The organism is Pantoea dispersa, assembly GCF_014155765.1.
Lineage (GTDB): Bacteria > Pseudomonadota > Gammaproteobacteria > Enterobacterales > Enterobacteriaceae > Pantoea > Pantoea dispersa.
This window is the reverse complement of the sequence record NZ_SCKT01000003.1, coordinates 317,304-374,577: the sequence shown is the minus strand read 5'-3', so window position 1 is coordinate 374,577 and position 57,274 is coordinate 317,304. Positions and strand designations below refer to the sequence as shown.

Here is a 57,274-nt window from a genome sequence, read left to right as displayed (position 1 = left end):
TCTGCCAGTCCGCGACTTTCTGAGCGGCGGCCATTTCGCGTGCTTTGCCTTTAACGGCCTGACGCACCGACAGCGCCACGCGGGCACCGACCTGAGTCAGGTCTTCACCCAGCACCAGCACGGCGTCATAGCTTTCAATTTCACGCAGCGATGGCGTGTAGATGCCGCCCTGCTGCAGCACTTTCAGCATCAGCTCAACCCGCGCCTGCTCAGCTGCCGGCATACCGGTTGAGAAGTTTTCTGCGCCCACCAGTTCGCGCAGCGCGAAGTTGCTTTCGATACTGGCGCGTGGCGAACCGATACCGATCACCTTCTTCGCCTGACGCAGGATATCCGCGGCGGCATTAACCGCCTGCTCTGCGTTCAGCGTGATGCGGTCGCTACCGCGCAGCTGTTCCGGATGACGCGGACGATCTTTACGGTTTACGTAGCCATAGCCGAAACGGCCACGGTCGCACAGGAAGTAGTGGTTCACCGATCCGTTGTAGCGGTTTTCGATACGACGCAGCTCGCCATAGCGCTCGCCCGGGCTGGTGTTACAACCCACGCTGCACTGCTGGCAGATGCTGGGCGCAAACTGCATATCCCACTTACGGTTATAGCGTTCAGAGTGGGTTTTATCGGTGAACACGCCGGTCGGGCAGATTTCTACCAGGTTACCGGAGAATTCGCTCTCCAGCGTGCCATCTTCCGGACGGCCAAAGTAGACGTTGTCATGCGCGCCGTACACGCCAAGATCTTTGCCATCGGCGTAATCTTTGTAGTAGCGCACGCAGCGGTAACAGGCGATACAGCGGTTCATCTCATGCGAGATAAACGGCCCGAGATCCTGATTCTGATGGGTACGCTTGGTAAAACGGTAGCGACGGAAGCTGTGTCCCGTCATTACCGTCATATCCTGCAGGTGACAGTTACCGCCCTCTTCGCACACCGGACAGTCATGCGGGTGGTTGGTCATCAGCCACTCCACCACGCTTTCACGAAACTCTTTCGCTTCGCCATCGTCGATGGAGATAAAGGTGCCGTCAGACGCAGGCGTCATGCAGGACATGACGAGGCGCCCACGGGTATCTTCGGCATTCTGGAATTGCTTTACCGCGCACTGGCGGCAGGCTCCCACGCTTCCCAGCGCCGGATGCCAGCAAAAATAAGGAATATCAAGGCCCAGAGACAGACACGCCTGCAGCAGGTTGTCCGCTCCGTTCACATCATATTCTTTACCGTCTACATGGATTGTAGCCATAGTGAACATGCTTCCGTAAGGCTCGTCCGCAGACGAGCGTTAAACATCTAATTCCTGCCCCGCAGCCTCAGGCCCGGGCGATTCCGTGTACGACGGCGGCTTACCAGCGCGCTTTCAGCAGGTTAGGCTGAATCCCGCCAATGGCGCGGGTATTGCCAAACACCTGCGGCGCAATGCCGGCTTCAAACTCGTCACGGAAATATTTAATCGCGCTCTGCAGTGGCTCAACGGCACCCGGTGCGTGGGCGCAGAACGTCTTGCCCGGACCGAGCTGGCGGCACAGCTGCAGCAGGGTTTCGATATCCCCCGGCTGGCCTTTTTTCTGCTCCAGTGCACGCAGGATCTTCACGCTCCACGGCAGACCGTCACGGCACGGCGTACACCAGCCGCACGACTCGCGCGCAAAGAACTCTTCGAGGTTGCGTACCAGCGACACCATATTGATTTCGTGGTCGACCGCCATCGCCAGCGCGGTACCCAGACGGCTGCCAGCTTTGCCGATGCTGGCAAATTCCATCGGCAGGTCGAGGTGCTGCTCGGTCAGGAAGTCGGTACCGGCTCCGCCCGGCTGCCAGGCTTTGAACTTCAGGCCATCGCGCATTCCGCCGGCATAATCCTCGAGGATTTCACGCGCAGTGGTACCAAACGGCAGCTCCCACACGCCCGGATTTTTCACCCGGCCGGAGAAGCCCATCATCTTGGTGCCAGTGTCTTCGCTGCTGGAGATGTTTTTGTACCACTCCACGCCATTCAGGAAGATTGCCGGCACGTTCGACAGCGTCTCAACGTTGTTGACGCAGGTCGGTTTGCCCCAGACGCCGGCACTGGCCGGGAACGGCGGCTTGGAACGCGGGTTAGCCCGGCGCCCTTCCAGCGAATTGATCAGCGCGGTCTCTTCGCCGCAGATATAGCGGCCGGCACCGGTGTGAACAAACAGTTCGAAATCGAAGCCGGTACCAAGAATGTTTTTACCGAGATAGCCCGCGGCAGTGGCTTCGGCGATGGCTCGACGCAGGTTTTCCGCGGCTTCGATGTATTCACCGCGCAGGAAGATATAGCCACGGTAGGCTTTCAGCGCAAACGCACTGATCAGCATGCCTTCCACCAGCTGGTGCGGCAACTGCTCCATCAGCAGGCGGTCTTTATAAGTGCCTGGTTCCATCTCATCGGCGTTACACAGCAGGTAACGGATGTTCATGGATTCATCTTTGGGCATCAGGCTCCACTTCAGACCGGTGCTGAAGCCCGCACCGCCGCGCCCTTTCAGGCCGGAATCCTTCACCGCGGCGACGATCTCGTCCTGGCTCATGCCCTTCAGCGCTTTATCGGCGCCAACGTAGCCGTTTCTACTGCGGTATTCATCGAACCATACTGGCTGTTTGTCGTCACGCAGACGCCAGGTCAGCGGATGGGTCTCCGCAGTACGAATGATCTGTTTAATGGTCATTGATACTGCTCCAGCAGGTTGGCGATGCCTTCCGGCGTCAGGTGAACGTGGGTATCTTCATCCACCATCATGGTCGGGCCTTTGTCACAGTTGCCGAGGCAGCAGGTTGGCAGCAGCGTAAAGCGGCCATCCGGCGTGGTTTGTCCCGGCTTAATGTTCAGGTTTTGCTCCAGCGCCGCCTGAATGCCCTGGTAACCGGTGATGTGGCACACCACGCTGTCGCAGTAGCGAATCACGTGGCGGCCAACCGGCGTACGGTAGATCTGGCTGTAAAACGTCGCCACACCTTCAACGTCGCTGGCCGGAATGCCCAGTACCTCAGCAATCGCGTTGATGGCACCGTCCGGCACCCAGCCGCGCTGCTTCTGCACGATCTTCAGCGCTTCAATCGACGCCGCGCGCGCATCTTCATAGTGATGTTTTTCATGCTCAATAGCGTGGTGCTCGGCCTCGCTCAGCACAAAGACCTCAGTCGGGTCGATGGTTTGAATGGCAATTTTTTGATCGTGCATAATTAGCGGTCCACGTCTGACATAACAAAATCGATACTACCGAGGTACACGATCAGGTCGGATACCAGGCTGCCGCGGATCACCGAAGGGATCTGCTGCAGATGCGGGAAGCTCGGCGTACGCACGCGGGTGCGGTAGCTCATGGTGCTGCCATCGCTGGTCAGGTAGTAGCTGTTGATCCCTTTCGTCGCTTCAATCATCTGGAACGATTCGTTGGCCGGCATTACCGGGCCCCACGAAACCTGCAGGAAGTGCGTGATCAGGGTTTCAATGTGCTGCAGCGTGCGCTCTTTCGGTGGCGGCGTGGTCAGCGGATGATCGGCCTTGAACGGACCTTCCGGCATGTTCTTCAGGCACTGCTCAAGGATACGCAGCGACTGCCACATCTCTTCCATCTTCAGCTGCACGCGGGTGTAAGCGTCGCTGATACCGGCACCGACCGGCACCTCGAAGTCGAAGTTTTCATAGCCGGAGTAGGGACGCCATTTACGCACGTCGAAGTCCAGACCGGTGGCACGCAGACCGGCACCGGTGGTGCCCCACGCCAGCGCTTCGTCCATGTTATAAGCGGCCACGCCCTGCGAACGGCCCATCAGCACGGTGTTGCGCAGCGCAGCTTTGTCGTACTCTTTCAGACGCTTCGGCATCCAGTCGAGGAACTCGCGCAGCAGACGTTCCCAGCCTTTCGGCAGATCGTGCGCCACACCGCCGATGCGGAACCACGCCGGGTGCATACGGAAACCGGTGATCGCTTCCACCACGTCATAAATTTTCTGACGGTCGGTAAAGGCAAAGAACACCGGCGTCATGGCACCGACGTCCTGAATAAAGGTGGAGATGTACAGCAGGTGGCTGTTGATACGGAACAGCTCTGACAGCATCACGCGAATTACATTCACGCGATCCGGTACGGTGATGCCTGCCAGCTTTTCCACCGCCAGCACGTAAGGCATTTCGTTTACGCAACCGCCGAGGTACTCGATACGGTCGGTATACGGAATATAGCTGTGCCACGACTGACGCTCGCCCATCTTCTCCGCGCCGCGATGGTGGTAACCCACGTCCGGCACGCAGTCGACGATCTCTTCGCCATCCAGCTGCAGAATGATGCGGAACGCACCGTGCGCTGAAGGGTGGTTCGGACCGAGGTTGAGGAACATGAAGTCCTCATTGGTGGTGCCACGCTTCATGCCCCAGTCTTCCGGCTTGAAGGTCAGTGACTCCATCTCCAGATCTTCTTTCTGCTTAGTCAGCGTGAAAGGATCGAACTCGGTGGCGCGCGCCGGGTAGTCTTTACGCAGCGGGTGCCCTTCCCAGGTCTGCGGCATCATGATGCGCGTCAGGTGCGGGTGGCCGTTGAAGGTGATACCAAACATCTCCCAGGTTTCGCGCTCATACCAGTTGGCGTTAGCGAAAATTTTGGTGATGGTGGGCACATTCAGATCGTTTTCAGACAGCGCCACCTTGAGCATGATGTCGCGGTTGCGTTCAATCGACAGCAGGTGATAGAAAACGGAAAAATCCGCGGCGGGCAGACCGGCGCGGTGGGTACGTAAACGCTCATCGAAACCGTGCAGGTCATAGAGCATGACGTACGGCTTCGGCAGCTTACGCAGGAATTCAATGATTTCCAGTAGCTGTTCACGCTTCACCCAAACGACCGGAATGCCGGTGCGGGTGGCCTGAACGGTAAAGGCATCCGGCCCAAAACGGTTACGCAGCTCGCCGATCACCGGATCATCCAGGTGATCCCGGGTTTGCCATGCAGGCTGAGCGAGATCTTGCGTGGTTAAATCTGTCATACGTTACTCACCATTCCGGCCTGTAATCAGGCACTCAAAAGAAGGCGTCAGGATGGCGGCACACACTACGTTGTCATTATCTGCTGCGGCCGTGGCTCCATCCGTGTACGGGGTGCTTAAACTTCGTCTGGGGTTCTCAGGTTGGTGACGGCAATACGCTCACCACGCTTTCTTTCACGCTCAGACTGCATATTGGCGCGATACACGCCCTGATCGCCAACCACCCACGAGAGCGGACGACGTTCTTTGCCGATGGACTCACGCAGCAGCAGCAACGCCTGCATGTAAGCTTCCGGACGTGGCGGACAACCCGGGATATACACATCAACCGGCAGGAATTTATCCACACCCTGCACCACCGAATAGATGTCATACATGCCGCCGGAATTGGCGCAGGCCCCCATCGAAATCACCCATTTTGGTTCCAGCATCTGATCATACAAACGCTGAATCACCGGCGCCATTTTGGTAAACGGCGTACCGGCGATCACCATAAAGTCAGCCTGACGTGGCGAGGCGCGCATTACTTCCGCACCGAAACGCGCCACATCATGTACTGCGGTGAATGACGTGGTCATTTCCACGTAGCAACAGGAAAGGCCGAAGTTATACGGCCAGAGAGAGTTTTTACGACCCCAGTTCACCATGTCATGCAGGGCGTGTTCGAGCTTGCCCATATAGACGCTGCGATGAACGTGCTGCTCCAGAGGATCGGTAACAATCTCCTGTTTCTGCAGGGGATAACGGTCGTTATCGCCCCCGTTCGGGTCTACGCGTGTCAGCGTGTAGTCCATCTTATTGCCTCGCTTTTACTGCTTATGAGGGTTGGTGTGACTGTGGCTGACCGGGCTCGATTTGACGACTACGCGACGACGCGCAGGCGCCCAATCCAGCGCACCGATGCGCACCAGATAAACCAGGCCTGCCAGGAGCACCAAAATGAAAATTGCGGCTTCGACAAAGCCGACCCAGCCGCTTTCGCGAATGGAGGTCGACCATGCGTATAGATAGAGGGCTTCGACGTCGAAAATGACGAAAAACATCGCAACCAGATAGAATTTTGCCGAGAGGCGGATATGGGTATCACCGACGGATTCGATACCGGATTCAAACGGCGTGTCTTTGTGGCGCGCGCGTGCACGTCCACCTAACAACCAGCCTCCGGTTAACATAAAGGCACACAGGCCAAACGCGATAACAATGAAAACAATAAACGCCCAGTGATGAGCGATGACTTCTGTGGTTGTTGACATACTCTTTGCTTACTCATCAAAAGTGGCGATGGCATCCTGCACTGTCGCAGCAAACACACCACATCGATTCAAGGGAAGGATAAAAAACCTTATAAACTTTGCTGTCTTTATCAATTAAGCAGCAATTTTATGGGGTTTTTTACTCCTTTCTATAACCTTTTGTCAACTTTGACAAAAGTATCCAAACATTAATTTACACCCGCATCATATTATTAACATATGCACCCCTGAGCGCCAGCTAAATCGCTTCAGTTTGTACGGTTAATTTCAGTGTAGCGGGTATTCACATGCATGGATCGTGCGTTTAACAATCATAGTTTGACAGGTCTTGCGCGGATTTCCCCCCCCTTATCGGGGGTATTTTTTTGATCCAGAACACATATTGACGTTTTTTGCTGGAAAAACCGGCAGGCGGTCTGACGAAAGACGGAGATAAAGTTGGCACGAAATGATAAATAAATTCCGCGCAGGATGAAAATGAAACACATTTCACTTTTCAGGAAGTTAGTGAAATTATCAGGTGCTAATCGTGCTAAAAAAGCGGAAATAACCGCCATAAAAAAAGCCTTAGCTGATTTTCGTCAGGCTAAGGCTCTTTTCTCTAACTTTTAACAATTATCTGGCATGCCGGTTGTGCCGGATTACCAGTAACGGTCAACCTTACTCTTCATCATCCAGCAGCAGCGTACCGTCCGGATTCGCGCTCAGATTGTAAGGATCGTTAGTGGACTGCATCGCGTTGAAGATGGCCAGTGCCAGCTCATTATCGCTGTCCGGATTACGGCACAGCAGATATTGCGTATCCGGCAGCACCGGCAGGCCTTCTGCCGCCCCCATCACGCGCAGCTCCGGGCTCATCATTTCAACCGGACGCGCGGTGACACCCAGCCCCGCTTTTACCGCCGCACGTACCGCCGCCAGCGTGGAAGCCACGTAGGAGATACGCCACGGGATACCCGCTTCGTTGAGATGATCGATCGCCATGTCACGGTACGGACTTGGCTCATCCAGCAGCACCAGCGGAATGGCTTCACCGCGCTGGAAAATATAGTCTGCCGCGCAGTACCACAGCGTTGGCGAGGTGCGCAGCACCTGGTAGGTGAAGTTACCCGGACTGGAGGTGGTCACCACCAGATCCACTTCGCCCTGGTTCAGCATCTCCATCATAAACGGATTACGCTTCACGCGGACGTCGATTGCCAGTTTCGGATACACTGACGTTACGCGATTAAGCAGAAACGGCAGAATGGTATCAGAGGTATCGTCAGACGCGCCAATCGTCAGCACGCCCTGGATATTGCTGTACATTAAAGAAGTGCAGGCTTCATCGTTGAAACGCAGGATCTTCCTGGCGTAGCCAAGCAGCTGAATGCCATGCTCAGTCAGCAATTTGTTACGTCCATGTCTGGCAAACAGCTCTTTACCTACCAATTGTTCCAGACGTTGCATCTGCTGGCTTACGGCTGATTGCGTTCTGCATACTGCTGCAGCGGCGGCTGCAAAGGTATTCAGGTCAGCAACGGCGACAAAAGTACGCAGCAGATCGAGGTCGAGATTCAGTATCGGACGATTTGCATTAGTCATGTTATTTCTTCACTTATAAGATTTTTTGAAACTACTACCCTGGTGTATTACCATACTTATCAAAGAGATAAGTGGTAATGGTGCTTAATGATCGCCCTGTGTGAAGGCGCTCATGAAAAAATCGAGTCAGGCGGATGCCGACGAACACATCACCGCAAAACGGGCAATGGCGTCGTAAAAGTCAGAACAACTTCCTGGGCCAGGGACGTCAGTAGAACGTTGCTGGAAGCTGTGTAGTTGCCTGGTTTCCCGCCAAACTGTCTTGCGGGGCAAAAAGGAATAACATCTTGTTATGCTGATGCGAAGCGATAAAGTGCATCAAATAATAAATTATACTTAATCATTTTTACGCTATAAATGGAAATGTTTTTGTTCAAAACATCGTAATTTTTGACCAAAAGCCATTTCCGGCACATCCTGCCACAACGCTGCTGATTTTTTAACCCGCCTGGTTCTTAAACTGAATGATAAGCGTTAAAGTGACAGCGTAAATGCTATTTAAGCCGCTGCCACGCGGTTTTATCCCCGGCTGACGGGGCCTGGTTTCAACCGCCTGGCAAAGCAAATAACCGTCGTCATCGCCTCATGCCAGATAGTGCTTAATCATTGCTGCACATTTTTTCGGCATCTAACAAGATTCCTTTAACTATTTCATCAAGTCGCTAACCATTCCTCAGACCGCAGTTAAATGAAAAATTGCTGAATGGCGCGGCGCGCGGCTGGATATCCCGGTTTACAGGCGACCCGATCAGCGCAAGCATTTAATGTTGACTCCTGCCATTTTAATAGATAATTAAACCAGTTTTAATAGTTAAAAATGCGTTTCACGCCACTGAATCCGGCAAAGCTTGGCTATCGCGCCAAAACCCAGCGCTGCCCTTCTTTTGTTACGGTGAGAGGAGTAAATTGAGCAGGTTTGATTTTAGTGGCAGGTTAAAAGGACTCTGCCCATTAAGGCGGTAACGATGAATTTTCAAATTGATAAATCCGGCAAGCTGGAAAATGTCTGTTACGACATTCGTGGCCCGGTACTGAAAGAAGCTAAACGTCTCGAAGAAGAAGGCAACAAAGTTCTCAAACTCAACATCGGCAACCCTGCCCCGTTTGGTTTTGAAGCCCCTGATGAAATCCTGGTAGACGTGATTCGTAACCTACCGAGCGCGCAAGGCTATTGCGACTCGAAAGGTCTCTATTCAGCACGTAAAGCCATCATGCAGCACTACCAGGCGCGCGACATGCGCGACGTTACGGTAGAAGATATCTATATTGGCAACGGTGTGTCTGAACTGATCGTGCAGGCGATGCAGGCGCTGCTCAATAGCGGCGATGAGATGCTGGTGCCCGCGCCAGATTATCCGCTGTGGACGGCGGCGGTTTCGCTGTCGAGCGGCAAAGCGGTGCACTATCTGTGCGACGAATCCGCGGGCTGGTTCCCGGATCTGGATGATATCCGCAGCAAAATCTCACCGCGTACCCGCGGGATCGTGATCATCAACCCCAACAACCCGACCGGTGCGGTGTACAGCAAAGAGCTGCTGCTGGAGATCGTGGAGATCGCCCGCCAGCATAACCTGATCATCTTCGCCGACGAGATCTACGACAAGATTCTGTATGACGAAGCCCAGCATCATTCGATTGCCGCGCTGGCACCGGATCTGCTGACCGTGACCTTCAACGGGCTGTCCAAAACCTACCGCGTGGCCGGTTTCCGCCAGGGCTGGATGGTACTGAACGGACCGAAGAAGCACGCCAAAGGCTATATCGAAGGTCTGGAGATGCTGGCCTCGATGCGTCTGTGCGCTAACGTGCCAGCGCAGCATGCCATTCAGACTGCGCTGGGCGGCTATCAAAGCATCAGCGAGTTTATCGCGCCGGGTGGACGGCTGTTCGAGCAGCGCCAGCGCGCCTGGGAACTGATCAACGATATTCCCGGCGTCAGCTGCGTGAAGCCGCAGGGCGCGCTCTATATGTTCCCGCGCATCGATGCGAAGAAATTCAACATCATGGACGACCAGAAAATGGTGCTGGATTTCCTGCTGCAGGAAAAAGTGCTGCTGGTGCAGGGCACCGCCTTTAACTGGCCGTGGCCGGATCACGTGCGCATCGTTACCCTGCCGCGCGTGGACGACCTCGAGATGGCCATCAACAAGTTTGGTCGCTTCCTGCAAGGCTATCGCCAGTAATCTGTGACGCGTATACTGTTTGACTTTCGGGGAGCCGCACAAGCTCCCCGCCGTGCAACAGGAACCGTCCATGACCCGTAGCCACTTTTTCGCCCACCTCTCCCGCCTGAAACTCATCAACCGCTGGCCGCTGATGCGCAATGTGCGCACGGAAAATGTCTCCGAGCACAGTCTGCAGGTCGCCATGGTGGCGCACGCGCTGGCCATCATTAAAAACAAAAAATTTAACGGCAATCTGAATGCCGATCGCATCGCCATGCTGGCGCTGTATCACGATGCCAGCGAAGTGCTGACCGGCGATCTGCCCACGCCGGTGAAGTACTACAACGCGCAGATTGCCCATGAATACAAGAAGATCGAAAAGATTGCGCAGCACAAGCTGATTGAGATGCTGCCACCTGAGTTGCAGGACGCGTATCGTCCGCTGCTGGATGAGCACCTGCATAGCGAGAGCGAGCAGGCGGTGGTAAAACAGGCTGATGCGCTGTGCGCCTACCTCAAGTGCCTTGAAGAACTGTCGGCCGGCAACAACGAGTTTCTGCTGGCCAAAGCCCGTCTGGAGAAGACGCTGGCGCAGCGGCGATCGCCGGAGATGGATTACTTCGTTGAAGTCTTCATCCCCAGCTTCAGCCTGTCGCTGGATGAAATTTCCCAGGATACGCCGCTGTAACCTGCGCCGCTCAGCGTGGGCTGTTTCAGGCGCGGAGCGTCACGCTGAAGTAACCGTCCAGCTGTTTACTGATGTGCAGCGGCTGCAGATTTTCCACCTGCAGCGCCACTTCACTCAGGCGTGGCGCATCGGCCGGCGGATTGACCGCCACCACCGCGCTGCCCGCTTCCAGCCCGGCGATAATGCCCGCCGGGGCATCTTCCACCACCACGCATTCTGGCGCAGAAAGCCCGAGCCGCTCAGCGCCCAGCAAATAAGGTTCAGGATTGGGCTTACCGAATTTAATGTCCTCGGCGGTAATAAACACCTCCGGCAGCGGTAAACCGGCCGCTTTGTGACGGGCATGCGCCACCGGGATCGATCCCGAGGTCACAATCGCCCAGGGAATGTCGAGTGCGTTCAGGGTAGCCAGCAACGCGTGTGCACCGGCAATCGCCTGCACGCCTGCCGTGTCTTCTGCTTCCAGCTGCTCCAGCCAGCGAAATTCAGCCTGGATCGCTGCTTCAGACTGGCCCGCCATAAAGTGGCGCAGCGAGTTGATCGCCGGTTTGCCGTGAATGTAGTCCAGCACCTGCTGCGCGGCCAGGCCGTGGCGCGCGCCCCAGCTTGACCAGGCGCGATTCACGGCCGGCAGTGAATCCACCAGCGTCCCGTCTAAATCAAACAGAAAACCCCTGTACTTCACACGTTGCTCCTTATTCAGGCATTGAGGATTTGCGCGATCTCATTCTCGCTGAGGTGATACTGACGCGGACAAGTGTGCCACACCGCCAGCATGCGTTGGTATTTTTCCCACATCGGGGTTTGCGCATTGAAGCCGTGGGTGCCGGAATCGAAATGGGTATAGCGCCCTTCCACGTTAACCATAAAGCGCACATAGCCGAGGTAACGCGCTTCGGTGGCCGCGTCGAAGCCGAGAAACGCCAGGCGACGCTCTTCAATGTTGCACGGCGCTTTGTGATTGGACCAGGAAACATGCAGCGCATGATGCATTTCCATAATGTCGATCAGCGTACGGCAGGTCGCCTCGCTCAGCTCGCCGAACTCTTTGTCCAGCTCGCGCAATTGCAGTCCATAGCCGCGTTCAATAATGGTCTGATAGCGGCGATAGCGCTCGGCGTTATCCGGCTCAAGCATCGCCATTATCTGGTATTGATTAGAAAGAATCAGTCGCTGTGCATGGGTCATTTCCATGGTTTACTCCCGGGCCGCAGGGCCGCTTAAGATTTAAACAATGCAGAAATGATTACACAACGAAAGCGATGCGTGTATGTCCGCATCACTATTCTTTGATTTGAACCGGGATTGGGCGCAAATTCTCTGGCAGAGAAAAGCGCCATTTGATCAAAGATCGTCGAGGAAAGTACGGTCGAGCTGCTTAAAAGCACGCTTGAGCACATCCGCCAGCGCCTGGTAAGTCGGCTTGCCGTCGACGGGGGCGATGGCCTGTCCGGCCTCTTCCAGTTTGGCGCGCACTTCATGGAACCAGTGCAGCAGCGTTGGCGGCAGCGGCGTGACGGAACGTTTACCCAGCCACCATAATCCCTGCATTGGCAGGCTACAGGCAAACAGCGCTGTGGCAATGGCCGGGCCGAGCTGCCCGCCAAGCGCGATTTGCCACGTCAGCGTAAAAATGGCCAGCGGTGGCATAAAGCGAATCGCAAAGCGGGTTGCCGTCACCACACGGTTCTCAGGAAACACCGGCGCCAGACGTTTGTCGGCGGGCCAGGTTTTCATGTAGTGCTGGCCGCGCTGAAATAAGCCGAACCAGCCTGGATTGCCTGCGTCATTCGCCATGGTAGACCTCAACTATTACTGCAATATTTAAAAAAATTTTATAACTACACAACTTTACGTGACATCCTTCAAAAGTTTTTGTCTTTGCGGGTCACAGTGGGTATTCTGACGCCGTTTTTGCAACATTACCGGAAGCCGCAGCGCAATAAAAGAGCGCGCTGGAGCCATGTTTCGCTTCGTGGATTTCAAAAATCTGCGTAAAATTACCGAAATTTTTTGCGTGTCGTTTCTTTTTTGACTAGCGCATGATGTTAATCATTAATCTACCAGCTTTCATAGGCTACGCTGTTAGTCTGATTGCGTTATTTTTAGCCACTATTTGACAAAATAGGTACTTCCATGTCGACGAAGTTAGTACTGGTCCTCAACTGCGGCAGCTCCTCTCTTAAGTTTGCCATTCTCAATCCAGCCAGCGGTGACGAATACCTTTCCGGTCTGGCGGAGTGTTTCCACCTGCCGGAAGCGCGCATCAAGTGGAAACTGGACGGCAGCAAACAGGAAGCCCCGCTCGGCGCGGGCGCAGCGCACAGCGAAGCGCTGAACTTCATCGTTAAAACTATTCTGGCACAAAAACCAGAGCTTTCGGCACAAATCGCTGCAATCGGCCATCGTATCGTTCACGGCGGCGAGCAGTTGACGCAATCGGTGGTGATTGACGAGTCCGTCATTCAGGGCATCAAAGACGCGTCATCCTTCGCGCCACTGCACAATCCGGCGCACCTGATCGGTATCGACGAAGCGATGAAAAACTTCCCGCACCTGTCGGATAAAAATGTCGCCGTTTTCGACACCGCCTTCCATCAGACTATGCCGGAAGAGTCCTATCTCTATGCCCTGCCGTACAACCTGTATAAAGAGCACGGCGTGCGCCGCTACGGCGCGCACGGCACCAGTCACTACTATGTGACGCAGGAAGCCGCCAAAATGCTGAACAAGCCGGTCAGCGAGCTGAACATCATCACCTGCCATCTCGGCAACGGCGGTTCTGTGGCGGCCATCCGTAACGGCCAGTGCGTGGATACCTCAATGGGTCTGACGCCGCTGGAAGGTCTGGTGATGGGCACCCGCAGCGGTGACATCGATCCGGCTATCGTCTTCTTCCTGCACGATACGCTGGGCATGAGCGTGGATGCGATCAACAAACTGCTGACCAAAGAGTCCGGCCTGCTCGGCCTGACCGAAGTCACCAGCGACTGCCGTTACGTGGAAGATAACTACGCCACCAAAGACGATGCCAAACGCGCGATGGATGTGTTCTGTCACCGCCTGGCGAAGTACATCGGCAGCTACACCGCGCTGATGGAAGGCCGTCTGGATGCGGTGGTGTTTACCGGCGGTATCGGTGAAAACGCGGCGATGGTGCGTGAGCTGGCGCTGGACAAACTGGGTCTGCTTGGCTTCGAGGTTGACCACGAGCGCAACCTGGCTGCACGCTTCGGCAAATCCGGCTTCATCAATAAAGAGGGTACCCGCCCGGCGGTGGTGATTCCAACCAATGAAGAGTGGGTCATCGCCCAGGACGCCGCGCGCCTCACCGCGTAATGTTTCTCTCCGTCAGCTTCGGCTGACGGTGTTGTTTTTGACACCCTGTAACACCGCGAGGTTTCTATAGTGTCACGTACAATTATGCTTATTCCTACCGGCACCAGCGTCGGCCTGACCAGCGTCAGCCTTGGCGTGATTCGTGCCATGGAGCGCAAAGGCGTGCGCCTGAGCGTGTTCAAACCGATCGCCCAGCCGCGCGCTGGCGGCGATGCGCCAGACCAGACCACCACCATCATTCGCAAAAACTCCGCGATTCCGGCCGCGGTTCCGCTGCCGATGTCCCGCGTTGAGTCGCTGCTGGGTTCTAACCAGCAGGATGTGCTGATGGAAGAGATCATCGCCAACTACCACGCCAACGCCAAAGATGCGGAAGTGGTGCTGGTGGAAGGCCTGGTTCCGACGCGCAAACATCAGTTTGCCTCGGCGCTGAACTATGAAATTGCCAAAACGCTGAACGCGGAGATCGTCTTCGTCATGTCGCTGGGTAACGACTCACCGGCACAGCTGAAAGAGCGCATCGAACTGACGCAGAGCAGCTTCGGCGGCAGCAAAAACAAAAACATCACCGGCGTCATCATCAACAAACTCAACGCGCCAGTGGATGAGCAGGGCCGTACCCGTCCGGATCTGTCAGAAATTTTCGACGACTCCTCGAAAGCCAGCATCGCCAACATCGATCCTAAGCAACTGTTCGCCAACAGCCCGCTGCCGGTGCTGGGCTGCGTGCCGTGGAGCTTTGATCTGATCGCGACGCGCGCCATTGATATGTGCCGCCATCTCAACGCGGAGATCATCAACGAAGGTGAAATCCACACGCGTCGCGTCAAATCCGTCACCTTCTGCGCGCGCAGCATCCCGCATATGCTGGAGCACTTCCGTCCGGGCTCGCTGCTGGTGACCTCAGCCGACCGTCCTGACGTGCTGGTGGCGGCCTGTCTGGCGGCGATGAACGGCATCGAAATTGGTGCGGTGCTGCTGACCGGCGGCTATCAGATTGAAGCGCCGATTGCCCGTCTGTGCGAACGCGCCTTCCAGACCGGCCTGCCGGTGTTCATGGTAAAAACCAACACGTGGCAAACCTCGCTCAGCCTGCAGAGCTTTAACCTGGAAGTGCCGGCTGACGACACGCAGCGCATCGAAAAAGTGCAGGAGTATGTGGCCGGCTTTATCAATGCTGACTGGGTTGAATCACTGACCGCCACATCCGAACGCAGCCGTCGTCTGTCACCGCCGGCATTCCGCTATCAGCTCACCGAACTGGCGCGTAAAGCCGGCAAGCGCATCGTCCTGCCGGAAGGCGACGAACCGCGTACCGTTAAAGCGGCGGCGATTTGTGCCGAGCGCGGCATCGCCACCTGTGTGCTGCTGGGCAATCCGGATGAGATTCAGCGCGTGGCCGCAGCGCAGGGCGTTGAGCTCGGCAAAGGCATTGAAATTGTCGATCCGCAGGTGGTGCGTGACAACTACGTGCCGCGCCTGGTTGAGCTGCGTAAGAGCAAAGGCATGACCGAAGTGGTCGCGCAGGAGCAGCTGGAAGATAACGTGGTGCTGGGCACCATGATGCTGGAAAGCGGCGAAGTTGACGGTCTGGTCTCGGGCGCGGTTCACACCACCGCCAACACCATTCGTCCGCCGTTGCAGCTGATCAAAACCGCGCCGAACAGCTCGCTGGTCTCCTCGGTGTTCTTCATGCTGCTGCCAGAGCAGGTGCTGGTGTACGGCGACTGCGCCATCAACCCGGATCCTAATCCGGAACAGCTGGCCGAGATCGCGATTCAGTCCGCCGACTCCGCCAAAGCCTTCGGCATCGATCCACGCGTAGCGATGATCTCCTACTCTACCGGTAACTCCGGTGCCGGTAGTGACGTAGAGAAAGTGCGTGAAGCAACGCGCATTGCGCAGGAAAAACGCCCGGATCTGGTGATCGACGGCCCGCTGCAGTACGACGCCGCGATCATGGAAGACGTCGCCAAGTCTAAAGCGCCGAACTCAGCGGTGGCCGGACGTGCGACAGTATTTATCTTCCCGGATCTCAACACCGGTAACACCACTTACAAAGCGGTGCAGCGTTCTGCCGACCTGATCTCCATCGGGCCAATGCTGCAGGGCATGCGCAAACCGGTTAACGACCTGTCACGTGGTGCGCTGGTCGATGATATCGTCTACACCATTGCGCTGACGGCGATTCAGTCGCAGCAGGCTGAAGGCTAATCCCCTTCCCCGCTCCGCATCAGCACGCCCGCCCGGGCGTGCTTTTTTTTATCCTGCGCCACAACCCTGCCCGTATAAACGCACTGGCAAAATCCCGCCTGCGCGCTAACACTGATTACACTCTCCCGCGACTTACGAGGTCAGCAATGAGCAACAGTGATGTGCACAGCCGTCGGTTACAGGCCACGCCGCGTGGTGTGGGCGTGATGTGTGATTTCTTTGCGGCGAAAGCCGAAAACGCCACGCTGTGGGACCAGCAGGGGCGGGAATATATTGATTTCGCCGCCGGCATTGCGGTGCTCAATACCGGACACCGGCATCCCAAAGTGCTGGCGGCGGTACAGCAGCAGCTGACGTGCTTCACCCATACCGCGTTTCAAATCGTGCCCTATGAGAACTACATTCACCTTGCGGAGCGTCTGAATGCGCTGGTGCCGATTGAAGGCGCCGTGAAAACCACTTTCTTCTCTACCGGCGCCGAGGCGGTTGAGAACGCGGTGAAAATCGCGCGCGCAGCCACCGGCCGCCCGGGGATTATCGCCTTCAGCGGCGCGTTCCACGGTCGCACCAATATGACCATGGCGCTGACCGGCAAAGTGCTGCCTTACAAAACCGGCTTCGGCCCGTTTGCCAGCCCGGTGTTTCACGCGCGTTACCCCAATGCGCTGCATAACGTCAGCGTGCATGATGCGCTCGACAGTCTGGAGACGATTTTCCGCAGCGATATCGCGCCACAGCAGGTGGCGGCCATCATCTTTGAACCGGTTCAGGGCGAAGGCGGATTCTATGTCGCACCGCCAGAGTTTGTGACGGCGCTGCGCCAGCTGTGCGATCGCCACGGCATCCTGCTGATCGCCGATGAAGTACAGAGCGGTTTTGCGCGCACCGGCAGGCTGTTTGCCAGCGAATATTATGAGGTGCAGCCGGATCTGATCACACTGGCGAAAAGTCTGGCAGGCGGGTTTCCGCTGTCGGCGGTGAGCGGCCGGGCCGCGGTGATGGATGCACCGGAGCCGGGCGGTCTGGGCGGCACTTATGCTGGCCATCCGCCGGCAATTGCCGCCGCGCATGCGGTGCTGGATATTATCAGTGAGGAAAACTTGTGCGAGCGTGCGCAATGGCTCGGTACGCAGCTGGCGGAAGCGTTGAACGGCGCCGGATGCCGTGCGCTGGCCGAGGTACGCGGTTATGGCTCGATGATGGCGGCGGAATTCCATGACGCCAGCGGCCGGCCCTCGGCGGAGATCGCCAAAGCGATTCAGCAGCAGGCGCTGGCCGAAGGATTGATCCTGCTGACCTGCGGCGTGCACAGCAACGTGATCCGCTTTCTTTATCCGCTAACCATTCCGGACGCCCAGTTCAGTACGGCGCTGAACATTCTCACCCGCATTCTCAGCCAGCATTAAACACAAAAGGCACCCTTGGGGTGCCTTTCTGTGGAAGCGCAGGAATCAGGCTTCGCTGCTTTGCTTACTGCGCACCGCGTCACTGTTGCGGCTCAGCCACAGCGACAGGGCTTTGAGTGAATCATCGGTGAATTCATCACAGCGGGCGGTGATCTCTTCCGGCGTCATCCAGAACACTTCATCCACTTCCTCTTCCTGCATGGCAAACGGACCGTGCGACACGCAGCTGAACAGCCCACCCCATACGCGGCAGTGCTGATCTTCGAAGTAGAATTTGCCGTGCTCGGCGAACGGAACATCAGCGATGCCGAGCTCCTCTTCCGCTTCACGACGGGCGGATTCCAGCAGGTCTTCACCGCTTTGCACTACGCCACCCGCAGTGGCATCCAGCATACCCGGCATGAAATCTTTGCTCTCAGTACGGCGTTGCACCAGAATCTTGCCCATGCCGTCGTGCACCACAATATAGGTAGCGCGATGGCGCAGACATTGCGCACGCATCTGCGCACGGCTGGCCTGCGCAATCACTTCGTTTTCTTCGCTAACGATATCCACCCACTCGATACCGTCACCTGCCGTTTGATCCACCATCCGGTAACCCTTTCTCTGTTTTCGGCGTGCCCAGCACGCGCCTGTTTGCGATGCTTTATTAGAATGAGCGCTAAGGTAAAGCGTTCTTTTCGTCGCCGCAAGGTTTTAGCGTGCTTTACCCGACTCGGCCAGCCACAGCTGCACCGAGGCGCGCTGCCACTGGAATTCTGCATAGTGCTGCAGCTTCACCGGCAGCGGATCGCCGTGCAGCGCCAGCCGGTTAATCATCACCGCCAGGTCGGTGTCGGCAATCGACCACTCGCCAAACAGGTTCTGTTGGCCATCCGGCAGCAGGCGCTGCACCGCGGCAATCAGTTTACTGGCGGCCTGTTCGCCAGCGGGCGTGAGCGGAGCAAAGCGTTCAGCAGCAAACAGCACTTCAGTGGGTCGCTCCGTGCGCAGCGCCAGTAAATCGCTGCGCAGCCACGCCTGCACTTCGCGCGCGTGAGCACGTTTTTCGCGATCGCGCGGATAGAGGCGCTCAAACTCCGGCGCCGGAAAACGCTCTTCGAGATATTCGGCGATGGCCGAGGATTCATTCAGGCTGACATCATCAATTTGCAGCGTGGGCACACGGCAGGTCAGCGACAGGCCGCGGTATTCCTCGTCAAGCTGTGCATTGCGCGACAGGTCAACGCGCCTGACGGTAAAGGGAATGCCCTTCTCGGTAAGCGCAACATAAACTGACATGGCATACGGGCTAAAAAAACAGGAGTCGGACCACAAGGTAATGGCGGGATAGTTCATCAGCTGCCTCGGCTAAGCGTCAGGTGTGCATCATGTTTACCGATTTTTGCCGGCTAAGGCAATGGCGCGCTGGTCCGATGTTTTGCCGCAGGACCACGGCAAACTGGCGGTTTTTCATCATAAGCGTAAGCGCTGTCACGCCGCAGCGGCACTTCTCTTCTATGCTCAATTCAGAGCAGATAATTAATGACAGGGAGACTAAACATGCACCTGCTTATTACCGGTGGTACCGGCTTGATAGGTCGCCATTTAATTCCGCGCCTGCTGCAGCTGGGCCATCAGGTGAATGTGGTAACGCGTGACGTGGCGGCCGCGCGGGAAAAACTCGATGCGCGCGTGATGTTGTGGTCGGGCATTAACCAGCAGTCCGATCTCAATGCTATTGACGGCGTCATCAATCTGGCGGGAGAACCGATTGCCGACAAGCGCTGGACCGAGCAGCAAAAGCAGCGCCTGTGCGAAAGCCGCTGGCAAATCACTGAACAGATCGTCTCGCTGATCCACGCCAGCAGCAATCCGCCGCGCCTGTTGATTTCCGGCTCGGCCACCGGCTTTTATGGTGATACCGGCGATGTGGTGGTGACCGAGGACGATCCGGGCCACGAGGAGTTTACCCACACCCTGTGCGCCCGCTGGGAGCAGCTGGCGCTGAAGGCGCAAAGCGAGCGCACCCGCGTGTGCCTGCTGCGCACCGGCGTGGTGCTGGCGCGCGAAGGTGGCGCGCTGAGCAAAATGAAGCTGCCGTTCAAACTTGGCGTCGGCGGACCGATTGGCAGCGGCAAACAGTACCTGCCGTGGATCCACGTGGACGATCTGGTCAACGCCATCCTGTGGTTGATCGATAACGATCAGTTGCAGGGCCCGTTTAACATGGTGGCGCCTTACGCGGTGCGCAACGAGCAGTTCGCCGCCACGCTGGGCCAGGTGATGCATCGTCCGGCCTTTATGCGCACCCCGGCCAGCGCCATCAAACTGATGATGGGAGAATCCGCCGTGCTGGTGCTGGGCGGGCAGCACGTGCTGCCGAAGCGGCTGGAGGAGTCCGGCTTTGGTTTCCGCTGGTACGATTTGCAGGAAGCGCTGCAGGATGTCGCCGGCTGATGCGTCTCCGCTCAGGCTTACCGCGGCGCCACGGCGGGCGTGAGGCAAAGCTGCTGGAGAAAACGCGCCGTTAACGGTCGGGTATCCTGCCTGCGCCAGACGGCATATAGCACGATCTCCAGCGCCAGATCGGGTAGCGGCATCAGCACAACGTTATCCGGTACGATGCGCGCCAGGCTATGCTGGATCAGGGTGAAACCCAGCCCGGCTTCGACACAGGCAAGCGCCGCCAGCGGACCATTCACTTCAAAACGAATATCCGGCTGAAAGCCGGCGCGCTGGCAGGCTGCCAGCAATCGCGCCCGCGCGGCAGGGTTGAGATTTTCCTGGTCGGCAATCCACGCCCGACCGTGCAAATCAGCCGCCACGGGTGCGGTCAGCGCACTGGATGCTGGCATCGCCAGCAGCAACGGTTCGGTCGCGATCTTCTTATGCACAAAATCCGCGTCATCGTGCGGCAGCGTATGCACAATGGCAATATCGATCGCCCCCGCCTCTAACCGGGCAATTTGCTGTGCGGAACGTAACGCATGCAGCCGGACATCAATGCCCGCCCCCGGTGCCAGCCGCGCCAGTGCCGCGGGCAGCAGGCGCGAGTGTATAGCCGCCTCCACATATCCAATATCCAGCCGCCCGACGTCACCCTGCTGCAGATGCTGCGCATACTCTTTTAGCCGTTCGTGATGCTGCAAAAAGGGCGTCACCTCGGTGAGAAAGCGCTTACCCTCGTCCGTCAGGCGCAGACGTTTCTTTTCACGGTGAAACAGCACCATGCCCAGTTCGCTTTCCAGCTGCTGAATTTGCCGGCTAAGCGGTGACGGCGAAATATGTAACCGTTCCGCAGCCTGACCAATATGCTCCAGCGCCGCGACAGTGGCAAAGGCGCGCAAAATTTTTATGTCCATGACAATCCGGGTCTCAACTCTGTCAAAAATGACACTGGTCACCTTAACGGTGTTAGCGTCATTATCGCGCTAACAGCCACTGACGCAGCATTATCATCGCGCTAATCCGCCGCGAAAATTGCCGCGTTATTTTGTTTAACGTGAACGAATAAATTAGCGCACAGAAATCATTATGAGCCAGGCAATATTTTCATACACCACAGGGAAATATCAGGTCAGCGCCATCAGCGACGGCACTATGCAAGCCAGTCTGAGTTTATTAACGGATATTCACCACGACGATGCGGTCGATCTGCAACGCCAGGCAGGCATAGCACAGCCGGGCGACATCCATGTGTTTTGTTATCTGATCCGCGGTCAGGGACGCGTGATTCTGGTGGATACCGGGATGGGAAAACGCGATGCGCAGAGCGGCAAATTACTGCCTCATCTGCAGCTGGCCGGGGTGACGCCGGACGACATCGATACCCTGTTATTAACCCATGCGCACCCCGATCATATTGGCGGCTTGCTGGACAGCGCGGGTCAGCCGGTCTTTCGCCATGCCCGGCTCTGCCTCAGCCACAGCGAAGCCGCCTTCTGGCAGGATGATGTGGCGATCAGCCAGCTGAGTGAACGCGCGCAGTTAAACGCGGCGCTGGTGCGGCGCACCCTGCAGGCTTATGGCCCGCGGCTGCAGCTGATGGCGGATGAGGAGATCAGCCCGGGAATCCGTGCGCTGGCGTTACCCGGCCATACCCCGGGGCATTGCGGTTTTCGCATTGATTCAGACGGCGAGCGTTTATTGATTTGGGGTGATATTGTGCATTACCCGCCTGTTCAGCTGGCCTGTCCGCAGGTTTCTATCGCCTTCGATATTGATCCCGTCATGGCCAGCGAGACGCGCCGGCGTATTTTGCAGCAGGTGGCAGCGGAAAATACGGTGATTGCCGGCATGCATTTTGGCGCGTCTGGCTTTGCCAGAATCGTGGCGTTAGCGAACGGCGGTTATACGGCCAGCTATGTGTCAGCGTGTCACGATGGCGAAGCGGGTGAGCAATGACCGAATAACAGGCGGATTGACGGTGTGATTACACCTGATGCTCCGCCTGTTATCACTCACGCCTGTTTCGGCTGGCCGTTCGACGCCGTCAGGCCGCCATCGACCGGCAGGTTAACACCGGTGATATAACGCGCGTCGTCGCTGGCGATGAAAGCAATCGCGCTGGCGATATCTTCCGGTTCACCGGCGCGGCCCAGCGGAATACGGTCATAGAAGCGTGCAAGCAGCGCCTCATCGTTTTTCATCTCTTCGGTGAGATCGGTGAAGGTAAAGCCGGGACAAACGGCGTTAACGCGCACGCCGTCCGTGCCATAATCCATCGCCAGCGCGCGGGTAAAATTGGTCACCGCGCCCTTGGCGGCGTTGTAGACACTCATGCCCCAGTCGCCGCCCAGTCCGGATACCGACGAGGTATTCACCACGTTGCCTTTACTGTTGAGCAGCGCGGGCATAAAGAAGTGGGTGCAGTAAAATACACCGTCGAGGTCAGTACTCATCAGCGACTTCCAGTCCGCTATCGACACTTCATGAATTTTGCCCTGCACGATGCTGCCGGCGTTATTCACCAGCACATCCACACGCCCATACTGGCGCTGCACCTGCTCTGCCAGCTGTTTAACCTGATCCGCATCGCCGACGTCGCAGGGTGCCACCAGATGATTTTCTCCGCTCAGCGTGTTCAGCACCTGTTCCAGCTTGTCACGGGTTCTGCCCACCAGCACCACCTGTGCGCCTTCACTGGCGAAACGCTGCGCCGCGGCGGCACCAATGCCTGATCCGGCTCCGGTAATCACCACCACTTTCTCTGCAAAGCGCGACATATTTCCTCCTGGTTATTTCGTGGTTGAAACGGTTAAGCCTGGCAGCCAGCGCGCTGAGTTCAAGCGAAGCCTGCAGATTTAACGTGGCGCTTAGTTCAGGAAATAACCGGCGGATTATCAAATAGTGCACTTTTTTGTACGGTTATTGGTCGCCACCACCCAGCCCGTCTACAGTTAACATTCGCCATAAAAATTTACAAAAACTAAAGATTCCGGCCCGTTGTGTCGCCGCACACGCCGGCCGGTTACGCCTTATCTTGTTACTCTGTCTGGAAGCGATGATGAAAAAACGAGCCAAAACCCTGCCCGGTGTCACACGACGCCAGGTCCTGACCTGGTCGACGCTGGGCGTTGTCGCTGGCGTCACCCGCGCCGCCGATGCTGTCTCCCTCAAGGGCGCTCCCGGCTGGACCCCCTTCGCCGATAACCCACCAGAACAGTTCCAGGCTCAGGGCTGGCTGTTCTTCACCGATGAAGAAGCGCGCACCGTGGAAGCCATGGTTGACCGCATTATCCCGGCGGACGAGCTGAGCGTGGGCGGCAAAGAAGCCGGCTGCGCTGTCTTTATCGACCGCCAGCTGCACGGCTTTTATGGCACCTTTGAACGTCTCTACATGCAGGGCCCGTTTCAGCAGGGCACCACCGAGCAGGGCGACCAGTCGCCGCTGGTGCCGCAACAGCGCTATCGCCAGGGGCTGGCGGCGCTCAACCGCTACGTGCAGCAAACCTCGCAAAAGAACTTTGTCGATCTGACGCCGGCGCAGCAGGACGCGCTGCTGGCAGACATGGAAGCCGGAAAGGTGCATTTCAGCGGCTTTGATGCGCAGTCGCTGTTTCTCGAGGTGCTGAACAACACCATGGAAGGTTTCTTTGCCGATCCGATCTACGGCGGCAACAAAGACATGGTGTCGTGGAAGATGCTGGGCTTTCCCGGCGCGCGCTACGACTATCGCGAATACGTTGAGCGCCACAACGAAAATCTGGGCTTAGAGCCGATCAGCATTGCGCAATGGAAAGCACGGGGATAGATGATGAAGAAATTACCGAAAACCGATGTGGTGGTGATTGGCCTCGGCTGGGCCGGATCGATTATCGCCAATGAACTGGCCGACGAAGGCCTGGAAGTGATCGGCATTGAGCGCGGCCCGTGGCGCGACACCGCGCGTGACTTCAATATTGGCACCGTCACCGACGAGCTGCGCTACGTGATGCGCGAAGAGCTGATGCTGCGCACGCGGCAGAACACCTGCACCATGCGCAACAATCCGTCGCAAACCGCCCTGCCAATGCGCACCTGGGGCTCGTTCCATCCGGGCAACGGCACCGGCGGCGCGGGCAACCACTGGGCCGGCATTACCTTTCGCTTTCAGCCGGAAGAGTTTCGCCTGAAAAGCCACCTGACCGAACGCTACGGCGCCAGTGCCATTCCGGATGAGCTGGTGTTGCAGGACTGGGGCACCAGCTGGGAGGAGATGGAGCCGCACTACATGCAATTTGAGCGCGTGGCCGGCACCTCGGGCTACGCCGGTAATATTCAGGGAGAGAAACGGGCGGGCGGCAATCCGTTCGAAGGTGCGCGGTCGGCCGACTATCCGACGCCGCCGCTGCGCCAGCCCTATGGTCCGACGCTGTTTGCCGAAGCAGCGAAAAATCTCGGCTATCAGCCGTTTCCGGTGCCCTCCTCGCTGGTCTCCGAGGCGTACACCAATCCCTATGGTGTCACCATGGGTCCCTGCACCTTCTGCGGCTTCTGCACCAACTACGGCTGCGCCAACTACTCGAAAGCCAGCGCCATCACCACCGTGCTGCCGGCGCTGATGCGCAAAGAGAACTTTACCGCGTACACCAACTGCGAAGTGCTGGAAGTGCTGACCGATGCCAGCGGCAAACAGGCCACCGGCGTCACCTACATTGATTCCTCCGGCGATAAGTGGGAACAGCCGGCCGATCTGGTGATCGTCGCCGCCTTTACCTTTGAAAACGTGCGTCTGATGCTGCTCTCCGGCATTGGCCAGGCTTATGATCCGGTCACCAATAAAGGCACCACCGGTCGCAATTACGCCTACCAGACCGCCAACGGCGTCACGCTGTTTTTCGACAACAAAAACTTTAACCCGTTTATCGGTGCCGGCGCGGTGGGCATGGGCATTGATGAATTCAATAACGATAATTTTGACCACAGCGGTCTGGGCTTCTTCGGCGGCGGCAGCATCCGCGTGACGCCCATCGGCTCGGCACCGATTGGCTACCGGCCGCTGCCGCCCAACACACCCAAATGGGGCTCGAAGTGGAAACGCGCGCTGAAAGACAACTACCTCAGCACCATGTCGATTGGCTGCGAGGCCAGCAGCTACACCACGCGCACCAACTATCTGTCGCTCGATCCCAACTACAAAGATCCGCACGGCCGACCGCTGCTGCGCATTACCTTCGACTTTGCGGCGAACGATCTGAAAATGGCGCAGTACTGCACGGGTAAAGTGGCAGAAATCGCTAAATCGATGAACCCGCGCGAGATGATTGTCAAACCGATGACCGGCCACTGGAGCAGCGTGCCGTATCAGTCGTCGCACGTGGTTGGCGGCTTTATCATGGGCAGCGATCCCTCAACCAGCTCGGTCAATAAACATCTGCAGGTGTGGGATGTACCGAACCTGTTCGTGGTGGGCGCGTCAGCCTTTCCGCAAAACCCGGGCTATAACCCGACCGGCACCGTCGGCGCGCTGGCATTCAAAGCGGCGCATGCGATTCGTCACTACTATCTGCAACGTCCCGGGGAGATGATTACCGCATGAAAACACGCCTCTCTCTGTGCGCTGCCGCGCTGCTGCTCACCAGCTTTGTGTCTCACGCCCAGCCGGAATACGATCAGTACGCGCGCGGCAGCTATATCGCCACGCTGGCGGACTGCACCGCCTGCCACACCGCCGATCCGCAGCAGCCGTTTGCCGGGGGCGTCAGGTTGCAGACGCCGTTTGGTACGCTGGTCGGCGCTAACATCACGCCGGACCGCGAAACCGGCATCGGCAACTGGCGCTATGAAGATTTCCGCCGCGCCATGACCGAGGGCATCGGCCACGGCGGCAAGCGGCTGTACGGCGCGATGCCGTTCACCGCCTACACCAAAATGTCGGATAAGGATCTGCAGGATTTGTGGGCATGGATGCAGACGCTGCAGCCGATACACAACCCGGTCGAGACCAATCAGCTGCCCTTCCCTTTCAACATCCGCACCAGCCTGATGGTGTGGAACTGGATCAACTTTGACCAGGGCGCGTTCCAGCCGGACGCCCGTCAATCCGCCCAGTGGAATCGCGGTGCGCATCTGGTGCAGGGCGCGGGCCACTGCGGCACCTGCCATACGCCGAAAAATCTGCTCGGCGGCGATAAAAACGGCGCGTTTTTGCGTGGCGAAGTGGTCGAAGGCTGGATGGCGCCGGACATCACCGCGAACCCGCACAGCGGGCTGGGCAAATGGAGCCAGCAGGATATCGTCAGCTACCTGCGTACCGGCGTGAACCGTTTCGATATCGCTTCCGGTCCGATGGCCGACGCGGTGCGTCACTCCACGCAGCACTGGCGCGATGAAGATCTGCAGGCGGTGGCGGTGTACCTGAAAAGCGGGGAATCGCGTGATGAGCAAGCGCCCGCCGCACTTGCCGCGACGGACGATCGCATGAAGCTGGGCGCGCAAATCTATGCGGCGAAGTGTTCAGCCTGCCACAGCCCGGGCGGCCGCGGTGAGAAGAATATCTTCCCGCAGCTGGCGGACAATCCGTTGCTCAATCAGGAGGATGCCACCTCGCTAATTCGGGTGGTGGCCGCCGGTAGTCGCGGTGTCGATACCGATGCCCGCCCCACAGCACCGGCAATGCCGGCCTTTGCCGGCACGCTGGGTGATGAGGAGATCGCCGCGGTGGTGAGCTACATCCGCAACAGCTGGGGAAATGCCGCCGCACCGGTCAGCGCTGACGACGTGAAGAAAGTGAAACAGAAGCTGGAATAGCGCCAGCACCGGCAGCGGCGGCTGCCGGTGCGACAGGCTCAGCGTTAGCTGCGCTGCTGCACCACCGACGACTTCACCGCTGACGCCTCTCGCGTGTGTCCCGGCTGCGGCACGCGAATGATAAAGGTCAGCACGCCGGCGAACAGGTAGAGCGCGGTATAGGCCCACACCACCCCGACGATATCGAAGAACGGCAGCAGCAGCGAGGCAATCGCCGGGGCAACAAAGTTACTCAGCCCGGCCGACAGATTGTAAATCGATACCGCTGCGCCCTTATGATGCGGTTCCAGCGTCGGGAACACCGCGGTCATCGGCACAAAGGCAGCGACAAAGATCCCCAGCATGATCGCCGGAATCAGCGCCACCCAGAAGTTATGCCCGGCATACAGCGGCAGGTAGTAAAACGCCAGGCTGGAGATCGCCATACCGAGGCAGCCGAACCAGCGCACCTGACGGATCCAGCCCAGCTTCTCACCGGTAATGCCCCAGAAAATATTGGTAAAGATGGTGACGAAGAAGAACACCGCCCAAATCTGCAGCCATTCGGAGATGGTAAAGCCCAGCCGATCGACAAACAGCAGCGGCATGATGATGGCAAAACCAAACAGCGACAGCGTATTGATGATGCGGATCAGGCAGGCATAAAACACATGCTGGTTGGTGAACAGAATGGTTACGGCACGCGACATCTCCGTCATCTTATCGCGCAGCGGCAGATTAACGCGGGAACGATCCACCGGCACGTTGCGCAGGCTGAAGTAGGCCAGCACGCCGCCGCACGCCACCCAGACAATCGCCAGCCATAAGGTGCCGGTTTCGCCCAGCATCGGGATGGTCAGGCTCGGCAGATAGCTACCCACCACGCCAATCCCCACGGAGTACATCGCCCAGAACCAGCCGGTGGCGGCGGCCAGCTTGTCACGCGGCAGCACCTGCACCAGCATCATCATGAACGAGTAGATAAACAGCGGATAGGCCAGGCCGCGAATGCCGTAGAATAGCACCATCAGCGGATAGTTACGCAGCCCGAGCCCCAGCGACATAAACAGCGCATGCATGACGATCCACAGCACAAAGCCAATCATCATGGCGCGCTGCGGCGTAATCAGCTCCGCCACCACACCGGAGGCCCACGCCGCCAGCGCGGCGGCCAGACCATAAAACGTAAACACCACCGCCGACTGGGCCGGCGAAAAGCCCATGTCAGTGATGTGGCGCGAGAGAAACGCCATTTCGAAGCCGTCGCCGGCCATGAAAATGGCGATGGCCAGAAAGCCCCAGAACATCTTTTTCGGTAAGCCAAACCAGTATGCGTTCGATTGCATGACAATCTTCCTTCCGTTCGCTAATCCGATCAGGCAGGCAGCAACGCGCGCGCCTGCTGTTGTTGTACATAGAGTTCACGGAACAGGCGCAGCCGCTGCTGCAGCACGGCCCCGCGCGCCGCATCGGGCTGATAGCGCGCCTGCACTGGCGGCTTCAGGCACACGTCGGCTTCGCTGCCGCCGTCGGCCAGCCACGCCAGTCGCGCCGCACCCAGCGCGCCGGAGGCGCTGGCCGGATGGGTCACTATCGGCAGCTGCAGCACGTCGGCAATCAGCTGCGCCCACAGCGTGCTGCGCGCACCGCCGCCGGTCAGGCTGCACTGCTGAATCTGCTGTTGCGTATCGCCCAGCACTGCCAGGCCATCCGCCAGGCCAAACGCTACGCCCTCAATCACCGCATAGCCGAGCAGCGCGCGCGGCGTTTCGTGGCGCAGATGGAAAAATGCCCCGGTCGCCTGCGGATCATTGTGCGGCGTGCGTTCACCAGAGAGATACGGCAGAAACAGCGGTGCCTGACGCAGCTGCTCCGCGCTGAGCTGTGCTATCTCGTCCATCAGCTGGCTTTCGGTGACCGACAGCAGATTGCACAGCCAGCGCAGACAGCTGGCGGCGCTGAGCATCACGCTCATCTGGTGCCAGCGTCCCGGCAGCGCATGGCAGAAAGCGTGCACGCCGGATTGCGGATCGGCGCGCAGCCGATCGTTAACCACAAAAATCACGCCCGACGTGCCGAGCGAGATAAAGGCATCGCCCGCATTAACCGCGCCAACGCCCACCGCCGATGCGGCGTTATCACCGCCGCCGCCGGCCACGCTCACCGTGGCGGCTAAGCCCCATTCGCTGGCCAGATCGGCGCGCAGCGTGGCGCTGACCGCGCAGCCCTCAACCAGTTCGGGCATCTGTGCGCGCGTCAGCCCGCTAATCGCCAGCAGTGCGTCAGACCAGTCGCGCTGGGCCACGTCGAGCCACAGCGTACCGGCGGCGTCCGACGGCTCGCTGACAAAGCGCCCGGTCAGACGCCAGCGCAGGTAGTCCTTGGGCAGCAACACCTTGTCGATGCGGCGGAAGATTTCGGGCTCATGTTCCGCCACCCAGTGCAGTTTCGGCGCGGTAAAGCCGGGCATAATCAGGTTGGCGGCGATCTGCATCATCTGCGGATGCTGCTGGCGCAGCGCATCACACTGCGCCGCGCTGCGCGTGTCGTTCCACAATATGCACGGCCGCAGCACCTCACCGGCGGCATCCAGCAGCACGGCGCCGTGCATCTGACCGGAGAGACCGATGGCGCGAATCGCGGCCCACGCGTCCGGCGCCTGCTGGCGCAGCCCGGCGATCGCCTGACCACACGCCTGCCACCAGCGCTCGGGATCCTGCTCCGCCCAGTGCGGATGCGGACGCTGCACGCTGAGCGTGGCGTGATTCGACGCCACAATCTCGCCCTGCGGGTTAACGATCAGCGCTTTGAGTTCAGAGGTGCCAATATCAATGCCGAGATACATGATGTGCGCTCCTTACACCGTCGCCGGCTGCAGCAATTGCTGCTCAATGGCGTCTACGCTGCGCGTCACCAGCGCATGAAAAGCGCGGTCATCGGCCAGTTCGGCAAACAGCGCGCGGTCGCTGAGGAAGGTTTGTAGCGCATTCTCGCCGCTCAGTTGCTGGCGCAGCGCGTCAGCATTGAGCACGCCATCCTGATAGGCATACGGCAGCTGGTTGCTGGCCCAGCGTTGCAGGAACAGGTAGAACAGTGCCGGCAGCACGGCGGTGGCGGTCGGTTCTGCGCCGCGCTGATAGCATTCGCGCAGCGTCGGCGTCACCATGCCGGGGATTTTCGACAGCCCGTCGGCACCAACGCGCTGGTTGGTATCTTTGATGTAGGGATTGCTAAAGCGCGCCAGCACCACGTCGCGGTAATCCGCCAGATCGAGCGGGCTGGGCGACAGTGACGGGATCACGTCCTGCGTGATGTAGTCATACGCCAGCTGATAAATCGCGGGCTGACGCGTGCTGTCATCAATGTAGTCATGGCCGGTGAGCGTGCCTGCCCAGGCAATCGCCGCGTGCGTGGCGTTGAGGATGCGGATTTTCGCCTCTTCCCACGGCAGCACCGACGCCACCAGCTCCACGCCCACCTTTTCCAGCGCCGGGCGTCCGGCGATGAAATCATCCTCAATCACCCACTGGATAAACGATTCCGCCATCACCGCCGCGCCATCGTCTTTGCCGGTGGCCGCTTTGACGCGTTCGGCGACATCCGGCGTGGGGCGCGGCGTGATGCGATCCACCATGGTGTTTGGCGAAGTGGTGTTATCGCGCACCCAGCTGGCCAGCGCGCGGTCGCCCTGCGCGGCGAGAAACGCCAGCATGCCGTGACGGAAACGTTCGCCGTTGTGACGCAGGTTGTCGCAGTTGAGCAGCGTGACCGGCGCACCGCCGCTGGCCACGCGCTGGCGCAGAATGCGGGTCAGCGCGCCGTAAATAGTGCGCGCCTCACCACGGAGATCGGCCTGAATATCCGCCTGGCTGAGATCGAGTTCATGCGCCGGCGTCAGGTAATAACCGGCTTCGGTCACGGTAAAACCGATCACTTTTGTCTCAGCGCTGGCGCCCTGTGCCACCAGCGCACTGATCTCCGCGTCCCACGGCAGAATGGTGCGCAGCGAAGTGATGGTTTCATACGCGCGCTCGCCCTCCGGCGTCACGGTTTCCAGCACGTACTCGCCGTTTTGCGCCTGCAGCTGGTTGAGCAGCGCTACCGCATCGCCGCGGATGTTGCCGAGCGCGATGCTCCAGCTGTCATCGCCCTGCTGGCGCAGCTGGTGCAGATACCACGCCTGATGCGCGCGGTGAAAAGAGCCTGCGCCGATATGCATCCACACTGATTTCGTCGTCATAGTTGCCTCGAAATAAACATTTGCCACAATGGAGGGCATTTGCCCGATGAGGCGTAGCATAGTCGCCGGCAGGGCGATCGTTCTGCGAGATCCATCACATTTAATACTTTTGCTCTTTTTTAGGGCTTTTGCTCAGTTAACGCTTCAGGGGCAAGACGCGATAAACTGGCGCATCGGAGTTTGACGGAACAAGGCGATGAGCAGAGAAGAGAAGAAGCAGGAGCTGGCAGCGCGGGCAGCGTGGATGTATTACGTGGCAGGCGTCACGCAGCAGGAGATTGCGCGCGCGCTGGGCTTATCGCGGCAGGTGGCGCAGCGGCTGGTCTCCAGCGCGCGTGAGATGGGCATGGTCAGCGTGAAGATCGACCATCCGGTCACGCACTGCCTGCATCTGGCGCGCGAGATCGAACAAAAGTTTGGCCTGACGCTGTGCCGCGTGGTGCCGTCAGCCGGGCTGGATGATGAGGCGATTCAGCAAATGCTGGCGGTGGAAGGCGCGGCGGTGATGGCGCAGTTTATCAACGAAGAGACGCCGCAGGTGTTTGGCATCGGTTCCGGCAAAACGCTGCGCTCAATGATTGATGCGCTGCCGTGGGTTGAACGGCCCCAGCATCAGTGTGTGTCAATGATCGGCGCGATTGCGCGTGACGATTCCGGTACCCGCTACGACGTACCGCTGAAAATGGCGGAGAAGATGCAGGGCAAATATTTCTTCATTCCGGCACCGCTGTATGCTGACACGCCGCAGGATAAGACGATGTGGGTGCAGCATCAGGTCTATCAGCGCGTCACCCAGCGTGCGCTGCAGGCTAACGTGGCGTTTGTCGGCATTGGCGAAGTGATGCCGGGCTGCCCGCTCAATGCCGAAGGCTTTATCACCGATGCGCAGGTAGAAGCGCTCAACGCGCGCGGCGTGGTGGGTGAAATGCTGGGGCATTTTTTCAATCAGCAGGGAGAGCGGGTATACGGCGAAACCGATGAGCTGCTGACCAGCGTGCTGCTGGAGAGCCAGACGCAGCGCAATATCATCGGCTTTGCCGGCAGCGCGCGCAAATACGCAGCGATTCACGCCGCGCTGCACGGCGGCTGGATCTCCGGGCTGGTGACGGATGAAGACACCGCGCTGAAACTGCTGCATGATTAATTAAAAATTTCTGTGATTCGTCACGGCGCGATGTATCGCGCGGATTTGTCCGCCGCATCGCCGGGAAACGCGCAATACATTGCGCCGCAACGGTTCAGAAACCTATTTCAACGATCCCTTCAAAAACTGCTGCAGGCGCGGACTTTTCGGGTTGCCGAACAGTTCGTCTGGCGCGCCCTGCTCTTCGATTTTGCCCTGATGCAGGAAAATCACGTGGTTGGATACGTGACGGGCGAACTCCATCTCGTGCGTCACTACCACCATGGTTTTGCCCTCTTCGGCCAGCTTCTGCATGATGCGCAGCACTTCGCCTACCAGCTCCGGATCGAGCGCCGAGGTCGGTTCGTCAAACAGCAACACTTCCGGCTCCATCGCCAGCGCGCGGGCAATCGAAACACGCTGCTGCTGGCCGCCTGACAGATGCACCGGGTATTTGGCACGCGCGCGCGCATCAATACCGACTTTATCGAGGTATTTAATTGCCCGCTCGCGCGCTTCGGCTTTGCTCAGCCCCAGCACCTGAATCGGTGCTTCAGTAACGTTATCCAGCACCGTCATGTGGCTCCACAAATTGAAGTGCTGGAACACCATAGTCAGCCGGGTACGCAGCGAACGCAGCTGCTCCTTGTTGGCCACTTTCAGCTGGCCATCGGTGTCGCGCACCAGGTTTATCGCCTCGTTGTTAACCGCGATGGTGCCTTCACTCGGCTTTTCGAGGAAGTTGATGCAGCGTAAAAAGGTACTTTTCCCGGAACCGGAAGAGCCAATAATGCTGATCACATCGCCGGCGTTGGCCTGCAGCGACACGCCCTTCAGAACTTCATGTTCACCGTAACGCTTATGCAGTTCGGTAACGCTTAATTTATTTTCAGCCATAGTCATACTCAGTGCGACGAAGAGGGTTTCACATGCGCGAGGAAGCGGCGCTCCGCAAGGCGGAACAGGCTAATCAGCACGTAAGAGATAATCAGGTACAGCACCGCAGCGATGCCGAACGCGGTGAACGGCTGATAGGTCGCCGAGTTGATATCGCGCGCGATTTTTAGCAAATCCGGCACGGTGGCGGTGAACGCCAGCGCGGTGGAGTGCAGCATCAGAATCACTTCATTGCTGTAGGCGGGCAGCGCGGTGCGCAGCGCCGACGGCAGAATGATGCAGCGGTAAAGTTTAAACGGCGAGAAACCATAGGCGCGCGCGGCTTCGATTTCACCGTGTGGCACGGCGCGAATGGCACCGGCAAAAATCTCGGTGGTATAAGCACAGGTGTTCAGGGTAAATGCCAGCAGCGTACAGTTCAGGCCACTGCGGAAGAAGGCGTTCAGCAGCTCGGAGCCTTTCACCACCTCCAGCGTGTACATGCCGGAATAGAACACCAGCAGCTGCACATACAGCGGCGTGCCGCGAAACACATAGGTAAACAGCCACACCGGCGTGGAGATATAGCGATTTGGCGACACGCGCGCGATGGCCAGCAGCACCGCAAGGCTACCGCCAATCACTACGGACAGAATCAGCAGCCACAGCGTGATGGCCACGCCGGTAAAACGGTAACCGTCGGTCCAGAGCAGTTGTTTCCAGTACTCCTGAATAATCTCGATCATAACTCTGCCCTTTTCACCCCTACCGAGTAGCGGCGTTCAAGCCACCACAGCACGCCGTTGGACAGCGTGGTAAACACCAGATAAATCACCCCGGCAACAATCGCGAAGTAAAACGGTTGCCAGGTACTTTTGCCGGCCAGCTGCGTGGCTTTTACCACATCTTCAAGGCCGAGCAGCGACACCAGCGCGGTGGCTTTGAGAATCACCTGCCAGTTGTTGCCGATGCCGGGCAGCGCAAAGCGCATCATCGCCGGGAACAGAATGCGACGGAAAGTTTGCGCGCCGGTAAAGCCGAAGGCGGTGGCGGCTTCAATCTGCCCTTTCGGCACCGCGAGAAACGCGCCACGGAAGGTTTCAGTGAAGTAAGCACCGTAGATGAAGCCGAGCGTAATAATACCGGCCACCATCGGGTCGATATCAAACTGCGCCATGCCGAGCGCATCGGTTACGGCATTGAGGGCAATCTGCAGACCGTAAAAGATCAGCAGCATCAGCACCAGGTCGGGCACGCCACGGATTAGCGTGGTGTAGCCTTCAAAAATCATCGCCAGCGGGCGATTGCGGGAGAGTTTGGCACCGGCCCCTATCAGGCCCAGCACCACGGCCAGCACCACCGAGCTGAGCGCCAGCTCAAGGGTCACCAGCGTGCCTTTGAGAATTACTTCAGAATAGCCATACAACATGGGTTCGATCCTGTCGTGAGGGAAATAAACAAACGCTGTCCAACAACACACGGACAGTCCTGACCAGGGATGTGAATCACGGAAGGATGGTGGCAAGCGTATGAACTCCGGGAGTTTACATAAGTAAGCGCCCGGAGTGAATAGTTATGACCCACGTTGGCGTGACTCAATACACCCGTCCAGGAACAGGAGTCTTAATCGCCGTAAACGTTGAAATCAAAGTACTTCTTCGCAATCTTGTCGTAGGTACCGTCTTTGCGCATGTCGTTAAAGGCTTTGTCGATGGCAGCTTTCAGATCGGCGTCATCTTTACGCAGGCCCATACCGGTGCCGACGCCAAAGATTTTGTCATCTTTCACCGCCGGACCGGCGAACGCGTAGTTTTTCCCGACCGGCTGCTTAAGGAAGCCTTCGCTCGCCTGCACTTCATCCTGGAACGCCGCATCAATACGGCCAGCGTTCAGGTCCTGATACACCAGATCCTGGTTGGCATACGGCGTGACGGTCACCCCTTTTGGACGCCAGTATTCATTGGCGTAGGTTTCCTGCGTGGTGCCCTGCAGCAGGCCGATGTTCTTGCCCTTCAGCGACTCAATGGTCGGCTGCAGTTTAGACCCCTTCGGCGCCACTAAACGCGCGTTCGCTGCATACAGTTTTTCCGAGAAGGCGATCTCTTCCTGACGTTTCTCGGTGATCGAGAGTGAAGAGATGATGGCGTCGATCTTCTTCGCTTTCAGCGACGGGATCAGCGCATCGAAATCACTTTCCACATAAGTACATTTGGTCTTGATACGCTTACAGATCTCGTTGGCCAGGTCGATATCAAAGCCAACCAGCTGGCCCTGCGCGTTCTTGGACTCAAACGGCGGGTAAGTTGGATCGGTCCCGATGCGCAGCGACTGCGGTACCGCTGCGAACACGCTCGCAGCGCCGGACATAGCCAGCATCAGAGAAAGAGCCAGAACTCGCTTTTTCATAGGTAACCCTCAAGTGAAGTGCTTATTGTTATGTGGTGCGTGATGTGTTTGCGCTGAATGTTTTGCAGGTTTCATGCCAGTTGTGCAAATCGGCGAAACTGTGCGCAGGCGCACTAAATACCGCGTCCATCTGCGACGCAAGCACTTAGTTTGTGAGGGAAATATAACAGCGGTGTGAGGAAGAAAAAGTGAGATTGTTAACTTTTGGTGCACAAGATGCACGAACAGTGATCGGCCCCGCGCTTTTGCACGCATTCAGTGCATTATTGCACCATCATGCACCCTGCCAGCGGGTAAACAGATCTTCCGGCAGCTCGATATCAAACTGATCCAGCACGCGGTTGACCGTCTGATCAATCAAATCGTGGATGCACTGCGGGCGGTGATAAAACGCCGGCACCGGCGGCATAATCAGCGCCCCAAGCTCGGCGGCGGTGGTCATCATGCGCAGATGACCGAGATGCAGCGGGGTTTCCCGCACGCATAGGACCAGCCGGCGCTGCTCTTTCAGCACCACGTCGGCGGCGCGCGTCAGCAGACTGTCGCTGTAGCTGTGCACAATGCCGGACAGGGTTTTCATGGAACACGGCAGAATTGCCATACCCAGCGTTTTGAACGAGCCGGACGAGATGCTGGCGGCGATATCGCGCACATCGTGCACCACATCGGCCAGCGCCTGCACGTCACGCAGGCTGTAATCGGTCTCCAGCGCCAGTGTCTGCCGCGCCGCCGGGCTCATCACCAGATGGGTTTCCACTTCGGCTAACGGTTGCAGCACCTGCAGCATACGCACGCCGTAGATCGCGCCGCTGGCGCCGGAAATACCAATGATGAGTCGTTTCATAATTCAGCCTTGCTGCAAAAGAGTGCGCCAATAATAGCCGCTCCGCCGCCATAAATACAAAAACAAACAGGGCGGGATTGCGCCCGCCCTGTTTCGTCTGCCTGAGACTGACCTTAACCTTCGTTATGCAGTTCCAGGTTCTCCACTTCGTTCTGACGCGCAATCGCTTTAGCATCGTCGTTACGCAGCGACTGCAGATATTCCAGATACTGCAGGTCAACGTCTTTGGTGACGTAGATGCCGTTGAACACCGAGCATTCGAACTGGGCAATATCCGGGTTCTCTTCACGCACCGCGTCGATCAGATCCTGCAGATCCTGGAAAATCAGCGCATCGGCTTTAATCAGCTGACGAATCTCTTCCACTTCACGGCCGTGCGCAATCAGCTCGGTAGCGCTCGGCATATCGATGCCGTAGACGTTAGGGAAGCGGATTTCCGGTGCCGCCGACGCCAGATAGACGCGCTTCGCGCCCGCTTCACGCGCCATCTCGATAATCTGCTCAGAGGTGGTGCCGCGCACAATCGAGTCATCCACCAGCAGCACGTTTTTATCGCGGAACTCAGCGCGGTTAGCGTTGAGCTTACGGCGCACCGCACTGCGGCGCAGCTGCTGGCCCGGCATAATAAAGGTACGGCCCACGTAGCGGTTTTTCACAAAACCCTGGCGGTACGGCTTATCAAGAATACGGGCGATCTCCAGCGCGGTATCGGTCGAGGTTTCCGGAATCGGGATCACCACGTCAATATCAAGATCTTCCCACTCGCGGGCAATTTTCTCGCCCAGCTTGGTGCCCATGCGCACGCGTGCGCTGTAGACGGAGATCTTGTCGAGGAACGAGTCCGGACGCGCAAAGTAAACGTACTCGAACAGGCACGGATTGCTTTTCGGGTTCTCTGCGCACTGGCGCGTCGAGAGCTGACCCTGCTCGGTGATGTACACCGCTTCGCCTGGCGCAACGTCACGAATAAATTCGAAGCCGAGCGTATCCAGCGCCACGCTCTCTGAGGCCACCATGTATTCGGTGCGGCCATCGGCCAGCTCACGCTTGCCCAGTACCAGCGGACGGATACCGTTAGGATCGCGGAACGCAACCATGCCGTGACCGATAATCATCGCCACCACGGCGTAAGCACCGCGCACCTGCTGATGCACCGCCGCCACGGCAGCAAAAATGTTGTCAGCTTCCAGCGGATAGTGCTGAAAACGATCCAGCTCCTGAGCAAAGATGTTGAGCAGGATTTCGGAATCTGAGGTGGTATTCACATGACGGCGACCGACTTCGAACAGCTGCTTGCGCAGTTCATGGGCGTTGGTCAGGTTACCGTTGTGAGCCAGCGTGATGCCGTACGGCGAGTTCACGTAGAAGGGCTGCGCTTCAGAGGCGCTGGAGCTGCCGGCAGTCGGATAACGCACGTGGCCGATACCCATATTTCCCTGCAAACGCTGCATGTGGCGCGCTTCAAACACGTCGCTGACCAGGCCATTGGCCTTACGCAGACGGAAGCAGTTCAGCGCATCGATGGTACAAATGCCGGCGGCATCCTGCCCGCGGTGCTGCAGCACCGTTAACGCGTCATAGATCGACTGGTTTACTGGCATAAAACCGGTGATACCAACAATACCGCACATGTTGTCATTTCCTCATTAGCCGCACTCCCGGTGTTACCGGGGTAAAAAACTCGACGTGCTTTTCAGGTAATCGAAAAACCACCTGATGATGTAACTGAACTGGGGAATGAGTTGAGACTGTTGCCAGTCCGGACTTTTTGAAAAGCCGGTGAATGTATCAAGGAAGAAGAGAATGGCGGATACAATCAGCACGCCACGCAACGCCCCGAAACAGACCCCCAACACCCTGTCGGTTCCCGACAAGCCGGTTTTCTCAACCAGCGAGCCGATCACATAGTTCACGATGGCACCCACAATCAGGGTGGCAACGAATAACACCGCGATGGCGATGCCGTTGCGAACCAGTTCGTCGTCAAAACCTGTAAACCAGACTGCAAGGTAGGCGTAGTAATGACTGGCGACAAAAAACGCGCATCCCCAGGTAACAAGAGATAAGGCTTCCCGGACAAACCCGCGAATCAGGCTGACCAGAGCCGAAAAACCAACTACCGCAATAATGACGTAATCAATCCAGATCATGAACGCTTCCAGTACAGTGCATTTGCACCCCTGCATCCAGTTCGGGGCGCATTCTAACAGAAAAAGAAAACGTTTGCGTAGGGTTTTCCGGTTCTGTCCCGAGAAAAAGGGCGATGAAAAAAACTTTCCTCGCCCTTGTTGATGTCAGCCATTTAACCTGCTGATATTCCATAAATTTTCAGTAACGCTTCGCTAAAAAACACGCCAAAAGCCGCGCCTGTTTCTGCTATCGGCGCGGCTTATCAGTTGATCAGCGTGTGCTGTACGGCTTCACAACGCCGCCGAGGCCGGAGATGCCTTTCAGCTCGCCGAGTGCGCCCTGCAGTTTCGCTTTGGACGCATCCGGCCCCACGTAAATACGGGTGATCTGCCCCTGCACCGGCGTCGACGGCACGGTAAAGGCGCGATAGCCGGAGAGCCGCAGCTGCGCCACGATCTCATTCACTTTGGCGGCGTTCTTCAGCGCGCCGAGCTGTACCACATACGCCTGTCCTGCTGGCGCGGCCGGTTCGCTCTGCTTCGGCGTTTCCGCCGCTTTAGGTTGCTCTGTAGTTTTTGGCTGTTCTGTCGCTTTCGGTTGTTCTGCCGGCTTCGGTTTCGGCTGCTCCACCGGTTTAGGCTTCGGCTGCTCCACCGGCTTCGGCTTCACCTGCTCTGCCGGTTTCTGCTGCTGGTGCACCGGCGGCGGCGTCACGACGCTGGGCTGGCTGTTTTGCGCTGGCTGCGTGCTGCCGCTGGCGGCACTGCTCTGCGTTGCGCTGCTGGCGGGCGCCTGCTGCGCCGCGCTTGCCCCTTCCGGCGGCTGCGACGGCAGCGGCTGCGTCACCGGCGGCACCATTTCGCTGTCCTGCTGATCGTCAGGCTTTGGCACCAGCGGAATCGCCGCGAACTCCTCTTTATAATGCTTTTTCTTACCGTCCAGCAGACCCGGCAACACGATGACGCCAATCGCCACCAGAATCACCGTGCCCACTAAACGATTCTGAAACTTACTTGCCACTGCCGTTCTCCGCTGCCATCGATTGCATTACCTGCGCCACGGTGTGGAACGAGCCGCACACCAGAATCACATCGTCGGGCTGAGCCTGCTGCCGCGCCGCCTGCCACGCGGCTTCAACGTTCTGCCAGGCGCTGCCGCCCTGCAGATGCGCCATCAGCTCATCAGCGGACGCGCCGCGCGGGCCGTCGAGCGGCGCGCAGTACCAGCGGTTGACCTGCGGTGCCAGCGCAGCCAGCGTCCCGGCGATATCCTTGTCGTGCAGCATGCCAACCACCGCATGCACCGTGCCGTGTGACGGCAGCTCAGCGAGACGTGAAGCCAGATAATAAGCCGCATGCGGATTGTGCGCCACATCAAGGATCACGCGCGGCGCGGTGCTGACCGTCTGGAAACGTCCCGGCAGAATCGCCAGCGGCAGGTGCTGACGAATCAGCGCCTCGCTCACCGTCAGGCCGGAAGCGCGCAGCGCCGCAATGGCGGTGGCCGCATTGGGGAGCGGCACCTGGGGCAGCGGCAGATCGCGCAGTTCACCCTGGGCATCCTGCAACGTCCAGCTGTCGCCCTCGCGCTGCCACTGCCAGTCGCGGTTAATTTGTAATAGCTGCGCACCCTTCTCCGCGGCCACCTGGGCAATGGTGGCGGGCATATCGGCCTCGCCGACCACCGCCGGTTTACCACCGCGGAATACGCCAGCCTTCTCGCGGCCGATGCTGGCGCGATCCGGCCCCAACCAGTCGGTGTGGTCCAGCGCAATACTGGTGATCACGGCCACGTCGGCGTCGACAATGTTCGTCGCATCCAGCCGGCCGCCCAGCCCCACTTCCAGAATCACGACATCCAGCTGCGCTTCACGGAACAGATTGAGCGCGGACAGCGTGCCAAACTCAAAGTAGGTGAGCGAAATATCGCCGCGCCCGGCCTCGATGGCGGCAAAGCTGGCGCTGTGCCGGGCTTCATCCAGCTCAGCGCCCTGCACGCGCACGCGTTCGGTGTAACGCACCAGATGCGGCGAGCTGTAGACGCCAACGCGATAGCCTGCGGCCATCAGCAGGGTTTCCAGCGTACGGCAGGTGGTGCCTTTGCCGTTGGTGCCGGCGACGGTGAAGACAAACGGAGCGGGTTTTAGCAGGTCGAGGCGTGCGGCGACGCGCTGAATACGATCCAGGCCCAGATCGATAGCCTGAGAATGCAGATGCTCAAGATAATGAAGCCACGTGGCCAGAGGCGACGTGGCTTGCGGGAGGTGAAGAGTGTCCATGTGCCCTGTTAGCTCTTTACGATGTGGTGCATGAATAAAAAGGCGCATCACTCTGCGCCTTTCGGTTGCCTGTCAGGCTTCGTTGCTCTCCGGCTCAGCCGCAGTCGGGCGATCACCATCCTGCAGCGGTGCCGGCAGGTTCATCATTTTCGCCAGCAGGCTGGCCAGCTTAAAGCGCATTTCCGGACGACGGATGATCATGTCGATCGCGCCTTTTTCGATCAGGAACTCACTGCGCTGGAAGCCCGGCGGCAGCTTTTCACGTACCGTCTGTTCAATTACGCGTGGGCCGGCAAAGCCGATCAGCGCTTTTGGCTCTGCGACGTTCAAATCGCCCAGCATCGCGAAGCTGGCGGAGACGCCACCCATGGTCGGGTCGGTCAGTACCGAAATATACGGCAGACCGCGCTCCTGCATTTTTGCCAGCGCCGCACTGGTTTTCGCCATCTGCATCAGCGACTGCAGCGCTTCCTGCATACGCGCACCACCTGAGGCGGAGAAGCAGATCAGCGGGCAGTTGTCTTCCAGCGCCTGCTCAACCGCACGCACGAAACGGGCGCCGACCACCGAGCCCATTGAGCCGCCCATAAAGGAGAACTCAAACGCGGCGGCCACCACCGGCATACCGTGCAGCTGGCCTTTCATTACCACCAGCGCATCTTTCTCGCCGGTCTCTTTCTGTGCCGCAACCAGACGATCTTTGTACTTCTTCGAGTCGCGGAACTTGAGCAGGTCTTTCGGTTCCAGCTCGCTACCCAGCTCTGTCATCGAACCTTCATCCATCAGGCTATGCAGACGCTCGCGCGCGTGCATACGCATGTGGTGGTCGCACTTCGGGCAGACTTCAAGGTTGCGCTCCAGCTCGGCGCGGTACAGCACCTGACCACAGCTATCGCATTTGGTCCACACCCCTTCCGGGATGCTGGCTTTGCGCGAAGGCGTGGTAGTGCTTTTATTCAGTATGCGTTCAATCCAGCTCATTGATGACCTTTCTGTTTAATGCTGACCTGGTCCAGTCTTGTCGTTACTGCTGAAATCACCTTCAGCAGGCCGTAAATGTCGCTCATTAAACCACAACCCGTTCACGCTGTGGATAAAAATCTGGTAACAGGCTTACTGCGACTTGTGCTGACGCGCCTGGCGGCGGTGACGCCACACTTCAATCACGCCTGGCAGTACCGAGACAATGATGATGCCGACAATCAGCAACTTAAGGTTTTCCTGCACCACCGGCAGGTCACCAAACAGGTAACCGGCATAGGAGAATAGCAGGACCCACAGCAGCGCGCCTGTCACGTTAAAGAGCGCGAAGTGGCGATAAGACATGTGTCCCATTCCCGCCACAAAGGGGGCAAAGGTTCGCACGATTGGCACAAAGCGCGCAAGTATAATGGTTTTGCCGCCGTGGCGATCGTAAAACGCGTGGGTTTTGTCGAGGTAGCTGCGGCGGAAAATTTTCGAGTTCGGGTTGCTGAACAGCTTCTCGCCAAACAGCCGGCCAATGGTGTAGTTAACCGCGTCGCCGAGGATCGCGGCAATCACCAGCAGCGTCACCATCAGGTGCACGTTGAGGTCGTTGCCCGGCAGCGCCGCCAGCGCACCGGCGACGAACAGCAGCGAATCACCCGGCAGGAACGGCGTGACCACCAGCCCGGTTTCACAGAACAGAATCAGGAACAAAATGGCGTAAATCCAGATGCCGTACTGCGCCACCAGCTCGGCCAGATGCACGTCAATGTGCAGAATGAAATCGACGATAAAGTGGATAAACTCCATAACAGCTAACTCCCTGACACTTTCCGATTAAAATGAATCCGCGAGGAACAACGGTCCCAGCGCAGGCTGAGGTAACGCAAACTGAGCAGGGTAATCCACCGCCACCAGATACAGCCCTTCGGCTTTCGCCGTTGCCGCCGCCAGCGTGCGATCTTTTGCCGCCAGCAGCGTGGCCATCCACGTTTCCAGCTGATTGCCGCAGCCAATCTCCAGCAGACTGCCGACGATATTGCGCACCATATGATGTACAAAGGCATTGGCTTTGATATCGACAATCACGTACGGCCCCAGGCGCGTGACGTTGAGATGCATCACGTTGCGCCACGGCGTGCGCGACTGGCACTGCACCGCACGGAACGAGGTAAAATCGTTCTCACCCAGTAAAGCCTGAGCGGCGCGGTGCATCTTTTCCGCATCCAGCGGATGGTAAAAATGGGTAATGCCGTTGCCGAGAATTGCCGGGCGCAGCCGCTGGTTGTAAATCACGTAGCGATAACGGCGCGCGGTGGCGCTGAAGCGCGCGTGAAAGCTTTCCGGCACCGCTTTCACCCAGCGCACCGCAATATCGTCCGGCAGGTTGGCGTTCACGCCCAGCGTCCAGGCGCTGTCGGCACGCGAGGAGGTGGTCTCAAAATGCACCACCTGGCCGGTGCCGTGCACGCCCGCGTCGGTGCGTCCGGCGCAGAACACGTTCACCGGGTGATTGGCCACTTTCGCCAGCGCTTTTTCCAGCTTTTCCTGCACGCTGCGTACTTCATTCTGGCGCTGCCAGCCGTAGTAACGGCTGCCGTCATACTCAATGCCGAGCGCCAGCTTAAACGGGGTCGCGTTTTCCAGCATTAATACAGATACTCCTGCACCAGCTTCTCTGCGGTTTTCACCGCCATCAGCGCGCCGCCGAAGCGGATGTTGTCGGCCACCGACCAGAACTGCAGCAGCTCCGGGATGCCGTAGTCGTTGCGCACGCTGCCAATGCTCAGGGCTTCACTGCCGGAGGCGTCGCTGACCGGCGTCGGGTAATCACCGTCGTCGCTCAGGCTGATATCGTCGGCGCGCGCCAGTTCGTCACGCGCTTCCTCCGCCGACAGCGGCCGCAGGTTCTCGATATAGACGATCTGCGCGTTGCCGTAGAATACCGGCGCCTGCACGCTGCTCACCGCAATCGGTAATCCTTCGTCCTGCAGCACTTTCCGTACCTGATCGACCAGCCGGCGCTCGCTCGCCACGCTGCCGGCACTGTCCGCCTGCTGCGGCAGCAGGTTGAACGCCAGCTGGCGGCCAAAATAGTGCTCATCGGCCGGTACGCCGTTCAGCAGCCGCGCGCTCTCACCGGCCAGTCCATCAACTGCTGCTTTACCGTGGCTGGAGACCGACACCAGATTGGTCACCTGCAGACGGCCTAAACCGGCGGTATCCACCAGCGGTTTGATGGCGCTTAACAGCTGGCTCACCAGCGCATCGGCCACGGTAATGATGTTGCGATTGCGGTAATCCGCCAGCACCTGTGGATTGACATCCGGCACCACCAGCGGCACGTCCGGCTCCAGCGCGAACAGGTCGCTGCTGTCGATTACCAGGCAGCCCTGGCTGGCGGCTTCTTCGGCATAACGCGCCGACGCCTCGCGACCGGCGGTAAAGAACGCCAGCTGCGCCTGCGACCAGTCAAATTCCGCCGCGTCCTGCACGCGCAGCGAGCGACCGTCAAAGCGCACGCTTTCGCCGGCGCTGTTTTCACTCGCCAGCAGATACAACTCACCAACCGGGAACTGGCGTTCCGCCAGCAGTTCCAGTACAGCGTTCCCTACTGCGCCTGTCGCGCCCAGTAGCGCAATATTCCAGCCGTCAGACATGTTGGTTTACTCCAGACAATGACATAAAAAAGAGAGGCGATGACATGCATCGCCCATTAATTCAGAAAAATCAGAGATTAGTGATTCGCCTGCAGCGTGGCGCTGAAGCCAAGCTGATTGAGCAGCGCCGCGCTCTCCGCCTCATCACAGATCACCTGCAGCGAAGACCACTCGCGGCGCTCGACATACTGCTTGCGCAGGCGATCAAATTCGCCCGGCTGCGCGGCCACTTTGCGCAGTGGCGCATCGTCGCGGCGCACATCATACACCAGATGCACCAGGCGTTTCAGCGTCGGCTGATCGAGCTTGCCGTGCAGCGTAAGGGTGCCAAACTCGGGGCGCGGCAGCAGCGTGTCCAGCGCCACCTGCTGCGGCTGACCAATAAATTCGCTCCACGCCTCAAATACCTGAGTGGTGCCGCGCGCTTTCCCTTCAAGGGTATAACCGGCGATATGCGCGGTGGCGATATCGACCTTGTCCAGCAGATCGAGGTTGAGATCCGGCTCCGGTTCCCACACGTCCAGCACCACGCTGAGATCGTTACGCAACCGGAGCACCTCCAGCAGCGCGGCGTTATCCACCACCGGACCCCGGCAGGCATTGATCAGGATGGTGTTGGGGCGCAGCGCCATCAGCAGTGCAGCATCGGCCAGATGCCAGCTTTTGTAGCGGCCGTCTTTAAACAGCGGCGTATGAAAGGTCAGGATATCGGCCTGGGCCACCAGCGCGTCGAGCGAGTGGAAATCTTCGTCATCGCCGCGATCGGCGCGCGGCGGATCGCACAGCAGGGTTTTTACTCCCCACGCGGCGAGGCGTTTGGCCAGCCGTCCGCCCACGTTACCGACGCCGACGATGCCCACGGTGCGATCGCGCAGATCAAAGCCGTCGCGTTCGGCCAGCAGCAGCAGCGCGGAGAACACATATTCCACCACCGCAATCGCGTTACAGCCCGGCGCGGCCGAGAAGCCGATACCGGCCGCCGCCAGCGAGGCATCATCGACATGATCGGTGCCGGCAGTGGCGGTGCCGACAAACTTCACCGGCGTGCCGGCCAGCAGCGCGGCATCCACTTTGGTGACGGAGCGCACCATCAGCGCGCTGGCATCCTGCAGTTCGGCTGCCGGCAGCGGGCGGCCCGGCACCGCCACCACCTCTCCGGTGCGGCTGAACAGTTCACGGGCGTAGGGCATATTTTCATCGACGAGAATTTTCACGGCGGCGGTCCTGTCTGCTTGAAATAAACGGGGCATATCATGGCACAAAGCCGGGGATTAACCTAACCGACTGCGATAGCGATCCGGCGTGGTGCCCGCCTGCTGCTGAAACATCACGATCAGCGCGGAGGCGGAGCTGTAGCCCAGCTCGTGGGCGATGCCCTGCACGCTGCAGCCCTGCTCCAGCAGCGCAATCGCGCGCAAAAAGCGTAAACGCTGGCGCCACTCGCTGAATGACATCTGCAGCTGCTGCTGACAGCGCCGCGCCAGCGTACGCTCGGTGGTAAACACGCGCTTCGCCCATTGTGCCAGCGTAGTGTTATCACCCGGGTTCTCTTCCAGCGCGCGCAGAATCGGCGCGAGGAATTTATCGTCGGACATCGGCAGATAGCTGGTGTTCACCGGCGCGAGACGCAGCCGATCAATCAGCACTTCGCACAGCCGCCAGTCGGCGTCGCTCTGCGGCTGCTCCAGCGCGCGGCGGGCAAAATCATTCATGATGGCGTGCACGATGGCGTCCACGCTCAGCAGGCAGGCTTTCTCCGGCATGCCGGCGCATAAATCCGCGGCAAGGTTGAAGGTGCGAAACTGCGCCTGACAGTGGTTGTAGCTGCTGTGGCGCTGGCCCGGCGGGATCCAGATCGGCATTTCGGCCGGCGTCAGCAGCCGCTCGCCCTCCACTTCCATCTCCAGCACGTGGCTGGTGACAAATATCGCCTGGCCCCAGTCGTGCTGGTGCGGCAGGTATTCGGTTTTGGCGTTGGTTTGCTCATAGCGCATGAAAAAACGCAGCAGCGGCGCGTCGCGCGGTGGCTGATACTCAACCTGAAGATTCATTCTGTCCGGTCACTAACGAATTTTGTCCGATTTTAACTATCTGCTTTAAACCGGTCAAACGTAAGCTAGTCGCGATTTACATTTGGAGCCGTACTATGAACTTATTGTTACCGCTGGTGGCGGTGCTGATCTGGTCGATCAACACCATCGTCAGCAAGCTGTCTGCCGGCAGCATCGATCCTGCTGCCATCTCTTTTTACCGCTGGCTGCTGGCGCTGCTGGTGCTTACGCCGTTCTGCCTGCCGGGCGTATGGCGCCATCGTCACACCATCAAAACCCAGCTGTGGCGCTTACTGGTGCTGGGCCTGCTCGGCATGGTGCTGTACCAGAGCCTCGCCTATTATGCGGCACACAGCGTTTCGGCGGTAATGATGGGGATTCTTGGCGCCACCATTCCGCTGCTGACCATCCTGCTCAGCCTGGTGGTGCTGCGCCTTGCGCCGACGCGCGGCATTCTGATTGGCGGCCTGCTGTCGTTTGCCGGGCTGGTGTGGCTGGTGAGCGCCGGCAACCCGGCGCAGCTGCTGAGCCAGCGCCTCGGCAACGGCGAGCTGATGATGCTGGCGGCCTCAACCTCCTACGCGCTGTACGGCGTACTGACGAAGCGCTGGGCAATCCCGCTGCCGACGTGGCAAAGCCTGTACGTGCAAATCTTCTTCGGCGTGCTGTTGCTGCTGCCCGGCTTCTGGCACGCGCCGGAGGTGGCGCTGAATGCCGACAATATTCCGCTGGTGCTGTTCGCCGGGCTGTTTGCCTCGATTGTGGCGCCGTTCCTGTGGATCCTTGGCGTGCAGCGCCTCGGCGCCAGCACCACCAGTATTTTCATGAACGTGGTGCCGGTGTTTACCGCCCTCATTGCCGTGCTGTTCCTGCACGAACAGTTGCATGCTTATCACTGGATTGGCGGCGGTCTGACGCTGGTCGGGGTGATCCTGGCGCAGCGGCTGAAAACCCCGCTGCGTAAAGCGCGCGTGATGGCTCCGCCGATCAGCGAAAGCTAACCGTCACCCGCAGTCCGCCCAGCTGCGGGCTGCGGTCCAGCTGCAGCTGAGCGCCGTGCCAGGCGCAGATATCCTGCACCAGCGCCAGTCCAATGCCCGCGCCGGGCTGGCTGGCGTGATCGAGCCGGCCAAACGGCTGCAGTGCCTGCCGCTGCTGATCCGCCGCGATGCCCGGCCCGCTGTCTTCAATTTCCAGCACCTTTTGCCGCAGCCGCGCAGTCACCGTGCCGCCGTGCGGCGTGTATTTGATGGCGTTATCCAGCAGGTTGGCGCACAGCTCGGCCAGCAGCAGCGCATCGCCCTGCACCTGGCTCGCCGCCTGCTCTTCAAAGCCCAGATCGATCTGTTTACGCCGCGCCGCCGCATAGCCGCTGAAACAGGCCTGCTGCACGATGTCGCTCAGGTTGACCTTGCTGAAGGGCTTGTCTTCGCCGTGGCGCGCCCTGATTTGCGCCAGCTGCAGCAGGCGATCGGTGAGCTGGACGGTGTCGTCCAGCGTGTGGCGCATGCCCTGCAGGCTTTCGCGCCACTGCTGCGGGTCGTCGCTGCTGAGCGCGACGCCGACCTGGGTTTTCAGAATAGTGAGCGGCGTGCGCAGCTGGTGCGACACATCGGCGCTAAAGCGCTCCTGCCGCGCCAGCAGTCCGCGCAGCCGCTCCAGATGGCGGTTGAAGGCGATGATCAGCGGCTGCAGTTCTGACCACGGCAGCAGCGACGGCAGGGGTGTCAGTTCACCCGGCGCGCGGCGCAGCATCATGCGTGACAGCCGGCGCAGCGGGCGCAGCACTTTACGCAGCAGCAGCCCGGCCAGCAGCAGCGTAATCAGCACCAGAAAACTCTGGCTGATCAGCGCGGTGCGCAGCAGACTGTCGGCAAAGGCGTGACGTGAGTTAAGCGTTTCCGCCACCAGCACCAGCGCCATGCCCTGTACGCCTTCCTCGTTCACCGGCTGCCACAGCGCGGCCACGCGAATCGGCTGCTTGCGGTAGTGCGCATCGTAGAAATGCACCAGCGCCGGATAGACATCGGACAGCGGCGCGTTGCCCGGCACCAGCGGTAAATCCGGGTAGCCAGACAGCGTGCGACCTTCGGGCGAAATCACCTGATAGAACAGCTGATCGTTCATGTTGCGCTCAAAGCTGTCCAGCACCACCCAGGGCACATCCACCTCCAGGCGCTGATGACGCACCACCAGCCGCTCGGCCACGGTGCGCGCCGAGGCCAGCAGCGAGCGATCGTAAGCCTGATTCGCCGCCTGCAGCGCGCTCTGATAATGGGTGTAGACCGACAATCCCCACAGCAGCAGCAGCGGCGCGCCCAGCCACGCCAGCAGTTCACCGCGCAGCGAGTGGATCAGTCGCACGGCTGAACCTCGAGGCTGTAGCCGAGGCCGCGCAGTGTGACGATTGCCACGTCGCTGCCCGCCAGCTTTTTGCGTACCCGATGCACATACAGCTCAATGCTCTCCGGGCTGGCCTCATCCGCCAGCGTAAAGGTCTGCTCGTACAGATGCTGGCGTGACACCGGCCTTCCCGGGCGCTGCATCAGCGTCGACAGCACGCTGGCCTCGCGCGGCGTCAGCGGCAGCGGTTTGTGATTCAGCAGGAAATAGCCTTCCGCATCGCGCTCCAGCTGGCCGAGGCTTTGCGTCTGCGTGGCCTGCCCCTGACTGCGGCGCAGCAGCGCGCGCAGACGCGCGTCCAGCTCGTCCAGCTCAAACGGCTTGGTGAGGTAATCATCGGCGCCCGCATTCAGCCCCTGCACGCGCTGTTGCAGCGCGCTCTGTGCGGTGAGCAGCAGCACCGGCACGCGTTGCCCGCGCTTGCGCAGGCGCGCCAGCACCGCCAGGCCATCGAGCCGCGGCAGCGACACATCCAGCACCACCAGCGCATAGTCTTCGCTTTGCAGCACATGATCCGCCGCCACGCCGTCGGCCACCCAGTCCACGGCGAAGCCTTTTTGCGTCAGCGCTTTCTGCAGCCAGTTGGCCAGCTCGACGGTATCTTCCACCAGTAAGAGACGCATATCACATCCTGTTAGTTTTGCCGATGGCTGAAAGGTAAATGAAAGGTTGCTGTTTTAACAATTCAGCAACCCCGAATGTTCGGTGGCAATCACACTCTGGAAGAAACAATGGAGCGACAGATGAAAAAAACAATGCGCACCGCCTTCGCCACGACCCTGCTGGCTTTTTCTCTTTCTGCAGCACAGGCTGCGGCACCCGAGCGGACCGAATGTATCGCCCCGGCCAAACCCGGCGGCGGTTTTGATCTGACCTGTAAACTGATCCAGGTTTCGCTGCAGGAAACCGGGCAGATCACCACGCCGATGCGCGTGACCTACATGCCGGGCGGCGTCGGTGCCGTGGCATATAACGCCATCATTGCGCAGCGCCCCGCCGAAGCAGGCACGCTGGTGGCCTTCTCCGGCGGGTCGCTGCTGAACCTGTCACAGGGCAAGTTTGGTCGTTACTCAGTGGATGACGTGAAGTGGCTGGCGGCCATTGGCACGGACTACGGCATGGTCGCCGTGCGCGCTGACGCGCCGTGGAAAACGCTGGGCGAACTACTGGAGGCGATGAAACAGGATCCGACCAAAGTGGTGGTCGGCGCCGGCGCGTCGATCGGCAGCCAGGACTGGATGAAAACCGCGCTACTGGCGCGGGAAGCCGGTATCGATCCGCGCAAAATGCGCTATGTGGCGTTTGAAGGCGGCGGCGAACCGGTTACCGCGCTGCTCGGCAACCACATCCAGGTGGTATCAGGCGACATGAGTGAAATGGTGCCGCACCTGCAGGGTGGCAAGATGCGCGTGCTGGCGGTAATGAGCGATAAACGTCTGCCGGGCGAACTGGCTGACATCCCGACCGCCAAAGAGCAGGGCTTCAACGTCGAGTGGCCGATCATTCGCGGCTATTACCTCGGCCCCAAAGTCAGCGATGCCGATTATCAGTGGTGGGAACAGACGTTTAAAAAACTGGTGACCACCAAAGAGTTTCAGCAGCAGCGCGATCTGCGCGGCCTGTTTGAGTTCAACCTGTTTGGTAGCGAGCTGGACGCCTACGTCAAGAAACAGGTGGCAGATTACCGTGAACAGGCGAAATCGTTCGGCCTGGCGAAATAACGGAGGCACAGATGAGCGATCGTATCTTTGCGGCGGTGTGGCTGGTGCTCTGCATCGTCGGGATGGTTATCGCCTGGCAGATTCAAAGCGAGTACAGCTACGAGCCGGTTGGCCCGCGTCCTTTCCCGCTGCTGCTGCTCGGTCTGATGGCGATCTGCGCGGTGATGATGCTGCTGCGCAAGCCGGACGCCGTACAGTGGCCGGTGGCGGCAACGCTGAAAAAGCTGCTGGCGCTGTGCGTAATGCTGATGGTGTACGGCTGGCTGTTTGAGAAGCTGGGTTTTGCCCTGTGTACCACGCTGCTGACCTTCGGCATCGGCATGCTGTTTGGCGCACGCTGGTGGGCAGCCGTCCTCTCCGGTGTGGTAATGGGTGTGGCGCTGTTTTACGCCTTCGATCGTCTGCTGGACGTTACGCTGCCGGTCGGCAGCTGGTTCAGTTAACAGGAGTCAATTATGGATACCTGGTCTTTTCTGATGCAGGGTTTCGCCGTCGCCATGACGCCGGAAAACCTGATGATCGCCCTGATTGGCTGCTTTATCGGCACCATCGTCGGCCTGCTGCCGGGGCTTGGGCCGATTAACGGCGTCGCAATTCTGATGCCGCTGGCGTTTGCGCTGCACTTACCGGCGGAATCCGCGCTGATCCTGCTGGCAACGGTGTACATCGGCTGCGAATATGGCGGGCGCATCTCGTCGATTCTGCTTAACGTGCCGGGGGATGCCGGCGCGATCATGACCGCGCTGGATGGCTATCCGATGGCGCAGCAGGGCAAAGCCGGCGTGGCGCTGTCGATCTCGGCGGTCAGCTCATTTATCGGCTCAACCATCGCCATCATCGGCATCATTCTGTTTGCGCCAATCCTCGCCAACTGGTCGCTGGCGTTTGGTCCGGCAGAGTACTTCGCGCTGATGGTGTTCGCGATTGCCTGTCTCGGCAGCATGATGAGCCACAACCCGCTGAAGTCGTTTCTCGCTGCGCTGATTGGCCTCGGCATGGCGACGGTGGGCGTTGATGCCAACACCGGCGTCTATCGCTTTACCTTCGACAGCGTGCATCTCTCGGACGGCATTCAGTTTGTGGTGGTGGTCATCGGCCTGTTCTCGGTGAGCGAAATTCTGCTGATGCTGGAGTCCACCAGCAGCGGCCAGAAAATGGTGCGCGCCAGCGGCCGCATGCTGTTCAACATGAAAGAAGCGGCGCAGGCTACCGGCGCAACGCTGCGCTCCTCGTTCATTGGCTTCTTTGTCGGCGTGCTGCCGGGTGCCGGCGCCACCATCGCCAGCGCCATTGCCTATATGAGTGAGAAGAAAATCAGCGGCAGCGATCAGTTTGGCAAGGGCGACATTCGCGGCGTGGCAGCGCCGGAGGCCGCGAACAACGCCTCAGCCTGCGGATCGTTTATCCCGATGCTGACGCTGGGCATTCCCGGCTCCGGCACCACGGCGGTGATGGTCGGCGCGCTGACGCTGTATAACATCACGCCCGGTCCGGCGATGTTTACCGAACAGCCGGACATCGTCTGGGGCCTGATCGCCGCGCTGCTGATCGGTAACGTGATGCTGCTGATCATGAACATCCCGATGATCAACATCTTTGCGCGCATGCTGACCATTCCGCTGTGGTTCCTGGTACCGGCAATTGCCGCGATTTCGGCGGTGGGCGTGTATGCGGTGCACAGCACTACGTTTGACCTGCTGCTGATGGTCGGGCTGGGCATTTTCGGCTATATCCTGCGTAAGATGGATTTCCCGATGTCGCCGCTGATTCTCGGCTTTGTGTTGGGCGAAATGCTGGAGCAGAACCTGCGCCGCGCGCTGTCAATCAGCAACGGCAACCTGCCGATTCTGTGGGAAAGCCTGATCTGTAAAGTGCTGCTGGTGCTGGCTGTCGCCGTGCTGGTGGTGCCGCCGCTGTGGAAGCGCTGGCGTCGCAAGCGCATGAAGCTGGCCGCCGCAGAATAAATCCGTGTCTTATTGTTTTTCTCCCTGCCGCCCCCGTGGATTTCCCGGGGGCTTTTGCTATCATGTGCCATCGTTTTTCCGGCGCACCCGGATCTGACTCGTTTTTCAAGGATTCCGCCATGCAACCTCTCAGCGGTCCCGGTGTGCCCGCGGGCGATCGTTCATCTGTTAACCCGGCTAACGGCGCAGGCCGCCCCGGCGCTGCGGCAGGTGAACAGCCGCTCTCCCCGGCCCAGCGCACCACGCTGGAACGCCTGATCGTCCGTATCATGTCACTCAGCACGCTGAAAGCGCCCGAACTGTGGGCTGGCATCCGTCATGAAGTGGGCGTAAAAAATGACGCCGAGCTGCAGTCGCGCCACTTCCCGGCGGCGGAGCAGCATCTCAACAGCCGTCTGACCCAGGTGCAGAACAGCCACGCCACGCGTCAGCTGTTGCAGCAGCTGCTGGAAAAACTGCCGCAGGGCAACAATCGCCAGGCGGTGAGCGACTTTATCCGCCAGCAATTTAACCAGACGGTGTTAAGCGCGCTGAGCCAGGATCAGCTGCGTCAGGTGCTGACCATGCTGCAGAACGGCCAGATGGCCATCCCGCAGCCGCAGCAGACGCGCACCACCGATCGCACCCTGTTACCGGCCGAACAGCAGGCGCTTAACCAGCAGGTCACGCGTCTTGCCGCCGCGACCGGGGAATCGCCGGTAAAAGTGCTGGCCGACACGCTGAAACTGGTCAATCTGAAGAGCGGCGACCCGGTTCCGTCGCGCCACTTCCCGCTGCTGACGCAGTTTTTACAGGTGCGCCAGACGCTGAGCCAGCACAGCGCGCCGACGCTGCAGCTGCTGGAAAGCTCGCTCAAACAGCCGCTAAGCCACGACGAGCAGCGTATGCTCGAGGATTACAGCCTGCAGCGCTTCCAGGCCACGCCGCAGACGTTGCTGACGCCGGCGCAGAGTCAGGATCTGCTGATGCTGCTGTTCAGCCGCCGCGCCGAGCGCAACAGCGAAACGCCGCTGGCCGACAGCGAGTTGCGTCCGCAGCCGATCTGGGCACCGTTTGTTGAAATTCTGCCGCGTCCACTGGCACAGCGCCCGGCGCTGACGCTGGTGCTCGGCCTGGCGCTGTTCTTCTTTTTGCTCTGGCTGCTGCTGTAGTTAAGCCATCGCACTCAGCAGCCGCACTCCGCCGCGGGTGCCGCGGCGGGCCACTCGCCTGCCGCCGCGCCCCACGCCATCGGGTGGCCGTCGCGCTTCCAGAAATCCAGTCCGCCAATCAGCTCTTTAACCTGAAACCCCAGCTCAGCCAGCTTTAGCGCCGCTTTGGTCGAACCGTTGCAGCCGATGCCGTCGCAGTACGTCACGTAGACGCGGTGACGATCGAGCCGAGCGGTGCTGGCCGCATCCATCTCACGATGCGGCAACGACAGCGCGCCGCAGATATGTCCGGCCTGATACGCGTCGCGGCTGCGGGCATCAATCACCACAATCTGCGTGACGCCCTGCGCCAAATCCGCCGCCAGATCCCAGGCATCGGTGTAATAGCTGAGTTTGTGCTGCAAATAAGCCACGCTGTGCTGCGGGCTGGCGGGCGGATAAAACAAAACGGCTGACATGGCATTCTCCTGTTGTGATGTCCCTGCAGTGTACGGCAAAGTGGTCTGCATCCTGATACCACTTTGACCGTAGCGATAAGACCATTATGCACCACGCCTTTTTGCCGCTGTTTCGTCATCAGACGCAGGGCGGCTTACGTCAGCGGCTGTGCGCTACGCTGCGCCAGGCCATTGTCAGCGGCCATTTGCGCTTCGGGCAGAAGCTGCCCTCCAGCCGCCAGCTGGCTGCCGATCTGGCGCTGTCACGCGTAACGGTCGAGGCCGCTTACAGCCAGCTGGAGAGCGAAGGCTACGTGCAGCGGCACAGCGGACGCGGCACCTTCGTCGCCATCGCCCTGCCGCCACCGGCGGAAAAGGCGACAGCGCAGCGCGCACCGCGCTTTTCGCAGCGCGGCACGCAGGTGCTGGCGACCGGTGGCTGCCAGGATCCCCCTTTTCCCCTTGCCTTTGCCGCCGGATCACCGGAACTGCGCGCGTTTCCGCACCGCCAGTGGCAGCGGCTGAGCCACAGCGTACAGCGCGCGCTGGGCAGTCAGGTGATGGGCTATGGCGATCCGCTCGGTTATGCGCCGCTGCGCCAGGCGGTGGCGGATTATCTGGCGCTGTCGCGCGGCGTGCGCTGTACGGCTGAGCAGGTCATCATGCTCACCAGTTCACAGCAGGCGCTGCAGCTGCTGGCGCTGATGTTTCTGGATGCAGAGGATGAAGTGTGGCTGGAGGAGCCGGGCTACCGTGGCGCACGGAACGCCTTTCTCGCCGCCGGTGCCCGCTGCCGTGCCATGCCGCTGGACGATCAGGGCGCGCTGCCACTCAGCGGCCGGGCGCAACTGGTGTATCTGACGCCCGGCCACCAGTATCCGACCGGCACACCGATGAGCCTCGCGCGGCGGCTGCAGTGGCTGGCGTGGGCACGTCAGCACGACAGCTGGCTGATCGAGGATGACTACGACAGTGAATTTCACTATGACGGTCGCCCGGCGCCGGCGCTGCAGGGCATGGAAGCCGATAGCCGGGTTATCAGCCTGGGGACCTTTTCCAAAACCCTGTTTCCGTCGCTGCGGCTGGCGTGGATGGTGGTGCCCGCAGCGCTGGTGACGGCGCTGGGTCGCGCACGCAGCGTACTGGACGGCCACAGCGCCCTGCTGCCGCAGGCGATCACCGCCGAATTTATCCAGCAAGGCTATTTCGCCAGCCACCTGCGGCTGATGCGTCAGCTCTATCATAGCCGGCGCGATCGGCTGCTGGCGCAGCTGGAACAGCATCTGCAGCCGTGGCTGCGGCCGCTGCCGGCAACAGGCGGGTTGCAATTGACGGTTGAGTTATTACAGGGAGATGAGGCGCGGCTCACGCAACAGGCGCAGGCCGACGGTCTGCTGCTGCCGCCGCTGTCACCCCTTTACGCCGGCGCATCGCCACAGCAGGGCTGGATACTCGGCTTTGCGGCGTTGACGCCCGGCGAAATTGACCGCGCCTGCGCGAAGCTGGTAAGGCTGCTGGCAACCTGAATCCATCAGCGACATAAACAACAAAGGCCGGATTAACCGGCCTTTGAGCATTAGCGTAAGCGTTACGCCTGGTATTTACGCAGGGTCAGCGTGGCGTTGGTGCCACCGAAGCCGAAGCTATTGGACATCACCGTGGTCAGCGCTTTTTCGGTTGGCTGCGTCACAATGTTCATACCCTTCGCTGCGTCATCCAGCTGTTCCACGTTAATGCTTGGCGCGATGAAGCTGTGCTCCAGCATCAGCAGGGTGTAAATCGCTTCCTGCACGCCTGCCGCACCCAGCGAGTGACCGGTCATGGCTTTGGTCGCAGAGATGTATGGCGTGTTGTCGCCAAACACTTCGCGAATCGCGCCCAGCTCTTTCACGTCGCCGACCGGCGTTGACGTGCCGTGGGTGTTGAGGTAGTCGATTGGCGTATCCAGACCCTGCATCGCCATCTTCATGCAACGCACCGCGCCTTCGCCTGACGGTGCCACCATGTCAGCGCCGTCAGAGGTTGCGCCGTAGCCGACGATCTCAGCGTAGATGTGGGCACCACGCGCCAGCGCATGCTCCAGCTCTTCCACTACCACCATACCGCCGCCGCCGGCGATCACGAAACCGTCACGGCTGGCATCGTAAGTACGCGACGCTTTTTCCGGGGTTTCGTTGTATTTAGTCGAGAGCGCGCCCATGGCGTCGAACTCACAGGCCATTTCCCAGCTCAGCTCTTCGCCGCCGCCAGCAAATACCACATCCTGTTTGCCCAGCTGAATCTGCTCCACCGCGTTGCCGATGCAGTGTGCTGACGTTGCGCACGCCGAGCTGATGGAGTAGTTAACGCCGTGGATTTTGAACGGCGTGGCCAGGCAGGCAGAGACGCCGGACGCCATCGCTTTGGTTACCACGTACGGGCCAACGCCTTTCAGGCCGCGCGGGCCACGCATTGCGTCGGCACCGAACACCTGATAACGCGGGGAACCGCCACCGGAACCAGCAATCAGACCAACTCGCGGGTTGTTCTGGTACTGCTCATCCGTCAGGCCGGAATCTTTGATTGCTTCTGCCATCGACAGATAGGCATAGATTGAGGCATCACTCATGAAACGCACGATTTTGCGATCGATGAGCCCGTTAGTGTCCAGTTTGACGTTACCCCATACATGGCTGCGCATGCCGGCATCTTTCATCTCTTCGGAGAAAGTGATTCCGGAACGGCCTTCACGCAGGGAAGCCAGCACTTCCTGCTGGTTATTACCAATACTGGAAACGATACCCAGGCCAGTAATCACTGCACGTTTCATTCAATAGTCCTCATTCCACTTCTTTTGGATTGACGTGCACTCTAGCTTACAGTTGTACGCCGAACAAGTCCGATCAGCCATTTCCTTTTGTAAATTTGCGTCATGTGACGCCACTCGCTAAAATCGCGCCACTGCCTGAAAAATGAGCCTTTCCCGTGAAGTTATCCCCGGTTGAACACGCGCAATTAAACTGGAACGATCAGGGTACACCTGTTTCCCGAGCGTTCGACGACGTCTATTTCTCCAACGACAACGGACTGGAGGAGACGCGCTATGTGTTCCTCGACGGTAACCATCTTCCGCAGCGATTTGCCGCACATCCGCGCGATCTGTTCATCGTTGCCGAGAGCGGTTTTGGCACCGGACTCAA

At 59.1% G+C, this 57,274-nt stretch carries 53 protein-coding genes and 2 pseudogenes (1 of these 55 running past the window's edge); 19 read left to right on the top strand and 36 right to left on the bottom strand.

The window, feature by feature from the left end:
- The 6 genes and pseudogenes from nuoG to H7K56_RS11785 all read right to left on the bottom strand — a co-directional run.
- On the bottom strand, positions 1-1,243 hold the 5' end (the start) of the coding sequence (gene nuoG, locus H7K56_RS11810; RefSeq protein ID WP_150361331.1) for an NADH-quinone oxidoreductase subunit NuoG. It extends 1,481 nt beyond the left edge of the window; 1,243 of the gene's 2,724 nt are visible here — the first part of the coding sequence; the start codon lies at positions 1,241-1,243; its stop codon lies beyond the left edge, outside the window.
- A 100-nt stretch (positions 1,244-1,343) separates the two neighbouring features.
- The gene (nuoF, locus tag H7K56_RS11805) at positions 1,344-2,684 is read right to left on the bottom strand and encodes an NADH-quinone oxidoreductase subunit NuoF (protein WP_182689024.1); all 1,341 of its coding nucleotides are present in this window, start codon (positions 2,682-2,684) and stop codon (positions 1,344-1,346) included.
- Between the two features lie 2 nt (positions 2,685-2,686).
- Positions 2,687-3,230: pseudogene (gene nuoE, locus H7K56_RS11800) on the bottom strand (NADH-quinone oxidoreductase subunit NuoE).
- Positions 3,205-5,004 carry an NADH-quinone oxidoreductase subunit C/D gene (gene nuoC / locus H7K56_RS11795; RefSeq protein ID WP_031280036.1) on the bottom strand — a complete coding sequence of 600 codons (1,800 nt, stop codon included), beginning with the start codon at positions 5,002-5,004 and terminating at the stop codon, positions 3,205-3,207. Before nuoC ends, nuoE begins: the two are co-directional and overlap by 26 nt.
- Before the next feature lie 116 nt (positions 5,005-5,120).
- Positions 5,121-5,798 (bottom strand): NuoB/complex I 20 kDa subunit family protein, encoded by a 678-nt coding sequence (locus tag H7K56_RS11790; RefSeq protein ID WP_021509214.1) that lies wholly within the window; start codon positions 5,796-5,798, stop codon positions 5,121-5,123.
- 15 nt (positions 5,799-5,813) lie between these two features.
- Positions 5,814-6,257 carry an NADH-quinone oxidoreductase subunit A gene (locus tag H7K56_RS11785; protein WP_021509213.1) on the bottom strand — a complete coding sequence of 148 codons (444 nt, stop codon included), beginning with the start codon at positions 6,255-6,257 and terminating at the stop codon, positions 5,814-5,816.
- Positions 6,258-6,734: 477 nt separating this feature from the next.
- On the opposite strand from H7K56_RS11785, the gene H7K56_RS23395 reads away from it, so the two are divergent.
- Positions 6,735-6,869: a hypothetical protein gene (locus H7K56_RS23395; RefSeq protein WP_259395400.1), complete on the top strand. Its 135-nt coding sequence runs from the start codon at positions 6,735-6,737 to the stop codon at positions 6,867-6,869.
- 48 nt (positions 6,870-6,917) lie between these two features.
- Here H7K56_RS23395 and lrhA read toward each other — a convergent pair whose 3' ends face one another.
- A complete protein-coding gene (gene lrhA / locus H7K56_RS11780; RefSeq protein ID WP_021509211.1) occupies positions 6,918-7,841 on the bottom strand; it encodes a transcriptional regulator LrhA in 924 nt (307 codons plus the stop codon).
- Positions 7,842-8,806: 965 nt separating this feature from the next.
- Between lrhA and H7K56_RS11775 the strand changes: the two genes are divergently transcribed.
- Complete coding sequence (locus H7K56_RS11775; RefSeq protein ID WP_150361334.1) at positions 8,807-10,024, top strand: pyridoxal phosphate-dependent aminotransferase; 1,218 nt, start codon at positions 8,807-8,809, stop codon at positions 10,022-10,024.
- Between the two features lie 70 nt (positions 10,025-10,094).
- A complete protein-coding gene (gene yfbR, locus H7K56_RS11770) occupies positions 10,095-10,694 on the top strand; it encodes a 5'-deoxynucleotidase (protein ID WP_021509207.1) in 600 nt (199 codons plus the stop codon).
- Between the two features lie 25 nt (positions 10,695-10,719).
- On the opposite strand, the gene H7K56_RS11765 is transcribed toward yfbR, so the two are convergent.
- From H7K56_RS11765 to yfbV, 3 genes are all read right to left on the bottom strand, one after another.
- Positions 10,720-11,379 carry a sugar phosphatase gene (locus tag H7K56_RS11765; protein WP_150361336.1) on the bottom strand — a complete coding sequence of 220 codons (660 nt, stop codon included), beginning with the start codon at positions 11,377-11,379 and terminating at the stop codon, positions 10,720-10,722.
- Positions 11,380-11,393: 14 nt separating this feature from the next.
- Complete coding sequence (locus H7K56_RS11760) at positions 11,394-11,888, bottom strand: YfbU family protein (RefSeq protein ID WP_150361338.1); 495 nt, start codon at positions 11,886-11,888, stop codon at positions 11,394-11,396.
- 150 nt (positions 11,889-12,038) lie between these two features.
- Positions 12,039-12,491 carry a terminus macrodomain insulation protein YfbV gene (yfbV, locus tag H7K56_RS11755; RefSeq protein ID WP_021509204.1) on the bottom strand — a complete coding sequence of 151 codons (453 nt, stop codon included), beginning with the start codon at positions 12,489-12,491 and terminating at the stop codon, positions 12,039-12,041.
- 339 nt (positions 12,492-12,830) lie between these two features.
- On the opposite strand from yfbV, the gene ackA reads away from it, so the two are divergent.
- From ackA to H7K56_RS11740, 3 genes are all read left to right on the top strand, one after another.
- Entirely contained in the window at positions 12,831-14,033 is a 1,203-nt protein-coding gene (gene ackA, locus H7K56_RS11750; RefSeq protein WP_021509203.1) for an acetate kinase, read from the top strand.
- A 69-nt stretch (positions 14,034-14,102) separates the two neighbouring features.
- A complete protein-coding gene (pta, locus tag H7K56_RS11745; protein ID WP_176428128.1) occupies positions 14,103-16,247 on the top strand; it encodes a phosphate acetyltransferase in 2,145 nt (714 codons plus the stop codon).
- Positions 16,248-16,393: 146 nt separating this feature from the next.
- The gene (locus H7K56_RS11740; protein WP_058769908.1) at positions 16,394-17,653 is read left to right on the top strand and encodes a 4-aminobutyrate--2-oxoglutarate transaminase; all 1,260 of its coding nucleotides are present in this window, start codon (positions 16,394-16,396) and stop codon (positions 17,651-17,653) included.
- 45 nt (positions 17,654-17,698) lie between these two features.
- Here the strand turns inward: H7K56_RS11740 and yfcD are convergent, their stop codons facing one another.
- Entirely contained in the window at positions 17,699-18,244 is a 546-nt protein-coding gene (gene yfcD, locus H7K56_RS11735) for an NUDIX hydrolase YfcD (RefSeq protein WP_021509200.1), read from the bottom strand.
- Positions 18,245-18,349: 105 nt separating this feature from the next.
- Positions 18,350-18,991 carry a glutathione transferase gene (yfcF, locus tag H7K56_RS11730; RefSeq protein WP_058758433.1) on the bottom strand — a complete coding sequence of 214 codons (642 nt, stop codon included), beginning with the start codon at positions 18,989-18,991 and terminating at the stop codon, positions 18,350-18,352.
- A gap of 204 nt (positions 18,992-19,195) precedes the next feature.
- Between yfcF and H7K56_RS11725 the strand changes: the two genes are divergently transcribed.
- The gene (locus H7K56_RS11725) at positions 19,196-20,092 is read left to right on the top strand and encodes a TIGR01777 family oxidoreductase (RefSeq protein ID WP_021509198.1); all 897 of its coding nucleotides are present in this window, start codon (positions 19,196-19,198) and stop codon (positions 20,090-20,092) included.
- A 17-nt stretch (positions 20,093-20,109) separates the two neighbouring features.
- On the opposite strand, the gene H7K56_RS11720 is transcribed toward H7K56_RS11725, so the two are convergent.
- Positions 20,110-20,997 (bottom strand): LysR family transcriptional regulator, encoded by an 888-nt coding sequence (locus H7K56_RS11720; protein ID WP_058780300.1) that lies wholly within the window; start codon positions 20,995-20,997, stop codon positions 20,110-20,112.
- Positions 20,998-21,169: 172 nt separating this feature from the next.
- Here H7K56_RS11720 and H7K56_RS11715 point away from each other — a divergent pair, with 172 nt between their 5' ends.
- The gene (locus tag H7K56_RS11715) at positions 21,170-22,039 is read left to right on the top strand and encodes an MBL fold metallo-hydrolase (protein ID WP_150361340.1); all 870 of its coding nucleotides are present in this window, start codon (positions 21,170-21,172) and stop codon (positions 22,037-22,039) included.
- A 56-nt stretch (positions 22,040-22,095) separates the two neighbouring features.
- Here H7K56_RS11715 and budC read toward each other — a convergent pair whose 3' ends face one another.
- Positions 22,096-22,860 (bottom strand): meso-2,3-butanediol dehydrogenase, encoded by a 765-nt coding sequence (budC, locus tag H7K56_RS11710; protein ID WP_150361341.1) that lies wholly within the window; start codon positions 22,858-22,860, stop codon positions 22,096-22,098.
- A gap of 278 nt (positions 22,861-23,138) precedes the next feature.
- Here budC and H7K56_RS11705 point away from each other — a divergent pair, with 278 nt between their 5' ends.
- From H7K56_RS11705 to H7K56_RS11695, 3 genes are read left to right on the top strand one after another with little or no spacing between them, the layout of a single operon-like run.
- Positions 23,139-23,888 (top strand): gluconate 2-dehydrogenase subunit 3 family protein, encoded by a 750-nt coding sequence (locus tag H7K56_RS11705; RefSeq protein ID WP_249042749.1) that lies wholly within the window; start codon positions 23,139-23,141, stop codon positions 23,886-23,888.
- On the top strand, positions 23,889-25,655 hold the full coding sequence (locus H7K56_RS11700) for a GMC family oxidoreductase (protein WP_104188552.1): 1,767 nt from the start codon (positions 23,889-23,891) through the stop codon (positions 25,653-25,655).
- Positions 25,652-26,866, top strand: a complete 1,215-nt coding sequence (locus tag H7K56_RS11695) for a cytochrome c (protein WP_150361342.1) — start codon at positions 25,652-25,654, stop codon at positions 26,864-26,866. The genes H7K56_RS11700 and H7K56_RS11695 overlap by 4 nt, the downstream gene beginning before the upstream one ends.
- Before the next feature lie 44 nt (positions 26,867-26,910).
- Here the strand turns inward: H7K56_RS11695 and H7K56_RS11690 are convergent, their stop codons facing one another.
- From H7K56_RS11690 to dalD, 3 genes are read right to left on the bottom strand one after another with little or no spacing between them, the layout of a single operon-like run.
- A complete protein-coding gene (locus H7K56_RS11690; RefSeq protein WP_021509191.1) occupies positions 26,911-28,191 on the bottom strand; it encodes an MFS transporter in 1,281 nt (426 codons plus the stop codon).
- Between the two features lie 29 nt (positions 28,192-28,220).
- Positions 28,221-29,690, bottom strand: a complete 1,470-nt coding sequence (xylB, locus tag H7K56_RS11685) for a xylulokinase (protein WP_182689016.1) — start codon at positions 29,688-29,690, stop codon at positions 28,221-28,223.
- Positions 29,691-29,702: 12 nt separating this feature from the next.
- On the bottom strand, positions 29,703-31,085 hold the full coding sequence (gene dalD / locus H7K56_RS11680; protein WP_150361906.1) for a D-arabinitol 4-dehydrogenase: 1,383 nt from the start codon (positions 31,083-31,085) through the stop codon (positions 29,703-29,705).
- Between the two features lie 196 nt (positions 31,086-31,281).
- Between dalD and H7K56_RS11675 the strand changes: the two genes are divergently transcribed.
- A complete protein-coding gene (locus tag H7K56_RS11675) occupies positions 31,282-32,229 on the top strand; it encodes a sugar-binding transcriptional regulator (protein ID WP_031280034.1) in 948 nt (315 codons plus the stop codon).
- Positions 32,230-32,331: 102 nt separating this feature from the next.
- On the opposite strand, the gene hisP is transcribed toward H7K56_RS11675, so the two are convergent.
- From hisP to H7K56_RS11600, 15 genes are all read right to left on the bottom strand, one after another.
- Positions 32,332-33,105, bottom strand: a complete 774-nt coding sequence (hisP, locus tag H7K56_RS11670) for a histidine ABC transporter ATP-binding protein HisP (protein WP_058769896.1) — start codon at positions 33,103-33,105, stop codon at positions 32,332-32,334.
- Between the two features lie 8 nt (positions 33,106-33,113).
- On the bottom strand, positions 33,114-33,830 hold the full coding sequence (locus H7K56_RS11665) for an ABC transporter permease (protein ID WP_021509186.1): 717 nt from the start codon (positions 33,828-33,830) through the stop codon (positions 33,114-33,116).
- Positions 33,827-34,513, bottom strand: coding sequence for a histidine ABC transporter permease HisQ (locus tag H7K56_RS11660; RefSeq protein WP_058785603.1), 687 nt, complete (start codon positions 34,511-34,513; stop codon positions 33,827-33,829). The genes H7K56_RS11665 and H7K56_RS11660 overlap by 4 nt, the downstream gene beginning before the upstream one ends.
- Positions 34,514-34,707: 194 nt before the next feature.
- A complete protein-coding gene (gene argT / locus H7K56_RS11655) occupies positions 34,708-35,490 on the bottom strand; it encodes a lysine/arginine/ornithine ABC transporter substrate-binding protein ArgT (RefSeq protein WP_031280032.1) in 783 nt (260 codons plus the stop codon).
- A 274-nt stretch (positions 35,491-35,764) separates the two neighbouring features.
- Positions 35,765-36,334 (bottom strand): UbiX family flavin prenyltransferase, encoded by a 570-nt coding sequence (locus tag H7K56_RS11650; protein ID WP_150361907.1) that lies wholly within the window; start codon positions 36,332-36,334, stop codon positions 35,765-35,767.
- Positions 36,335-36,447: 113 nt separating this feature from the next.
- Positions 36,448-37,965: an amidophosphoribosyltransferase gene (gene purF / locus H7K56_RS11645; RefSeq protein WP_021509182.1), complete on the bottom strand. Its 1,518-nt coding sequence runs from the start codon at positions 37,963-37,965 to the stop codon at positions 36,448-36,450.
- A 33-nt stretch (positions 37,966-37,998) separates the two neighbouring features.
- Complete coding sequence (cvpA, locus tag H7K56_RS11640) at positions 37,999-38,484, bottom strand: colicin V production protein (RefSeq protein WP_021509181.1); 486 nt, start codon at positions 38,482-38,484, stop codon at positions 37,999-38,001.
- 250 nt (positions 38,485-38,734) lie between these two features.
- Positions 38,735-39,484 carry a cell division protein DedD gene (dedD, locus tag H7K56_RS11635; protein WP_058769894.1) on the bottom strand — a complete coding sequence of 250 codons (750 nt, stop codon included), beginning with the start codon at positions 39,482-39,484 and terminating at the stop codon, positions 38,735-38,737.
- Positions 39,474-40,742 carry a bifunctional tetrahydrofolate synthase/dihydrofolate synthase gene (gene folC / locus H7K56_RS11630; RefSeq protein ID WP_150361892.1) on the bottom strand — a complete coding sequence of 423 codons (1,269 nt, stop codon included), beginning with the start codon at positions 40,740-40,742 and terminating at the stop codon, positions 39,474-39,476. The genes dedD and folC overlap by 11 nt, the downstream gene beginning before the upstream one ends.
- A 72-nt stretch (positions 40,743-40,814) precedes the next feature.
- The gene (gene accD, locus H7K56_RS11625; RefSeq protein ID WP_021509178.1) at positions 40,815-41,723 is read right to left on the bottom strand and encodes an acetyl-CoA carboxylase, carboxyltransferase subunit beta; all 909 of its coding nucleotides are present in this window, start codon (positions 41,721-41,723) and stop codon (positions 40,815-40,817) included.
- A gap of 132 nt (positions 41,724-41,855) precedes the next feature.
- Positions 41,856-42,518, bottom strand: coding sequence for a DedA family protein (locus tag H7K56_RS11620; RefSeq protein ID WP_010617492.1), 663 nt, complete (start codon positions 42,516-42,518; stop codon positions 41,856-41,858).
- Between the two features lie 27 nt (positions 42,519-42,545).
- Positions 42,546-43,358, bottom strand: coding sequence for a tRNA pseudouridine(38-40) synthase TruA (truA, locus tag H7K56_RS11615; RefSeq protein WP_150361893.1), 813 nt, complete (start codon positions 43,356-43,358; stop codon positions 42,546-42,548).
- A complete protein-coding gene (locus H7K56_RS11610; RefSeq protein WP_058775824.1) occupies positions 43,358-44,368 on the bottom strand; it encodes an aspartate-semialdehyde dehydrogenase in 1,011 nt (336 codons plus the stop codon). The genes truA and H7K56_RS11610 overlap by 1 nt, the downstream gene beginning before the upstream one ends.
- Positions 44,369-44,445: 77 nt before the next feature.
- Positions 44,446-45,582, bottom strand: coding sequence for a 4-phosphoerythronate dehydrogenase PdxB (pdxB, locus tag H7K56_RS11605; protein ID WP_125309520.1), 1,137 nt, complete (start codon positions 45,580-45,582; stop codon positions 44,446-44,448).
- A 57-nt stretch (positions 45,583-45,639) separates the two neighbouring features.
- Positions 45,640-46,419, bottom strand: a complete 780-nt coding sequence (locus tag H7K56_RS11600) for an AraC family transcriptional regulator (protein WP_021509174.1) — start codon at positions 46,417-46,419, stop codon at positions 45,640-45,642.
- A gap of 95 nt (positions 46,420-46,514) precedes the next feature.
- On the opposite strand from H7K56_RS11600, the gene H7K56_RS11595 reads away from it, so the two are divergent.
- A complete protein-coding gene (locus H7K56_RS11595) occupies positions 46,515-47,420 on the top strand; it encodes a DMT family transporter (RefSeq protein WP_059009116.1) in 906 nt (301 codons plus the stop codon).
- On the opposite strand, the gene H7K56_RS11590 is transcribed toward H7K56_RS11595, so the two are convergent.
- Positions 47,407-48,783 (bottom strand): sensor histidine kinase, encoded by a 1,377-nt coding sequence (locus H7K56_RS11590; RefSeq protein WP_059009113.1) that lies wholly within the window; start codon positions 48,781-48,783, stop codon positions 47,407-47,409. The genes H7K56_RS11595 and H7K56_RS11590 overlap by 14 nt on opposite strands.
- Positions 48,774-49,445, bottom strand: a complete 672-nt coding sequence (gene tctD / locus H7K56_RS11585; protein WP_059009111.1) for a transcriptional regulator TctD — start codon at positions 49,443-49,445, stop codon at positions 48,774-48,776. The genes H7K56_RS11590 and tctD overlap by 10 nt, the downstream gene beginning before the upstream one ends.
- Before the next feature lie 120 nt (positions 49,446-49,565).
- Here tctD and H7K56_RS11580 point away from each other — a divergent pair, with 120 nt between their 5' ends.
- The 4 genes from H7K56_RS11580 to flk all read left to right on the top strand — a co-directional run bounded on the left by H7K56_RS11580 (position 49,566) and on the right by flk (position 53,658).
- On the top strand, positions 49,566-50,543 hold the full coding sequence (locus tag H7K56_RS11580; RefSeq protein WP_058769888.1) for a Bug family tripartite tricarboxylate transporter substrate binding protein: 978 nt from the start codon (positions 49,566-49,568) through the stop codon (positions 50,541-50,543).
- Between the two features lie 11 nt (positions 50,544-50,554).
- The gene (locus H7K56_RS11575) at positions 50,555-50,986 is read left to right on the top strand and encodes a tripartite tricarboxylate transporter TctB family protein (protein WP_058769887.1); all 432 of its coding nucleotides are present in this window, start codon (positions 50,555-50,557) and stop codon (positions 50,984-50,986) included.
- Between the two features lie 12 nt (positions 50,987-50,998).
- Entirely contained in the window at positions 50,999-52,507 is a 1,509-nt protein-coding gene (locus tag H7K56_RS11570) for a tripartite tricarboxylate transporter permease (protein WP_058782030.1), read from the top strand.
- Between the two features lie 119 nt (positions 52,508-52,626).
- Positions 52,627-53,658: a flagella biosynthesis regulator Flk gene (gene flk / locus H7K56_RS11565; RefSeq protein WP_059009109.1), complete on the top strand. Its 1,032-nt coding sequence runs from the start codon at positions 52,627-52,629 to the stop codon at positions 53,656-53,658.
- Positions 53,659-53,672: 14 nt separating this feature from the next.
- Here flk and H7K56_RS11560 read toward each other — a convergent pair whose 3' ends face one another.
- A complete protein-coding gene (locus tag H7K56_RS11560; protein WP_058769886.1) occupies positions 53,673-54,116 on the bottom strand; it encodes a rhodanese-like domain-containing protein in 444 nt (147 codons plus the stop codon).
- 86 nt (positions 54,117-54,202) lie between these two features.
- Here H7K56_RS11560 and pdxR point away from each other — a divergent pair, with 86 nt between their 5' ends.
- On the top strand, positions 54,203-55,621 hold the full coding sequence (gene pdxR, locus H7K56_RS11555) for a MocR-like pyridoxine biosynthesis transcription factor PdxR (RefSeq protein WP_150361925.1): 1,419 nt from the start codon (positions 54,203-54,205) through the stop codon (positions 55,619-55,621).
- Between the two features lie 62 nt (positions 55,622-55,683).
- On the opposite strand, the gene fabB is transcribed toward pdxR, so the two are convergent.
- Positions 55,684-56,904, bottom strand: coding sequence for a beta-ketoacyl-ACP synthase I (fabB, locus tag H7K56_RS11550; RefSeq protein WP_021509164.1), 1,221 nt, complete (start codon positions 56,902-56,904; stop codon positions 55,684-55,686).
- A 155-nt stretch (positions 56,905-57,059) separates the two neighbouring features.
- Between fabB and mnmC the strand changes: the two are divergent.
- Positions 57,060-57,274, top strand: a pseudogene (gene mnmC / locus H7K56_RS23390) (bifunctional tRNA (5-methylaminomethyl-2-thiouridine)(34)-methyltransferase MnmD/FAD-dependent 5-carboxymethylaminomethyl-2-thiouridine(34) oxidoreductase MnmC); the annotation flags it as partial.

Bases quoted from the DNA above. Each gene is read 5' to 3' on its own strand.
- nuoC (WP_031280036.1), bottom strand. From the start codon at position 5,004: ATGACAGATTTAACCACGCAAGATCTCGCTCAGCCTGCATGGCAAACC.
- H7K56_RS11790 (WP_021509214.1), bottom strand. From the start codon at position 5,798: ATGGACTACACGCTGACACGCGTAGACCCGAACGGGGGCGATAACGAC.
- H7K56_RS11785 (WP_021509213.1), bottom strand. From the start codon at position 6,257: ATGTCAACAACCACAGAAGTCATCGCTCATCACTGGGCGTTTATTGTT.
- H7K56_RS23395 (WP_259395400.1), top strand. From the start codon at position 6,735: ATGAAACACATTTCACTTTTCAGGAAGTTAGTGAAATTATCAGGTGCT.
- lrhA (WP_021509211.1), bottom strand. From the start codon at position 7,841: ATGACTAATGCAAATCGTCCGATACTGAATCTCGACCTCGATCTGCTG.
- H7K56_RS11775 (WP_150361334.1), top strand. From the start codon at position 8,807: ATGAATTTTCAAATTGATAAATCCGGCAAGCTGGAAAATGTCTGTTAC.
- yfbR (WP_021509207.1), top strand. From the start codon at position 10,095: ATGACCCGTAGCCACTTTTTCGCCCACCTCTCCCGCCTGAAACTCATC.
- H7K56_RS11760 (WP_150361338.1), bottom strand. From the start codon at position 11,888: ATGGAAATGACCCATGCACAGCGACTGATTCTTTCTAATCAATACCAG.
- yfbV (WP_021509204.1), bottom strand. From the start codon at position 12,491: ATGGCGAATGACGCAGGCAATCCAGGCTGGTTCGGCTTATTTCAGCGC.
- ackA (WP_021509203.1), top strand. From the start codon at position 12,831: ATGTCGACGAAGTTAGTACTGGTCCTCAACTGCGGCAGCTCCTCTCTT.
- H7K56_RS11740 (WP_058769908.1), top strand. From the start codon at position 16,394: ATGAGCAACAGTGATGTGCACAGCCGTCGGTTACAGGCCACGCCGCGT.
- yfcD (WP_021509200.1), bottom strand. From the start codon at position 18,244: ATGGTGGATCAAACGGCAGGTGACGGTATCGAGTGGGTGGATATCGTT.
- yfcF (WP_058758433.1), bottom strand. From the start codon at position 18,991: ATGAACTATCCCGCCATTACCTTGTGGTCCGACTCCTGTTTTTTTAGC.
- H7K56_RS11725 (WP_021509198.1), top strand. From the start codon at position 19,196: ATGCACCTGCTTATTACCGGTGGTACCGGCTTGATAGGTCGCCATTTA.
- H7K56_RS11720 (WP_058780300.1), bottom strand. From the start codon at position 20,997: ATGGACATAAAAATTTTGCGCGCCTTTGCCACTGTCGCGGCGCTGGAG.
- H7K56_RS11715 (WP_150361340.1), top strand. From the start codon at position 21,170: ATGAGCCAGGCAATATTTTCATACACCACAGGGAAATATCAGGTCAGC.
- budC (WP_150361341.1), bottom strand. From the start codon at position 22,860: ATGTCGCGCTTTGCAGAGAAAGTGGTGGTGATTACCGGAGCCGGATCA.
- H7K56_RS11705 (WP_249042749.1), top strand. From the start codon at position 23,139: ATGATGAAAAAACGAGCCAAAACCCTGCCCGGTGTCACACGACGCCAG.
- H7K56_RS11700 (WP_104188552.1), top strand. From the start codon at position 23,889: ATGATGAAGAAATTACCGAAAACCGATGTGGTGGTGATTGGCCTCGGC.
- H7K56_RS11695 (WP_150361342.1), top strand. From the start codon at position 25,652: ATGAAAACACGCCTCTCTCTGTGCGCTGCCGCGCTGCTGCTCACCAGC.
- H7K56_RS11690 (WP_021509191.1), bottom strand. From the start codon at position 28,191: ATGCAATCGAACGCATACTGGTTTGGCTTACCGAAAAAGATGTTCTGG.
- xylB (WP_182689016.1), bottom strand. From the start codon at position 29,690: ATGTATCTCGGCATTGATATTGGCACCTCTGAACTCAAAGCGCTGATC.
- dalD (WP_150361906.1), bottom strand. From the start codon at position 31,085: ATGACGACGAAATCAGTGTGGATGCATATCGGCGCAGGCTCTTTTCAC.
- H7K56_RS11675 (WP_031280034.1), top strand. From the start codon at position 31,282: ATGAGCAGAGAAGAGAAGAAGCAGGAGCTGGCAGCGCGGGCAGCGTGG.
- hisP (WP_058769896.1), bottom strand. From the start codon at position 33,105: ATGGCTGAAAATAAATTAAGCGTTACCGAACTGCATAAGCGTTACGGT.
- H7K56_RS11665 (WP_021509186.1), bottom strand. From the start codon at position 33,830: ATGATCGAGATTATTCAGGAGTACTGGAAACAACTGCTCTGGACCGAC.
- H7K56_RS11660 (WP_058785603.1), bottom strand. From the start codon at position 34,513: ATGTTGTATGGCTATTCTGAAGTAATTCTCAAAGGCACGCTGGTGACC.
- argT (WP_031280032.1), bottom strand. From the start codon at position 35,490: ATGAAAAAGCGAGTTCTGGCTCTTTCTCTGATGCTGGCTATGTCCGGC.
- H7K56_RS11650 (WP_150361907.1), bottom strand. From the start codon at position 36,334: ATGAAACGACTCATCATTGGTATTTCCGGCGCCAGCGGCGCGATCTAC.
- purF (WP_021509182.1), bottom strand. From the start codon at position 37,965: ATGTGCGGTATTGTTGGTATCACCGGTTTTATGCCAGTAAACCAGTCG.
- cvpA (WP_021509181.1), bottom strand. From the start codon at position 38,484: ATGATCTGGATTGATTACGTCATTATTGCGGTAGTTGGTTTTTCGGCT.
- folC (WP_150361892.1), bottom strand. From the start codon at position 40,742: ATGGACACTCTTCACCTCCCGCAAGCCACGTCGCCTCTGGCCACGTGG.
- accD (WP_021509178.1), bottom strand. From the start codon at position 41,723: ATGAGCTGGATTGAACGCATACTGAATAAAAGCACTACCACGCCTTCG.
- H7K56_RS11620 (WP_010617492.1), bottom strand. From the start codon at position 42,518: ATGGAGTTTATCCACTTTATCGTCGATTTCATTCTGCACATTGACGTG.
- truA (WP_150361893.1), bottom strand. From the start codon at position 43,358: ATGCTGGAAAACGCGACCCCGTTTAAGCTGGCGCTCGGCATTGAGTAT.
- H7K56_RS11610 (WP_058775824.1), bottom strand. From the start codon at position 44,368: ATGTCTGACGGCTGGAATATTGCGCTACTGGGCGCGACAGGCGCAGTA.
- H7K56_RS11600 (WP_021509174.1), bottom strand. From the start codon at position 46,419: ATGAATCTTCAGGTTGAGTATCAGCCACCGCGCGACGCGCCGCTGCTG.
- H7K56_RS11595 (WP_059009116.1), top strand. From the start codon at position 46,515: ATGAACTTATTGTTACCGCTGGTGGCGGTGCTGATCTGGTCGATCAAC.
- tctD (WP_059009111.1), bottom strand. From the start codon at position 49,445: ATGCGTCTCTTACTGGTGGAAGATACCGTCGAGCTGGCCAACTGGCTG.
- H7K56_RS11580 (WP_058769888.1), top strand. From the start codon at position 49,566: ATGAAAAAAACAATGCGCACCGCCTTCGCCACGACCCTGCTGGCTTTT.
- H7K56_RS11575 (WP_058769887.1), top strand. From the start codon at position 50,555: ATGAGCGATCGTATCTTTGCGGCGGTGTGGCTGGTGCTCTGCATCGTC.
- H7K56_RS11570 (WP_058782030.1), top strand. From the start codon at position 50,999: ATGGATACCTGGTCTTTTCTGATGCAGGGTTTCGCCGTCGCCATGACG.
- flk (WP_059009109.1), top strand. From the start codon at position 52,627: ATGCAACCTCTCAGCGGTCCCGGTGTGCCCGCGGGCGATCGTTCATCT.
- H7K56_RS11560 (WP_058769886.1), bottom strand. From the start codon at position 54,116: ATGTCAGCCGTTTTGTTTTATCCGCCCGCCAGCCCGCAGCACAGCGTG.
- pdxR (WP_150361925.1), top strand. From the start codon at position 54,203: ATGCACCACGCCTTTTTGCCGCTGTTTCGTCATCAGACGCAGGGCGGC.
- fabB (WP_021509164.1), bottom strand. From the start codon at position 56,904: ATGAAACGTGCAGTGATTACTGGCCTGGGTATCGTTTCCAGTATTGGT.